General features: G+C 75.2%; 40 protein-coding genes (1 of these 40 running past the window's edge). 20 read left to right on the top strand and 20 right to left on the bottom strand.

From position 1 onward, the window contains the following. The 7 genes from Cph01nite_RS13040 to Cph01nite_RS13010 all read right to left on the bottom strand — a co-directional run. A partial coding sequence (locus tag Cph01nite_RS13040; RefSeq protein ID WP_203674843.1) for a glycoside hydrolase family 48 protein occupies positions 1 to 2,163 on the bottom strand: 2,163 nt, incomplete at its 3' end. Between the two features lie 294 nt (positions 2,164 to 2,457). Then, positions 2,458 to 3,330: an ABC transporter permease gene (locus Cph01nite_RS13035; RefSeq protein ID WP_203674841.1), complete on the bottom strand. Its 873-nt coding sequence runs from the start codon at positions 3,328 to 3,330 to the stop codon at positions 2,458 to 2,460. A gap of 1 nt (position 3,331) precedes the next feature. Next, complete coding sequence (locus Cph01nite_RS13030; RefSeq protein WP_203674839.1) at positions 3,332 to 4,303, bottom strand: ABC transporter ATP-binding protein; 972 nt, start codon at positions 4,301 to 4,303, stop codon at positions 3,332 to 3,334. A gap of 83 nt (positions 4,304 to 4,386) precedes the next feature. Continuing rightward, complete coding sequence (locus Cph01nite_RS13025) at positions 4,387 to 5,133, bottom strand: hypothetical protein (RefSeq protein WP_203674837.1); 747 nt, start codon at positions 5,131 to 5,133, stop codon at positions 4,387 to 4,389. Positions 5,134 to 5,164: 31 nt separating this feature from the next. Then, positions 5,165 to 5,905, bottom strand: coding sequence for a hypothetical protein (locus Cph01nite_RS13020; RefSeq protein ID WP_203674835.1), 741 nt, complete (start codon positions 5,903 to 5,905; stop codon positions 5,165 to 5,167). Then, entirely contained in the window at positions 5,902 to 6,828 is a 927-nt protein-coding gene (locus tag Cph01nite_RS13015) for an ABC transporter ATP-binding protein (RefSeq protein ID WP_203674833.1), read from the bottom strand. The genes Cph01nite_RS13020 and Cph01nite_RS13015 overlap by 4 nt, the downstream gene beginning before the upstream one ends. Further along, positions 6,825 to 7,211 carry a GntR family transcriptional regulator gene (locus Cph01nite_RS13010; protein WP_203674831.1) on the bottom strand — a complete coding sequence of 129 codons (387 nt, stop codon included), beginning with the start codon at positions 7,209 to 7,211 and terminating at the stop codon, positions 6,825 to 6,827. Before Cph01nite_RS13010 ends, Cph01nite_RS13015 begins: the two co-directional genes overlap by 4 nt. Before the next feature lie 196 nt (positions 7,212 to 7,407). On the opposite strand from Cph01nite_RS13010, the gene Cph01nite_RS13005 reads away from it, so the two are divergent. The 4 genes from Cph01nite_RS13005 to Cph01nite_RS12990 all read left to right on the top strand — a co-directional run bounded on the left by Cph01nite_RS13005 (position 7,408) and on the right by Cph01nite_RS12990 (position 12,609). Then, positions 7,408 to 10,206, top strand: coding sequence for a beta-L-arabinofuranosidase domain-containing protein (locus Cph01nite_RS13005; RefSeq protein WP_203674829.1), 2,799 nt, complete (start codon positions 7,408 to 7,410; stop codon positions 10,204 to 10,206). 266 nt (positions 10,207 to 10,472) lie between these two features. After that, positions 10,473 to 11,075 carry an ECF RNA polymerase sigma factor SigK gene (sigK, locus tag Cph01nite_RS13000; RefSeq protein ID WP_239069247.1) on the top strand — a complete coding sequence of 201 codons (603 nt, stop codon included), beginning with the start codon at positions 10,473 to 10,475 and terminating at the stop codon, positions 11,073 to 11,075. Next, on the top strand, positions 11,072 to 11,941 hold the full coding sequence (locus Cph01nite_RS12995) for an anti-sigma factor (protein ID WP_203674824.1): 870 nt from the start codon (positions 11,072 to 11,074) through the stop codon (positions 11,939 to 11,941). The genes sigK and Cph01nite_RS12995 overlap by 4 nt, the downstream gene beginning before the upstream one ends. A gap of 173 nt (positions 11,942 to 12,114) precedes the next feature. Beyond that, positions 12,115 to 12,609, top strand: coding sequence for a DUF6584 family protein (locus Cph01nite_RS12990; protein ID WP_203674822.1), 495 nt, complete (start codon positions 12,115 to 12,117; stop codon positions 12,607 to 12,609). A gap of 122 nt (positions 12,610 to 12,731) precedes the next feature. On the opposite strand, the gene Cph01nite_RS12985 is transcribed toward Cph01nite_RS12990, so the two are convergent. Beyond that, positions 12,732 to 13,403 (bottom strand): fasciclin domain-containing protein, encoded by a 672-nt coding sequence (locus Cph01nite_RS12985; protein ID WP_203674820.1) that lies wholly within the window; start codon positions 13,401 to 13,403, stop codon positions 12,732 to 12,734. Between the two features lie 203 nt (positions 13,404 to 13,606). Between Cph01nite_RS12985 and Cph01nite_RS12980 the strand changes: the two genes are divergently transcribed. Then, positions 13,607 to 15,505, top strand: a complete 1,899-nt coding sequence (locus Cph01nite_RS12980) for a cytochrome c biogenesis protein DipZ (protein WP_203674818.1) — start codon at positions 13,607 to 13,609, stop codon at positions 15,503 to 15,505. A gap of 79 nt (positions 15,506 to 15,584) precedes the next feature. Here Cph01nite_RS12980 and Cph01nite_RS12975 read toward each other — a convergent pair whose 3' ends face one another. From Cph01nite_RS12975 to Cph01nite_RS12965, 3 genes are all read right to left on the bottom strand, one after another. Further along, positions 15,585 to 16,424 carry a helix-turn-helix transcriptional regulator gene (locus tag Cph01nite_RS12975; protein ID WP_203674815.1) on the bottom strand — a complete coding sequence of 280 codons (840 nt, stop codon included), beginning with the start codon at positions 16,422 to 16,424 and terminating at the stop codon, positions 15,585 to 15,587. 59 nt (positions 16,425 to 16,483) lie between these two features. After that, positions 16,484 to 17,278 carry an SDR family NAD(P)-dependent oxidoreductase gene (locus Cph01nite_RS12970; RefSeq protein ID WP_203674813.1) on the bottom strand — a complete coding sequence of 265 codons (795 nt, stop codon included), beginning with the start codon at positions 17,276 to 17,278 and terminating at the stop codon, positions 16,484 to 16,486. Positions 17,279 to 17,413: 135 nt separating this feature from the next. Next, entirely contained in the window at positions 17,414 to 17,968 is a 555-nt protein-coding gene (locus Cph01nite_RS12965; RefSeq protein WP_203674811.1) for a MarR family winged helix-turn-helix transcriptional regulator, read from the bottom strand. Positions 17,969 to 18,045: 77 nt separating this feature from the next. Between Cph01nite_RS12965 and Cph01nite_RS12960 the strand changes: the two genes are divergently transcribed. The 12 genes from Cph01nite_RS12960 (at position 18,046) to Cph01nite_RS12905 (ending at position 31,595) form a co-directional block, all read left to right on the top strand. After that, positions 18,046 to 20,322 (top strand): LLM class flavin-dependent oxidoreductase, encoded by a 2,277-nt coding sequence (locus Cph01nite_RS12960; protein ID WP_203674809.1) that lies wholly within the window; start codon positions 18,046 to 18,048, stop codon positions 20,320 to 20,322. A 185-nt stretch (positions 20,323 to 20,507) separates the two neighbouring features. Continuing rightward, a complete protein-coding gene (locus Cph01nite_RS12955) occupies positions 20,508 to 21,599 on the top strand; it encodes an amidoligase family protein (RefSeq protein ID WP_203674807.1) in 1,092 nt (363 codons plus the stop codon). Next, positions 21,596 to 22,153, top strand: a complete 558-nt coding sequence (locus Cph01nite_RS12950) for an RNA polymerase sigma factor (protein ID WP_203674805.1) — start codon at positions 21,596 to 21,598, stop codon at positions 22,151 to 22,153. The genes Cph01nite_RS12955 and Cph01nite_RS12950 overlap by 4 nt, the downstream gene beginning before the upstream one ends. Then, positions 22,150 to 22,860 (top strand): hypothetical protein, encoded by a 711-nt coding sequence (locus Cph01nite_RS12945; protein WP_203674803.1) that lies wholly within the window; start codon positions 22,150 to 22,152, stop codon positions 22,858 to 22,860. The genes Cph01nite_RS12950 and Cph01nite_RS12945 overlap by 4 nt, the downstream gene beginning before the upstream one ends. A 169-nt stretch (positions 22,861 to 23,029) precedes the next feature. Beyond that, the gene (locus tag Cph01nite_RS12940; protein ID WP_203674801.1) at positions 23,030 to 25,075 is read left to right on the top strand and encodes a serine hydrolase domain-containing protein; all 2,046 of its coding nucleotides are present in this window, start codon (positions 23,030 to 23,032) and stop codon (positions 25,073 to 25,075) included. A 26-nt stretch (positions 25,076 to 25,101) separates the two neighbouring features. Beyond that, positions 25,102 to 26,400, top strand: a complete 1,299-nt coding sequence (locus Cph01nite_RS12935; RefSeq protein WP_203674799.1) for a sensor histidine kinase — start codon at positions 25,102 to 25,104, stop codon at positions 26,398 to 26,400. Further along, positions 26,397 to 27,053 (top strand): response regulator, encoded by a 657-nt coding sequence (locus tag Cph01nite_RS12930; protein ID WP_203674797.1) that lies wholly within the window; start codon positions 26,397 to 26,399, stop codon positions 27,051 to 27,053. Before Cph01nite_RS12935 ends, Cph01nite_RS12930 begins: the two co-directional genes overlap by 4 nt. A gap of 80 nt (positions 27,054 to 27,133) precedes the next feature. Further along, a complete protein-coding gene (locus Cph01nite_RS12925) occupies positions 27,134 to 27,700 on the top strand; it encodes a hypothetical protein (RefSeq protein ID WP_203674795.1) in 567 nt (188 codons plus the stop codon). A gap of 44 nt (positions 27,701 to 27,744) precedes the next feature. Then, positions 27,745 to 28,830, top strand: a complete 1,086-nt coding sequence (locus tag Cph01nite_RS12920; RefSeq protein WP_203674793.1) for an amidoligase family protein — start codon at positions 27,745 to 27,747, stop codon at positions 28,828 to 28,830. A 14-nt stretch (positions 28,831 to 28,844) separates the two neighbouring features. Next, complete coding sequence (locus tag Cph01nite_RS12915) at positions 28,845 to 29,429, top strand: SigE family RNA polymerase sigma factor (protein ID WP_239069246.1); 585 nt, start codon at positions 28,845 to 28,847, stop codon at positions 29,427 to 29,429. Further along, positions 29,426 to 30,232 carry a hypothetical protein gene (locus Cph01nite_RS12910; protein WP_203674791.1) on the top strand — a complete coding sequence of 269 codons (807 nt, stop codon included), beginning with the start codon at positions 29,426 to 29,428 and terminating at the stop codon, positions 30,230 to 30,232. The genes Cph01nite_RS12915 and Cph01nite_RS12910 overlap by 4 nt, the downstream gene beginning before the upstream one ends. A gap of 451 nt (positions 30,233 to 30,683) precedes the next feature. After that, complete coding sequence (locus Cph01nite_RS12905) at positions 30,684 to 31,595, top strand: cutinase family protein (RefSeq protein WP_203674789.1); 912 nt, start codon at positions 30,684 to 30,686, stop codon at positions 31,593 to 31,595. A gap of 168 nt (positions 31,596 to 31,763) precedes the next feature. Here Cph01nite_RS12905 and Cph01nite_RS12900 read toward each other — a convergent pair whose 3' ends face one another. Both Cph01nite_RS12900 and Cph01nite_RS12895 read right to left on the bottom strand, forming a co-directional pair. After that, entirely contained in the window at positions 31,764 to 32,825 is a 1,062-nt protein-coding gene (locus Cph01nite_RS12900) for an aspartate-semialdehyde dehydrogenase (protein WP_203674787.1), read from the bottom strand. A 1-nt stretch (position 32,826) separates the two neighbouring features. Next, positions 32,827 to 34,092 (bottom strand): aspartate kinase, encoded by a 1,266-nt coding sequence (locus Cph01nite_RS12895; RefSeq protein WP_203674785.1) that lies wholly within the window; start codon positions 34,090 to 34,092, stop codon positions 32,827 to 32,829. Between the two features lie 216 nt (positions 34,093 to 34,308). Here Cph01nite_RS12895 and Cph01nite_RS12890 point away from each other — a divergent pair, with 216 nt between their 5' ends. From Cph01nite_RS12890 to Cph01nite_RS12880, 3 genes are all read left to right on the top strand, one after another. Then, positions 34,309 to 34,848: a cellulose binding domain-containing protein gene (locus Cph01nite_RS12890; protein WP_203674783.1), complete on the top strand. Its 540-nt coding sequence runs from the start codon at positions 34,309 to 34,311 to the stop codon at positions 34,846 to 34,848. A 105-nt stretch (positions 34,849 to 34,953) separates the two neighbouring features. Further along, positions 34,954 to 35,976 carry an ABC transporter ATP-binding protein gene (locus tag Cph01nite_RS12885; RefSeq protein WP_203674781.1) on the top strand — a complete coding sequence of 341 codons (1,023 nt, stop codon included), beginning with the start codon at positions 34,954 to 34,956 and terminating at the stop codon, positions 35,974 to 35,976. After that, positions 35,973 to 37,130: an ABC transporter permease gene (locus Cph01nite_RS12880; RefSeq protein WP_203674779.1), complete on the top strand. Its 1,158-nt coding sequence runs from the start codon at positions 35,973 to 35,975 to the stop codon at positions 37,128 to 37,130. The genes Cph01nite_RS12885 and Cph01nite_RS12880 overlap by 4 nt, the downstream gene beginning before the upstream one ends. Before the next feature lie 96 nt (positions 37,131 to 37,226). Here the strand turns inward: Cph01nite_RS12880 and Cph01nite_RS12875 are convergent, their stop codons facing one another. From Cph01nite_RS12875 to Cph01nite_RS19245, 7 genes are all read right to left on the bottom strand, one after another. Further along, complete coding sequence (locus Cph01nite_RS12875) at positions 37,227 to 37,808, bottom strand: DUF5063 domain-containing protein (protein WP_203674777.1); 582 nt, start codon at positions 37,806 to 37,808, stop codon at positions 37,227 to 37,229. Between the two features lie 25 nt (positions 37,809 to 37,833). Beyond that, a complete protein-coding gene (gene recR, locus Cph01nite_RS12870) occupies positions 37,834 to 38,433 on the bottom strand; it encodes a recombination mediator RecR (protein WP_203674775.1) in 600 nt (199 codons plus the stop codon). Positions 38,434 to 38,508: 75 nt separating this feature from the next. Next, positions 38,509 to 39,456: a sensor histidine kinase gene (locus tag Cph01nite_RS12865; protein WP_203674773.1), complete on the bottom strand. Its 948-nt coding sequence runs from the start codon at positions 39,454 to 39,456 to the stop codon at positions 38,509 to 38,511. Next, entirely contained in the window at positions 39,453 to 40,190 is a 738-nt protein-coding gene (locus tag Cph01nite_RS12860; RefSeq protein WP_203674771.1) for a response regulator transcription factor, read from the bottom strand. Before Cph01nite_RS12860 ends, Cph01nite_RS12865 begins: the two co-directional genes overlap by 4 nt. After that, positions 40,187 to 40,516 (bottom strand): DUF4190 domain-containing protein, encoded by a 330-nt coding sequence (locus tag Cph01nite_RS12855; RefSeq protein ID WP_203674769.1) that lies wholly within the window; start codon positions 40,514 to 40,516, stop codon positions 40,187 to 40,189. The genes Cph01nite_RS12860 and Cph01nite_RS12855 overlap by 4 nt, the downstream gene beginning before the upstream one ends. 70 nt (positions 40,517 to 40,586) lie before the next feature. Then, positions 40,587 to 41,132 (bottom strand): hypothetical protein, encoded by a 546-nt coding sequence (locus tag Cph01nite_RS12850; protein WP_203674767.1) that lies wholly within the window; start codon positions 41,130 to 41,132, stop codon positions 40,587 to 40,589. 41 nt (positions 41,133 to 41,173) lie between these two features. Continuing rightward, positions 41,174 to 41,982 carry the 3' portion of an OmpA family protein gene (locus Cph01nite_RS19245; protein WP_203674765.1) on the bottom strand. The gene runs 376 nt beyond the window's last position, so the window shows 809 of its 1,185 coding nt (coding positions 377–1,185); its start codon lies beyond the right edge, outside the window; the stop codon is at positions 41,174 to 41,176.

Here is a 41,982-nt window from a genome sequence, read left to right as displayed (position 1 = left end):
CGGCGTCGGTGTCGGGGTGACCGTCGGCGTCGGCGTGGGCGTGGGCGTCGGCGTGGGCGTCACCGTCGGGGTCGGCGTGGGCGTCGGGGTCGGCGTGGTGCCGCCCTCGAAGAGCCGCGCGTAGTCGGACAGCGCGCCGGCGATCGCCGTCTGCGCCCAGAACCGGTGGTAGCGGAACTGCGGGTCGGCCCCGCCGTTGAGCGCCGCCTGGACCTTGGCCCACTGCGGGTCGTCCTTGTAGAACGACCGGATGTCGAGGAACGACACCCCCGGCCGGATGACGTCGCCGTTGGGCATCGTGCCCGTCCAGCCCGGCGGCACGTAGATGCCGTCGCCACCGGCGGTGTAGACGTCGTCGAACCGCTGGTAGTCGCCACGGGTCTCCACCGCGGAGACGCCCAGCGAGGTCTGGTTGTTCTCCCAGATCGCGTCGAGCAGGTCCTTGGCGGTGTCGCGCGCCGCGACGTTGCCCGACCTGGCCGCGTAGAACAGGAGCGCACGGGCGGTGTCGCCGGCGACGCCGACGTCCTGGCCGGAGCTCTTGAGCGTGACGGTCAGGCCGGAGTTGGAGCCCGGGTTGGTCGGGTTCCAGGTGTCGGGCTTGCCGGCCCAGGTGAGCTCGGACGGCACCGACCAGTCGGCACCGTCGGTCTCGATGTGGTCGACGACCCACGGGACCCACTTGTCGAGGACGCGCTTGGCCTGGGCGTTGCCCGTCTCGTAGTAGAGCTCGGCAACGCGCTGCACGCCCCAGGCCTGCATGCCGAACCACTGGTTCGACGGCGGGTCGTGGTAGACGGGCGCCTCGGTGTACGCCATGCCGTAGAACGTCGGCGTGCCGGCCGGGGGCTGCGCGTACGCACCGTCCCAGCTGTTGGTGACGCCACCGGCGATCGGGCCGTTGGACGACTGCAGGAACGTGTACAGCTCGAGCTGGCGCTCGAGCGACTTGGTCCAGTCGGCCTTGGCCGTCGACGACCGCGGCGTCAGCTTCGGGTCGTTGGACAGGGCCCACGCCGCGAACGGGTTCTGGTACCCCATGTGCGCGTGCGACGAGCCGATGCGCCACGCCCAGCCGGAGCTGGTGTCGGTCGCGCCGCCCCAGGCCATGTACCAGGAGAGCAGGTAGTGCGCGCTCTCCTTGCCGGAGCCGGCCGGGCAGCTCGGCGACGTGCAGCCGATGGTCTTGAAGTACTTGTCGAACAGCGTGTACCGCAGGTAGTCGCCGAGCTTGGCGGCCTTGGCCACGGTCGCGGCCACGTCGGCGGCCTTGCCCTGCTCGGTCGCCCACTTGTTGGCCCAGTAGATGGCCTCGACGGCACGCGCGTCGGCGTCGGACGCCGAGGTGAACTTCCACTGCTTGGCGTACGACGCGTCACCGGTGAAGAGGTCGAGGTACCCGTTGCGCCCGCCGTAGGTGAAGTCGTCGCAGGTGGGGTGCGGGATGGTCTCCCACACCGACTCCTGCGGGCCGCGCTGGAAGGTGTTGACGAGCGACATGCCCTGGTGGCTCGGGCCGAGCTGGCAGCCGGGGCCGGGGGCGGCACCGAAGCCGTAGACGTTGTCGACGTCGCCCAGCCAGTGCATCTGGTAGATGTCGTTGTTGCCGTACGTCGACCGCAGCTCGGCGGCGATCGGGTCACGCCCGACGCTGCCGCTGCTGCCGATCTGCGACGGGTACATGCTCGGGTGGTTGTACTCCGAGGCGTAGCTCGCCGGCGCGTCGGCCCGGTAGAAGGAGTTCGTCGGCTGATCCGCCTGCTGGGGGATCATGTACGTCTCCATGTTGACCCAGGCGTCGTTCAGGGGCTTCCAGTTGCCCGTCGCCTGGCCGTACAGCGCCTCGAGCCACAGCCAGTAGCTGTAGGCCTCGGAGGTCGTCATGTGCCCGTAGTCGGGGGCCTCGACCATGAGGGTCTCGACCGCGTGGTACGGGATGCCCTGCGGGCTGAAGTACCCGTTGGCCGGGTCCTTGATCTTGTCGTACTGCTCGAGGAACCGCTCCGCGTACTCGGAGTCGACCGCGACCGCTGCGGGCGCGACCTGCGCCGTGGGCCCGGCGAGGGCGGAGGCCGCCTGCGCGCCGCCCACGGCCACGAGCGACGTGGCCGTCAGGACGGCCCAGGCCGCTCTGACGGCACGCCGTCGGGTGCTTGAGGACATCTTCCGTACCTTTCTTGGCGTCGACCACGTGCGGCCTCGGTGCCGCCGTGGAACCTGCCCACGGCCTCGGTGCCGCCGGCAGTCCTGCACGAAGGAACGGACCGCCGGCCGGGTGCGCAGCATCGCGCCCGCGGCGAGCGGTCTGGACGTCGCTCACTCTCATCACGCGCACAGGCAGCGTCCAGGCGGCGAAACGCTTAGGGACGCGAGGTCGTGGGAGCGCGACCAGGGCAGTACCACGCGCACCCGCCGGTCCGTGGGACCGGCGGGTGCGCGACGTCCTGATCGGGCCCGTCAGGTCCAGCGGAAGACCCGGACCGCGACCGGAACCCCCACGACGGCCCAGGCGGCCATCACGAGCAGCTGGGTGCCGGGGAACGACTGGCCCACCCACGCCGCCGTCATCGCCTGGGACGCCGCCCCCAGCGGCGTGAGCCCCGCGATGGTCTGCACGACGTCCGGCATGAGGGGCAGCGGCAGCCACACCCCGGCGAAGAACAGGGACACGAAGTACAGCGTCATGCCCCAGCCGTTGGCCGCCGCGGCCGTCGGGGCCGTCGCCGCCACGAGGGACCCGAGGGCGAACGCCGACAGCACAGCCAGCAGGAACGCCACCACCACGGTCCCGGGGTCGACCGGCAGCGCGATGTCGAGCAGGAGCACCCCCGCGCCGACGGCGAGCAGCGCCGCCGCCACCAGGGCGACGAGGTTGACGACGACCTGCGCGACCAGCAGGCGCGACGGGCCGACGGGCGTCGTCGACAACCGGCGCAGCACGCCGCGCTGGCGGTACGTGGCAACCACCGCAGGGAACGTCGACAGCGCGACGGTGGCCACCGCCAGGCTCAGGACGATCGGCGTGTACCCGGTGATGGCCGTGACGGCACCCAGCAGCGGGTCGGACTCGTCGTAGGGCTGATCCGCCCAGGGCATGACCAGCCCCAGGACGGTCAGCAGCAGCGCCGGGAACACGAGGGAGAAGAAGAACACCGACGGGTCCCGCAGGAACAGGCGCGCCTCGACGCCGGTCATACGGGCCAGCGCACCGCCGCGCGACGGCCGGCGCGTGCCGGGCGACGCCGGTGCGAGCGCGGCCCGGCGTGCGGTCGTCGCGCCGGTGTCGGTCGTGGGGCTCGGGGTGGTCGTGGGGCTGGGGGTCGTGCTCATCTCACACCTCCGTGGCGGAGCCGGCGGTCTGCAGGGCCGGCGCCGGGTCGTCGGGACCCACGCCGGTGAGGGAGACGAACGCGTCCTCGAGGGACGCGCGCTCCAGACGGACGTCGCTCGTGCGCACGTCGTGCCGCGCGAGCGCCACGAGCACGTCCTGGACGACCGCGCCGCCGCCGTGCACGACGAGCGCGCGGTCCTCGACCCGGGCGTCGCGGACGCCCGGGACACCGGTGAGGGCCGCCAGGAGCACGTCGTCGGCCACGGGCGCCGCGGGACGCACGCGCAGCACCTGCTCACCGTGCGCGAGCGCGACGATCTGCGCGGGGGTGCCGACAGCCGCCACCCGCCCGGACGCGATGAGCGCGATCCGGTCGCACAGCCGCTCGGCCTCCTCCATGAGGTGCGTGACCAGCATGATCGTGACGCCCGCGTCCCGGATCGCCTCGACCACGGCCCACGTCTCGCGGCGCGCGTGCGGGTCGAGACCCGTGGTGAGCTCGTCGAGGATCGCGAGCTCGGGGCGCCCGACGAGCGCGAGCGCGACCGACAGCCGCTGCTTCTGCCCGCCGGACAGGTCCTTGAACGCCGCGTCGCGCTTGGCCGTCAGGCCCAGCAGGTCCAGCAGGTCCGCGGGGTCCGCGGGGTCGGCGTAGAACGACGCGTACAGGTCGAGCGCCTCGCGGACGCGCAGCCGGTCCGGCATGGCGGACTCCTGCAGCTGCAGCCCGACCTTCTGGTGCAGCGCGGCGGCGTGCGTCGTCGGGTCGAGCCCGAGGACGCTCACGGTGCCGCCGTCGGGACGGCGCAGCCCGGCGATCATCTCGACCGTCGTCGTCTTGCCGGCGCCGTTGCGCCCGAGGACGCCGTAGATCTCGCCGCGCTCGACGCTCAGGGACACGTCGGCGACGGCGACCGTGCTCCCGTACGCCTTGCGCAGGTGCTCGGCCCGGACGACCGGGGTGGTGGTCATGGTGGCCTCCTGGTGGGGGGTGGTGGGCGTGCGGTGCCGCGGGGCCGGCCGGGTGGCGGGCTCCGTGGGGACGTCGTGCGGGTCTAGCGGGTGACGGGACGCACCGGGGTGCGGGTGACGACGGCCGCGTAGGCGGCCGCCACGACGGTGACGACGAGCAGCGAGCCGAGCAGCGCCGGGGTCGCCGCCGCCCAGGACAGGCGGCCGGGCGGGCCCCCGTCGCCGACGCCGCCCAGCAGCGTGAGGACCGCGACCACCGGGCCGGCCGTCAGCGGCAGCGCGAGGGTGCCCCACCAGCCGCCGAGCCGCTGGTAGGCGGCACCGACGAGCAGCCCGGAGACGTTGGCGACGACGCAGGTCAGCGCGAGGTCCGCCAGCAGCAGACCTGGCGGGGACACCTCGCTGGCCAGCAGCGCGTCGGTCACCCGCCAGCCCCAGCCGGCCGCGTGGTGCAGCTCGCGCTCGAGCGCCGCCAGCGCGCTGAGCACCGCCGCGTAGGCCAGGCCCGTGCCGACGGCGACCACCAGCGTCGCGCGCGCGAACGTCCGGCGGGTCATGCCCGCGGCGGCGTGCACCGGCAGGTACGTGGCCACCAGGGCGATCGCCTGCGCGAACGGGAACCAGATCGCCCCGTGGCGGGAGTACAGGATCACGGCGGCGTCGACGCTCCCCCCGATCCGCGCGAGCACGAGGGTGACCACGGCGAAGGACGGTGCGACAACGGCCCAGAACCACGCCAGGTAGAGCAGGTTCACCCGACCGATCCGGGCGGCGGTGTGCGCGACCGGACCCCGACGACGGGGCGGGGCGGCGAGCGGGACGGCAGTCATCGGGACTCCTTCCTCGGGCGGTGGCGGGACGTCAGGGCTTCGCGGCGACCGGTGCGCCGCGGGCGAGCAGCGAGAACGCCGACGCGGTCAGGACGGCCAGCACCGCCCCGAGCGCCACGGCCAGCACGAGGACCTGCGCGTCGCTCGCGGTCGTCCACAGCCCCGGCACCTCCATGAGGCGCAGGCCGGGCACGTAGAGCGCCGCGACCACGGGGCCGACGGTCAGCGGCAGGGTGAGCGTGCCCCACCAGGCCCCGCCGCGCTGGTAGACGATCCCCACGAGCAGACCCGACAGGTTCGCCAGGACGAGCGGCACCGCGAGGTCGCCGAGCAGGGCCCACGGGGGCGCGGACGCGTCGGCGAGCTGGACCTCCGTGATGACGGAGTCCCACCCGAGCGCGTCGTGCACCGCGCGCTCGACCAGCACGAGGAGCGTCAGCACGGCGGCGTAGCCCAGCGCGGCCGCCACCTGGACGACGAGCGCCGCGCGCACGAACGTCCGCCGCGTCATGCCGGAGGCGACGTGCACCCGCAGGTAGGCGCTGACGAGCATGATGCCCAGCGAGAACGGGAACCAGGTCGACGCCTGGCGCGCGTACACCGCGATCGACACGTCGGTGCTGCCGCGGGTGGCCCAGCCGACGACGTTGGCCAGCACGATGACGACGACGGCGAGGGCCCAGAACCAGCCGGCGAGGCGCAGGAGCGCCGCGCCCAGCCGGCGGACGGTGTGCGCCGTCGGCGACGGGCGACGCGGCGTGGTCGTCGTCATCGGTCCGCCGCCCTCGACGCGTCCGCCGCCCCGGCGGTGCGCTGCGGGTCCGTGAGGTGCACGAACAGGTCCTGCAGCGGCACGGGCCCGAGCTCCAGGCCGGCGTCCCGTGCGCGGCGCACCTCACCCTCCGTGAGGACGCCGCGCACGGTGGTCTGCACGGTCCCGGCCAGGCGCTGGGAGGCGAGCACGTCGCGCCCGGCGACGAACCGCTCGACGGCGTCCGCGGGCCCGGTGACGGACAGCCCCTCGGCGCGCAGGCCCTCGGCGTCCTGGGCGACGAGCACGCGCCCGCGGTCGAGCACGACGACGTCCTCGAGCAGCCGCTCGATCTCGCCGATGAGGTGGCTCGACAGGACCAGGGTGCGGGGGTGCTCGGCGTAGTCGGCGAGCAGCGCGTCGTAGAACGCGTACCGGCTGGGGGCGTCGAGCCCCAGGTGGACCTCGTCGAGGATCGTCAGGGGCGCGCGGGACGCCAGGCCCAGGACGATGCCGAACGCGGACTTCTTGCCGCGCGAGAGCTTGGACGGCTTGCGCCGCGGCTCCAGCTCGAAGAGGTCCAGGAGCTCGCCGGCGAGCTCGTGGGAGAAGGCCGGGCGCGCGCCGGAGACGTACGCGAGGTTGTCCCGCAGGCTGTAGTCGTCGAGCACGTCGCCGGACTCGCGGACGAAGCACACGCCCGGGACGACCCGCTCGTTCTCCCAGGGGTCCTCCCCGTCGACCAGCACGCGCCCGGCGGTCGGCCGGCGGAACGCGGCGACCAGGGACGCGAGGGTCGACTTGCCGGAGCCGTTGCGGCCCAGCAGCCCGGTGATGGTGCCGGGGCGGACGGTCAGCGTCACGTCGTCGAGCGCCACCACGTCGCCGTACCGCTGCGTGACGCCGTGCAGCTCGACGCCCCAGCCGGTGGTCGTCGCGGTCATCGGGCTTCTCCCTCGGGTGTGGTGGGTGCGGCGGCACGGGCGCGCAGGCGGGCCACGACGTCCTCGACGTCGATGCCGAGGAGGCGGGCCGCGTCGGCGACGGGGTCGACCGCGTCGGCGAAGAAGGACTCCCGGGCGTCGGCGAGCAGGCGCTCGCGGGCTCCGGGGGCGACGAACATGCCGACGCCGCGGCGCTTGTACAGCACGCCCTCGTCGACGAGCTGGGCGAACGCCTTGGCGGCCGTCGCCGGGTTGATGCGGAACGTCGTGGCGTACTGCGTCGTGGACATGACCTGCTCCTCGGCTCCCAGGGCGCCGGAGAGCACGTCCTGGCGGATCTGGTCGGCGATCTGCAGGTACACGGGGTCACGTCCGTCGAACACGGTCACCCCTCCCTGCTGGTTCTGTGGTTCATTACTCGACTAATGAACCACAGAACCTCGCCGCCCACAAGTACCAGCTCGGACATCCGAAGCGTTTCGACGGTGCCGCTGCGGTTCCGCCGGGGGCCATCGCGGCCTACCGTCACGCGGGTACCGGTTGTGATCGTTCACACCACCTCGACGGAGAGGCCCGACGATGAATCCGCAGCCCGAACCACCCGACGCTCCCGAGCCAGGAGCGCCCTCCCCCGGCGCGTCGCTCTCCCGCCGCTTCCTCCTGCAGATGGCGGGCGTCGCCGGCCTCGCCGCCGCTGCGGGCCCCCACCTCGGCCCGCTCCCCCGGGCGCTCGCCGCCGAGCTGCCCCTGGCCCGCGCCGAGATCGGCACGCGCGCCCGCCCCTTCGAGCTCGGCCAGGTGCGCCTGGCCACCAGCCGCTGGACGCAGAACCAGGACCGCACCCTGGCGTACCTGCGCAGCGTCGACGTCAACCGCCTGCTGTACAACTTCCGGGCCAACCACCGGCTGTCGACGCAGGGTGCCCAGGCACTCGGCGGCTGGGAGGCCCCGAACTTCCCGTTCCGCACCCACAGCCAGGGGCACTTCCTCACGGCCTGGGCCCAGGCGTGGGCGGTGCTGGGCGACACGACGTGCCGCGACAAGGCGACGACGATGGTGGCCGAGCTCGCGAAGTGCCAGGCCAACAACGGCGCCGCCGGGTTCTCCGCCGGCTACCTGTCCGGCTTCCCGGAGTCCGACTTCAACGCCGTCGAGACCGGGAGCGGCAACGTCTCGTACTACGCGATCCACAAGACGCTCGCCGGCCTGCTGGACGTCTGGCGGCTGCTGGGCAGCACGCAGGCGCGTGACGTCCTGCTGCGGTTCGCGGCCTGGGTGGACGCCCGCACCGGCCGGCTGTCCCAGGCCCAGATGCAGGTGGCGCTGCGCGTCGAGTTCGGCGGCATGAACGCGGTCTTCGCCGACCTCTACCTCATGACCGACGACCGGCGCTGGCTCACCGTGGCACAGCGCTTCGATCACGCCGCGGTGTTCGACCCCCTCGCCGCGAACCGCGACCAGCTCAACGGGTCGCACGCCAACACGCAGGTGCCCAAGTGGATCGGCGCGGCGCGTGAGTACAAGTCCACCGGCACGACGCGCTACCGGGACATCGCCCGCAACGCCTGGGCGATCACGGTCGGAGCGCACACGTACGCGATCGGCGGCAACAGCGAGGCCGAGCACTTCCGCCCCCCCAACGCCATCTCGACGTACCTCGACCACGACACGGCCGAGCAGTGCAACACCTACAACATGCTCAAGCTCACGCGCGAGCTGTGGACCATGGACCCCGACGACGCCCGCTACTTCGACTTCTACGAGCGGGCACTGCTCAACCACCTGCTCGGCGGGCAGAACCCGTCCGACCCGATGGGCGGCTTCTCGTACTTCACGCCGCTGCGTCCCGGCGGCCGGCGCGGCACGCCCTCCTCGGGCCCCGCATGGGGCGGTGGCACGTTCTCCACGCCCTACACGACGTTCTGGTGCTGCCAGGGCACCGGGATCGAGACCAACACCAAGCTCATGGACTCGATCTACTTCGCCGAGGGCACCACGCTGACGGTCAACCTGTACATGGCGTCCACCCTGACGTGGACCGCCCGCAACGTGACGGTCACGCAGGCCACGACGTACCCCGTCGGGGACACCACGACCCTGACGATCGGCGGGAGCCCGTCGGGGTCCTGGACCGTCCGGGTGCGCATCCCGGCCTGGGCCACGGGCGCCTCGCTGACCCTGAACGGTGCGGCACTGAACGTCGCGGCCGCTCCGGGGTCGTACGCGTCGGTCACGCGCACCTGGGCGGCGGGCGACGCGCTCACGGTCCGGCTGCCGATGACCGTGCGCGTCGAGCCGACCAACGACGACCCGGGCGTGGGCGCGGTCTTCTACGGCCCCACCGTGCTGTCCGGCAACTACGGCGACCGCACGCTGTCCGGGCCCCCGGCCCTCGACGTCGCGTCCGTCACCCGCAGCGGCGCGGGGTCGCTCGCGTTCACGGCGCGGGCCGACGGGCAGGCCGTGAACCTCGGCCCGTTCTACGACGCGCACGGGCACAACTACACCGTCTACTGGCGCACGAACGGGCAGGGCGGCGGCGCACCGGCGGGCGCGTCGGGGCCGTACCGCCTCATCAACGCCGCCAGCGGCCTCGCGCTCGGGATCGCGTCGATGTCGACGGCCGACGGCGGCCTCGCGCTGCAGTGGGCCGACAACGGCACGGCCGACCACGACTGGGTGCTCGTGCCCGACGGCGACTCCCTCAAGCTGCGCAACGTGCACAGCGGCAAGGTGCTGGGCGTCGAGAACATGTCGACCGCCGACGGCGCGCGCGTGCTGCAGTGGGGCGACACGGGCACGGCCGACCACCGCTGGACGCTCGTCGACGCCGGCGACGGCACGCACGGCGTCCGCAACGCGCACACCTCGCGCGTGCTGGGCCTGCAGGGCAACAGCACCGCGCAGGGCGCGCAGGCCGTCATGGCCGGCGACGACGGCACGCCCGACAACCGGTGGCGCGTGGTCCCCACGGGGGCGCGCCGCATCCAGAACCGCCACAGCGGCCTGGTCCTGGGGGTCACCGACATGTCGTCGGCCGACGGCGCGCGCGTCCTGCAGTGGGGCGACACGGGCACGGCCGACCACCTGTGGACCGCGGTGCTCGGCAGCGACGGCCTGCTGCGGCTGCGCAACCAGCACACGGGCAAGGTGCTGGCCGTCGACGGCACGGGCAACGGCGGGCGCGCCGTGTCGACCACGGACACCGGCGCGAGCACCCAGCGGTGGCGGCTGCGGTACGGGTCCGGCGGGTACTTCCGGCTGCAGAACGCCACGGGCCGCGTGCTGGGCGTCGACTCGATGTCGACCACGCAGGGCGCGCAGGTCCTGGTGTGGGACGACAGCGGCACCGCCGACCACCTGTGGCGGTTCGTCTGACGGAGGGCGGACGGGCGGGCCGCGCGCAGGGGTGCGCGCGGCCCGCCTCGTGTTGTGTCGCCCGGACGGGGGACCGCCGCCGGGCGAGCCATCCTTCCGGGCGTGCGCTCCGAACCACACCCGACCACCGCGCCGACGAGCCCCCGCGCTGCCCGGGCGACGAGCGGGGACGACCGACACTGCGAGTCCGCATGCACCCCACCCCAGCGCCCGCCCTGCGGTCCCCCCGCGCCCGGCGCACAGCCGCGTGGGGCACACTGTCGCTCGTGACCACGACGCCCGGCGGACCGCCCGGCCCTGCCGGGGCGACGGGGGTCGACGAGCCCGCAACGCTCGACGCCCTCCTCCTGCGTGTCGGGACCGGCGACGAGACGGCGTTCGCGTCGGTCTACGACGCGCTGTCGGCGAGCGTGTACGGCATCTGCTTCGCCGTCCTGCGCGACCGCGACCACGCCGCCGAGGTGCTGCAGGAGGTCATGGTCGAGGTGTGGCGCACCGCCGCGCGCTTCGAGCCGGACCGCGGCTCCGCACGGACGTGGGCGCTCACGCTCGCGCACCGGCGGGCGGTCGACCGGGTGCGCGCCGTGCAGGCGCAGCGGACGCGTGACCAGCGGGTGCTCGACGAGCAGGTGGAGCGCCCGTTCGACGTCGTCTCCGAGGAGGTCGAGGACAGCATGGAGCGGGCCCGGGTCCGGCGCTGCCTCGACGCGCTGACGCCCACCCAGCACGAGGCGGTCGTCCTCGCCTACTACGGCGGTCGGACCTACCGCGAGGTCGCCGAGCAGCTCGCGGCCCCGCTGCCGACCGTCAAGACCCGGATCCGCGACGGTCTGCTGCGCCTGCGCGACTGCCTGGGGGTGGCCGCATGAGCGCCCACGACGACGCCGGACGCACCGACGTGCGGGACCTGCTCGGGGCGTACGCGCTCGACGCGGTCGACGACGTCGAGCGCCGCGCGGTCGAGCGGCTCGTGGCGAGCGACCCGGACGCGGCGCAGGAGCTCGCCGAGCTGCGGGCGACCGCGGCGCTGCTGGGCTCCGCCGTGCGGACCGCACCGCCCGCCGACGCCCGCGGTGCGGTGCTCGAGGCGATCCGGCGCACCCCGCAGGACCGGACGCCGGACGGCGACGGGCGTGCGGTGCGGGTCGACGACGAGCCGGCCGCCGGTGCGGTGCCCGACACCGCTGTTCGCGACACCGCAGCGCCCGACACCGCTGCACCCGGCACCGCAGGTGACGTCCCCGGAGATCCCCGGGGGGTGACCGACCTGGCCGCGCGGCGCCGTGCACGGCGGCCGAACTGGCTCGCCGTCGCCGCGATCGCCGTCGGCGCCGCCGCCGTGCCGGCCTCCGTCGCCTGGCAGCAGGCGCAGGAGGCGGATCGGGCGCGGGAGCAGGCGCAGGTCCTCGCGGCGCTGCTCGCCGAGCCGGACACCGAGGTGGTGCGCGGCCAGGTCGAGGGCGGCGGCACGGCCGTGGGCGTCCTCGGGACGGACCAGGCGGTCTTCACCGCGACGGGCCTCGAGGACCCCGGCGCCGGCCGGGAGTACCAGCTCTGGGTCATCCGGGACGGCGTCGCGGTGCCCGACGCCGTGATGCCCGACCGGTCGGGCGAGGTCCGTGCCGTGACCGACGCCTTCGCGGCCGGTGACGCGCTCGCGGTCACCGTCGAGCCGCGCGGCGGGTCGCTGGAGCCGACGACCGTCCCGGTGGTCGTGCTCGCCGCCGAGGCCTGACGCCTCTGCGCCACTGGATCACCCTCTCACCGTGACACTGGATCGCCCTCTCACCGTGACACTGGATCACCCTCTCACCGTGAGAGAGCAATCCAGTTCGCGCGACCGGCGCCGACGTCCGGCTGAGGAGCAAAGGCGTCGCCGTGCGCCGTGCCGGCCCGTAGGTTGCCCGCATGGAGAGCGAGCGCGAGAGCATCGAGCCCGCGCGCGACGACGCGGAGGAGCTCCGTCGCCGACGCCGCCGGCTCAAGGACAGGGTCCGGTCGGCGCCCTGGCGCCTGGACCTGCGCGAGGAGCTCGCAGCGGTGTACCGCGCCGAGGGCAACGCCTCCCAGGCCGGCCGCTGGAGCTACCTCGCTGAGCACGTCGACCCGGCCGAGCTCCGGGCGTTCGCGCGGTCCTGCCGGGACGACCCGGTGGAGATGATGTGGGCCCTGCGCTGGACGGGGTCGGAGGAGCGCGCCGAGACCGAGCTGGCGCGGGAGCGGCTGCTCGCCCTGCGCGCCCAGGCGCGCGCTCGGACCGGTCGCTCGATCCCCTGGGAGAAGCCCGACGCCACCGGCATGACGTGGCAGCTGGCGCTCGGGTGCTTCGCGGTCGTGCTCGTGCTGGTGCTCGTCGTCATCGGAGCCGTCACCGCCGTCCGGTGCCTCGCGAGCCAGTGGTGACGCCCACGCGCTCGCACCGCGACGCGGGTCCTGGCGGCGGCTGCCGGGACCGCCGCCGGGCGCACCGACGACGAGGCCCCCGCTCCGTACCCTGAGCGGGGGCCTCGCCGGTCCGGCCGGTGTCAGCTCGTGGGCATGAGCACCGAGTCGATGAGGTACACCGTCGCGTTCGCGGTGGTGACGCCGCCGCAGACGACGTTCGCGCCGTTGACCATGAGCATGTCGCCCTCACCGGTCACCTCGACGGTGCCGCCCTGCACCGTGGTCTGCTCGCCGACGACCATCTCGGGCGAGAGCTGCCCGGGCACGACGTGGTAGGTGAGGATGTTCGTCAGCATCGCCGAGTCCGTCTTGAGGGTCTCGATCGTCGCGGGGTCGATCTGGGCGAACGCCTCGTCGACCGGCGCGAACACCGTGAACTCGTCACCGTTCAGCGTGTCGACGAGGTTCACCTCGGGGTTGAGCTGGCCGGAGACGGCCGCGACGAGGGTCGTGAGCAGCGGGTTGTTCGACGCGGCGACCGCGACGGGGTCCTGCGACATGCCGACGACCGAGCCCGGACCGTCCGGGACGGCGGCGGCGTAGTCGGCACAGCCCGCACCGACGAGGTTCGCGGCGGGGTCCATCATCATCTCGTCCTCGGTCTCCATGGGCGTGGGCGCCATGGTCTCCTCGGACATCGTGGCGTCGGCGGTCGGCTCGGCGGCCGGCTCCGAGCTGCACGCCGCGAGGCCGAGCGTCGTGACGGCGAGGAAGCCGAGGGTGGCGAACCGGGTGCGCTTCATGGTGTTCATCGATGTGTCTCCCTCGTGTGTCCGGTGCGACGAGCTGTGCACCGGTGCTGGTGAGCCCGCTCCAGCGGGGCCTTCGAGGGTGGGTTCGGAGCGCCCCGGGGCGTGGATGGCTCGGATCGGAGAAGTTTTTTTCGCGGCACCTCACCCGGGTGCCTCGGCGCCGCGCCACCCATCCGCGGCGGCCGGGGCGCCGAACGCAGGGCATGGACCTCTTCACGCTCGCGCTCATCGGACTCGTCGGCGGTGTCATCACCGGGATCTCGCCGTGCATCCTGCCGGTGCTGCCCGTCATCTTCTTCTCGGGCGGCGTGCAGAGCGCCCGCACCCCGACCGTCCGCACGGGGCGCGCGTCGGCGCCGGCACTGACGCCGCTGGGCGTCGCGGGCCTCGCGCAGCCGTCGTTCAGCACCGCTGCGGCGGGGCGACCCGCCGGTGGCGGCGGTGGTGCCGTCGCCGTCGACGACCGCCCGGAGCCGGGCGCCGGGCCCCGCGCACGGCGGTGGCGCGTGAGCGAGACGTGGCGGCCGTACCTCGTGATCGGCGGCCTCGTCACGAGCTTCACGCTGTTCACGCTCCTCGGGTCCTTTGTGCTCACGCTGCTCAACCTGCCGCAGGACCTGCTGCGCTGGTCCGGCATCGTCGTGCTCGCGCTGCTCGGCGTCGGCCTGCTGGTCCCGAGGTTCGAGGCGGTGCTGGAGCGGCCGTTCGCGCGGCTCGCGCCGCGCGGCAACAAGAACGCCAACCGCAGCGGCTTCCTGCTCGGCCTGGGTCTCGGTGCCGTCTACGTGCCGTGCGCGGGTCCGGTGCTCGCTGCCATCACGGTCGCCGGGGCGACGGGCCAGATCGGTGTGGGGACGGTCGCGCTGACGATGTCGTTCGCGCTCGGCGCGGCCCTGCCGCTGCTGGTGTTCGCGCTCGCCGGCCGTCGGGTCGCCGAGCGGGTCCGCGCCTTCCGTACCCACGAGCGCGCCATCCGGGCCACCGGCGGCGTCCTCATGGTCGCCCTCGCCCTCGCCCTGGCGTTCAACCTCACCGACGCGATCCAGCGCGCCCTGCCCGGGTACACCGAGGCGCTCCAGGACCGCGTCGCGGCCAACGAGACCGTGCGCCGCGAGCTCGACCTCGGCGGCCTCGTCACGGACGAGAACGCGCAGCTGTCGCAGTGCAGCGACGGTGCGGCCGAGCTCGAGGACTGCGGCCCCGCGCCCGAGCTGCGCGGCATCGATACGTGGCTCAACACCGACGGCGGTGCCCCGGTGACCCTCGCGGACCTGCGCGGGCAGGTCGTGCTGGTCGACTTCTGGGCGTACTCCTGCATCAACTGCCAGCGCTCCGTCCCGCACGTCACCGCGTGGGACGAGGCGTACCGCGACGCGGGCCTCACGGTGATCGGCGTGCACACCCCCGAGTACGCGTTCGAGCGCGAGACGCGCAACGTCGTCGAGGGCGCGCGCCGGCTCGGCATCGAGTACCCGGTCGCGCAGGACAACGCGTACGCGACGTGGACCGCCTACCGCAACCGGTACTGGCCGGCGCACTACCTGATCGACGCCGACGGCGTCGTCCGGCACGTCGCGCAGGGCGAGGGCGGCTACGAGACGACCGAGAAGCTGATCCGCGAGCTGCTGCGCGACGCCGACCCGGACGTGCGGCTGCCCGAGCCGACCGACACGGTCGACACGACCCCCCGCGACGCGGGGATCACTCCCGAGACGTTCCTGTCCGTCGGCAAGCGGTTCAACTTCGGCGGGGACGCCTACCGCGAGGGCGACGCGACGTACACGCTGCCCGCCGACCAGGCCCCCGACACGTTCGCGTTCGGCGGCGGGTGGACCACGGACTACCAGGCCGCCACGGCCGGCGACGACGCGCGACTGCGCCTGACGTTCACCGCACGCGACGTGTACGTCGTCCTGGGCGGGGAGGGCACGGTCACCGCGACGGTCCGCGACGAGGACGGACGGGTCGTCGAGCGGTCCACCGTCGACGTCTCCGGGGCCCCGACGCTCTACCCCCTGCTGGACGGCGACGACGTGGTGACCGGCACCGTCGACGTCGAGGTGGGCCGGGGGCTCGCGGCCTACTCGTTCACCTTCGGGTGAGCCCGGCGGGCCACGTCTGAAGCTCCCCGGCGTCGGGTGGATCCCCCCACCCGGCGCCGGGGTCACCCGCGCCGGTGCGTCAACGCCGGACCGGACGGGGGCCGAGCGACGCCAGCAGGCGCAGCTTGTCGTCGTCCGGGGTCCCCGGGGTCGCCGTGAAGACGAGGAGCACCTGGGCCTGCTCGACGTCGACGAGGCGCTGGCACTGCAGCGCCATCTCGCCGAGCTCCGGGTGCACGAGCCGCTTGTGCAGCTCGTGCCGCAGCCCGACCTCGTGCTCGGCCCACAGCCGCTCGAACTCCTCGCTGCGGGCGAGCAGGGACTCGACGACCTGGGCCGCCCGCGACCCCGCACCCTGGCGCGCGAGCGCAGCGCGCAGGTCGGAGACGAAGACGCGCCCGCGGGTGTCGTGGTCCTCCGGCGGGTACACGTCCCGCGACGTCGGGTGCGCGAACCACCGGTGGACGACCGCGCGGTCCAGGCCGGTCAGCACGGAGTCGTCACCGAGCAGGGCGGCCGCCGCGGCGTTCTGGGCGAGCGTCTCCCCCAGGTCCGTCATCACCTGGGCGGGCGTGTCGTGCAGGCGGTCGAGGACGCGCATCAGTCCCGGGGCGACGTGGTCCGACTGTCCGGTCCGCTCGGGCGCCGGGCGGCCGACCAGCCGGAACAGGTGGTCCCGCTCGGCGAGGGACAGGCGCAGGCCGCGGGCCATCGCGGTGAGCACCTGGTCCGACGGCTGCGGCCCACGCGCCTGCTCGAGGCGCGACCAGTAGTCGCTGGAGATGTCGCACAGCAGCGCGACCTCCTCACGGCGCAGACCGGGTGCCCGGCGCCGCGTCCCGCGCGGCAGTCCCACGTCCTCGGGCTGGAGGGCCTCTCGGCGGGTCCGCAGGAAGTCGGCGAGCTGGGCGCGGTCCACCCCGGCAGTCTTCGCCCGGGGCGCCGCCGGAGCAAGACGCGGCACCGCGCCGGACCCGCTCACAGCGCGATGCCGCCCGACGCCTCGATCCGCTGGCCCGTGACCCAGCCCATCGCGGGCGAGACGACGGCAGCGACGAGCGCGCCGATGTCCGACGCCTGCCCGACACGGCCGAGCGCGGTCTGCGACGCGAGCACCGCCTGCAGGCCGGCGGTGTCCCGCACGGCGCCGCCACCGAAGTCCGTGGCGACCGGCCCCGGCGCGACGACGTTGACGGTGATGCCGCGCCCGCCCAGCTCGACCGCCCAGTACCGGGTCAGCGCCTCCACGGCCGCCTTCATCGCGCCGTACGTGGAGTGACCGCCGGCCCGGACGAACCGCGCGAGCCCGCTGGACACGTTGACGACGCGGCCGCCGTCGACGAGCAGCGGGACGAGCGACTGCGTCAGCAGGAAGACCCCGCGCACGTGCACGTCGAACAGGGACTGCAGGTCGGCCGCGGTGGTGCTGCCCAGCGGGGTGGGCAGGGCGTGGCCGGCGTTGTTGACCAGCACGTCGAGCGTGCTGCGGCCCCACGTGGTGTCGAGCGCCGCGGTCAGGCGGGCGGCGAACCCCTCGACGTCGGCCACGTCGCCCGTGTCGAGGCGCAGCGCGACCGCGCGGCGGCCCGCGGCCTCGACCTCCGCGACGACAGTCCGCGCCTCGTCCTCGTGACTGCGGTAGGTGAGGACGACGTCGGTGCCGTCGGCGGCGAGCGCGAGGGCCGTCGCACGGCCCAGACCGCGGTTGCCGCCGGTGACGAGGGCGACGCGCGTGCGGGTGGTGGTCGACGTGGTGGTGCTGCTGTCCGTCATGGGGTCCTCCGAGGGTGCGGCCGCCGGCTGCGGCCTGGTGCTCCTCAGCCTCGTGCGCCCGCGGTCGGGCCAGAAGGCCGCGTGGATCCTGGGACCGCCGGTCCCTGGATGCCGTGCGGGCGCCCCGACCGCGTGTCAGTCCGCGGTTCCCCCGTCCACCAGCGCGCACCGGTCCTCGCCCGGGGCGGGCGTGCCGGTCGCGCGGGTCAGCAGCGCGCGCAGGGCGGTGCGCTCGTCGGGGGTCAGTCCGTGCAGGACCGCGTCCTCGGCGGCGGCGGCGCGCTGCTCGACGTCGGCCAGGGTCGTGCGGCCGGCGGCGGTCGCGGCGATGCGGCGCACGCGCCGGTCGGCGGGGTCGGCGCAGCGCTCGACCAGGCCGGCCGCGCACAGGTCGTCGAGCAGGTAGGTCATGACCGTGCGGTCGATGCCGAGGTGGGCCGCGAGCGCGGCCTGCGTCGGTGCGGTCGCCGCGGCCGTGACGACGCGCAGCAGCTGGTAGCCGCGCGCACCGGCGGGGATGCCGTCGAGCACGGCGCCGACGCCCGTGCGCCAGCGCGCCAGCAGGGTGCCGAGCTGCCAGCCGAGGTCGTCGGAGGTCGGCGGTGCGGCCCCGGTGCCCGCGTCGTCCGCGGTGCCGGCCGCTGCGTCGGTCGCTGTGCCGGTCGCTGCGTCGGTCGTCGTGCTCGTCACGCCGTCAGCATACGCGCTGGACGGCAGATCGTCTGCTGTGCATATGATCTGTGCAGCACACGATCTGAGGAGACCGCATGACCGACTACGGGCACGAGCTGACGTTCGGCACGTTCCTCACCCCGCAGAACGCCGACCCGACGGCCCCCGTCGACCTCGCGGTGCTCACCGAGGACGTCGGCCTCGACCTCGTGACGTTCCAGGACCACCCGTACCAGCCGGCGTTCCTCGACACCTGGACCCTGCTGTCCTGGGTGGCCGCGCGCACCGAGCGCGTGCACCTGGCCGGCAACGTGCTCAACGTGCCCCTGCGGCCGCCGGCCGTCCTCGCGCGCGCCGCCGCGAGCCTCGACCTGCTGTCCGGCGGGCGCGTCGAGCTGGGCCTGGGCGCCGGGGGCTTCTGGGACGCGATCGAGGGCATGGGCGTCCCGCGGCTGACGCTCGGGCAGGCCGTCGACGCGCTCGACGAGGCCATCACCGTCATCCGCGCGCTGTGGGACACCGACGCCCGCGGGCCGCTGCGCGTCGGCGGCGAGCACCACCACCTCGCGGGCGCGAAGCGCGGCCCCGCGCCCGCGCACGACATCGGCATCTGGGTGGGCGCCTACAAGCCGCGCATGCTGCGGCTGGTCGGGCGCTCGGCCGACGGCTGGCTGCCCTCGCTGCCCTACCTGCAGCCCGGCGACCTCGCGCGCGGCAACGCCGCGATCGACGCGGCCGCCACCGACGCGGGGCGCGACCCGCGGGAGATCCGGCGCCTGCTCAACATCACCGGCACGTTCCGCCCCGCCCCCGGCGACGGCCTCGACGGGCCACCAGAGCAGTGGGTCGACGAGCTGGTCCGCTACGCCCTGGAGGACGGGACGGGCACGTTCGTGCTGGGCACCGACGACCCCGCGACGATCCGCACGTTCGCCGAGCAGGTCGCCCCGGCGGTGCGGGACCAGGTCGCGGCGGCCCGTGCGTCGTCCGAGACCGTCACCGGCGCCGTCCGCAGCGCCGTCGCGCTGGCGAAGCGGGTCGAGGGCATCGCGTACGACACCGCCCCCGCGGAGGTCACTGCCGTCGAGCCCGGTGACCGCGCCTACGCCGCCCTGCGCTCGACCTACATGCGGCGCGGCGCACCGGGCGTCGTCCTGCTCCCCCGCACGACGACCCAGGTGGTCGACGCGCTGGGGTGGGCGCGCGAGCAGCGCGGGCCGCTGGCCGTGCGCTCGGGCGGGCACGGCATCTCGGGCCGCTCGACGAACGACGGCGGCGTGCTCCTCGACGTCGGCGCGCTGGACCAGGTGACGGTCGTCGACGAGGCCACGCGGCGCGTCCGGCTGGGTGCGGGCGCCACGTGGGGCAAGGTCGCCACGACGTTGGCGCCGCACGGGTGGGCGATCTCGTCCGGCGACTACGGCGGCGTCGGCGTCGGCGGCCTGGCGACGACCGGCGGCATCGGCCTGCTCGGCCGGTCGTACGGGCTGACCATCGACCACGCCGTCGCGTACGAGGTCGTGACGGCCGACGGCACCGTGCACGTCGTCGACGCGCAGCGCGAGCCCGAGCTGTTCTGGGGCCTGCGCGGTGCCGGCGGCAACCTGGGGATCGTCACGTGGGTGGAGATCGAGGCCGCCGAGGTCCCCGACGTGGTGTTCGCGACCATGACGTTCGACGCGTCGGACGCCGTGCGGCTCGTGGAGCGCTGGGCGCGGACCGTGCGGGAGGCACCGCGGCAGCTCACGAGCTTCCTGCACCTGCAGGCCGGCGGGGGTGGGCGCCAGCCGCTCGCGCAGGCGATGACCGTGTGGGCCGACGACGACACGACCGCGGCCGTGACCGTCCTCGAGGAGCTGCTGGGCGCCGGGCCGGTGCTCGACCAGCGCGCCACGCTCACGCCGTACTCCGGCGTCGTGGGACCCGTCGCCAAGCACCACGACGGGGGCGCGCCGCCGGTCACCCGGTCAGGGCTGCTGCCCACCATGACGCCGGACGTGGCCGCGGACGTCGGGGCGCTGCTCGGGTCCGGCCAGGCGATGCTCGTGCAGCTGCGTGCGACCGGCGGAGCCGGCAACGACCTCGCCCCCGACGCGACCGCGTACGCGCACCGCCACCAGGAGCTGGTGCTCAGCGCGTTCTCCGGACGCGGGTCCCGCGCGGGCCTCGACGACGTGTGGGACCGCCTCGCGTCCCCGCACACCGACGGGCTGTACCTGTCGTTCGAGACCGACCCTCGCCCCGAGCGGCTGCTCGACGCGTTCCCGCAGCCGACCCTCGACCGCCTGCGGGCGCTCAAGCGCACCTACGACCCGGACCACGTGTTCGACCAGAACTTCCCCATCGCCCCGCACTCCACACATCACCCGTGAGCGGCGTCTACAGAGGGCAAGCAGACGCCACGAGCCACGGAGGCCCTGATGGACCTCGACCACGACCCGCCTCCGCCGGCGCGCGACCGCGCGGCTGATGATGCTCGACGGGCAGACTCTCCCTGTCGCGCCCAGCGGCACCCCCGCGTCCTGACCGCCCGGCAGACCGACGAGACGAGGGCTGTGTGACCGAGCTGAGGCTGCGGACCGGGTTCGAGATCGAGCTGCTCGCGCCGGCCGGCTCCGACCGGCGGGAGCTGGCCGACGTCCTGGCGGCCCGCCGCGGCGGCGCGGTGCGGCGCGTGTTCCACACGGACAGCGAGCCGTCGACGGTGCCGGGCATCGGGGTGTTCCGGCACCTGTCCCCGGGGTTCGACGTGGTCGACGCGGCCGGTGCGCCCGTCGCGCGGCTCGTCGACGACATCACGATCGTCGCCGACCTGGCACCGGCGCCCGGGGCGGCCCGCCGGCCCGGTCACCGCGGCTGGTACCGGGTGCTGTCCGACGACGCGCGGCTGCTGCGGCTCGTCGAGCGGCACGCCGACCCCGACGCGCCGATGGCGCAGGTGCTCGACCCGGTCGCCGAGGTGTTCGGCGTCCGGGCGGAGGTCCTGCCGCAGGCCACGCGCGTCAACGACCCGACGGGTGCGACGGTCGCGATCGCGATGCCCCTGCCGGCCGGCCGCGAGCGACCGTGCGAGATCGTCACGCCGCCGCTGACCACCGGCCACGCCCGCACGCTGGAGCACCTGCTGGCCCCCGCCCGCGACCTGGGCTTCACGGTGCCGCGCGAGGCCGCCGTGCACGTGCACGTCGACGGCGCGCCGTTCCGCTCCCCGTCGGCGTTCGCGAACCTCGTGCGGCTCTTCGCGCACTGGCGGGAGCCGCTGTGGGAGGCCCTGGGGACCAACCCGGCGTGCCGGCGGCTCGCCCCCCTGCCGGACGCCGTCGTGGCGCTCGTCGAGCAGCCGTGGCAGGACGCCGACGGGGGCCCGGGCTGGGGGCGGCTGCAGCACGCCGCACGCACGGTCGGCCTGACCAAGTACGCGGACGTCAACCTCACCCAGCTCGTCACGCCCCGGCCGGTGCGCGACACCGTCGAGGTCCGCAGCCTGCCGGGCGAGGTGGACGGCCCGTCGATCGTCCGCCGTGCCGCGCTCGTCGAGCGGCTCCTGCTGCGGTGCCTCGACCCGGCACCCCTCCCCCCGCCCGGCGCGACGGCTGCGCGCGACCCCCGCGGCGCGCTCGACGCCCTCACCGCGGTGGGAGCCCGATGAGCACACGGACCCGCCCCGCCGGCCCCGACAGCGACGCCGTGACGGTTGCCGCCCGCGCGCTCGACGACGTGGTGCGCGACCACCTGCCGGGTCTGCTGCGGTACGCCACGGTCCTGGTCGGCGACGGGCACACCGCCGCCGACCTGGTCCAGGAGGTCCTGCTGCGCGCGCACGTGCGGTGGACGCGGATCTCGCTCATGGACCGCCCCGACCTCTACCTGCGGCGCATGGTGACCAACGAGCACCTGTCCTGGCGGCGGCGCTGGCACGTGCGGACCATCCAGCCGGCCGACGACGCCGTCCTGGCCTCCCACGCGCGCCCCCAGGGCGACCACGCCGAGCACGTCGTGCGGGACGACGCCCTGTGGCGCCACCTCACGGCCCTGCCCCCACGACAACGGGCCGTCCTGGTGCTGCGCTACTACGAGGGCCTCGCGGACGCCGAGATCGCGACGGTCCTCGGCACGTCGGGCGCGACGGTGCGCTCGCACGCCTCCCGCGCCCTCGCGGCGCTGCGCCTCACCGACCTCACCACCCCTCCGGAGGACCGATGACCCCGCACCGCCGGGTCGTGGACGACGACTTCGCCGACCGCCTCACCCGGGTCATGCAGGACCGCGCCGCCACGGCGCCCGACGTCGACACCGTCGCTGCGGCACTGCGTGCCCGCGCGCGGGAGCAGGACGCGCGGCCCGCCTCGGTGGTCGCGCTGCACCGCGGCGGCCGCGTCGTCGCAGCAGGGCTGGTGACCGGCTCGCTCGCGGTCGCCGGTGCGGGTGCGGCGGCCGCCGCGAACCCGTACTCGGAGGTCGCGCGCGCCGTGGAGACCGCCGTGCAGGCCGTCGGCATCGACTGGTCGCCCATGCCCGCGGGCTACACGCGGGACCAGCACGACGCGTTCTGGGACGCCGGGTACGTCGGCCCGGAGGTCGACCAGCTGATGCAGCTGTGGGACGTCGACGCGCTCGAGGCCAAGGCCCGGGCCGGCCAGATGATCCTCGACGGCCAGGAGCCGCCGGTCGCCCCGGGCCCGCTCACGACCGTCCAGGGCGCGGCCGGCTCGACCGTCGAGTACACGCTCGAGCAGTACGACGCGTTGTGGGGCTCGGGGTACCTGTACGAGGACGTCGAGGCGCTCGTCGCCCTGTGGGGGGTCGAGGAGACCGAGGCCAAGGCGCGCGCCGGGCAGATGATCCTCGACGGCGTCACCCCGCCGGTCGCTCCCTCCGGCACGCCCGAGGGCTACCACCGGGGCGGGTGAGCACGGACCTGCGGAGGACGCCACGCCCGCCGGTCCTCCCCCACAGGTCGCAACCCGGGTTCCCCGCTGCGCCCGAAGACCCGACCCCCCTGCGTTGACCAGCATGGACGCAGGTCGTGAGGAGGAGGTGCGGAGCAGGTCCGCAGCGCTCGCGGCGCAGGAGGTCACCATGGGCACACACCGCCAACCCCGCCGCCGGGCGGCGTCAGCGCTCGCGGGCGTCGCACTCGTCGCGGTGCTCACCGCGTGCTCGGGTACAGCCGCAGCCGCACCCGAGCCGCGCGTCCCCGCGCCCCCGTCGACCGAGGGCCTCACCACCGCCGCCGTCGACGCGTGGCTCGACGAGACGCTGCCCGCCGCCCTCGAGGAGGGTCGCATCGCGGGGGCGACGGTCGCGGTCGTGGACGACGGCGAGGTCGTCACGGCACGGGGCTTCGGCCTCGCGGACGTCGCCGCCGGGACACCGGTCGACCCCGACGCCACGCTGTTCCGCGTGGGGTCGGTCTCCAAGGTGGTCACCGCGACGGCCGTCATGCAGCTCGTCGAGGACGGCCGCGTCGACCTCGACACGGACGTGGAGCAGTACACCGGGCTCGGACTCGACCTCGACCACCCGGTGACGCTGCGCCACCTGCTCACGCACACCCCCGGGTTCGAGGAGCGGCTCGCCGGGCTGATCGGCGCACCGGGCAGCACGGCGGACCTGCGGGCGAGTCTCGTCACCGACCCGCCCGCGCAGCCGTTCGCGCCCGGCACCGTCCCCGGGTACTCGAACTACGGCAACGCGCTGGCGGGGTACGTCGTCGAGGCGGTGAGCGGGCAGCCGTTCGAGGAGTACGTCGACGAGCGCGTCCTCGCCCCGCTGGGCATGACGTCGTCGTCGTTCGCCCAGCCCCTGCCGGACCACCTGGCCGCGCGGGTCGCCCAGGGCTACCCGACGTCCGACGACGCCCCGATCCCGTTCGAGGTCGTCGGTCAGCCGCCGGCCGGGGCGCTGAGCGCCACCGCCACCGACATGGCGCGCTTCATGCTCGCCCACCTGGGCGAGCCGACCGGCGCCCCCGTCCTCGGGGACGCGACGCGCACGCTCATGCAGGAGCCCGCCCTGGACGCGGACACGCTCGGAGCGCTCGCCGCGGGGCAGCGCATGGGGCTCGGCTGGTTCGACGAGTCCCGCCACGGGCACCGGGTCGTCGGGCACGGCGGCGACACGACGGCCTTCCACTCCCACCTGCAGCTGTGGCCCGACGAGGGCGCGGGGATCTACCTGTCCCTCAGCAGCGACGGCGCGCAGCAGATCGCCTACCAGGTGCGTGAGGACCTGCTCAACGGCTTCGCGGACCGGTGGTTCCCCGCCGACGGGGCGCCGACGGCCGGCACGGTCGACGACGCCACCCGCGCGGCGCACGCGCAGGCGGTGGCCGGGTCGTACGAGTCCACCCGCGGGTTCCACTCGACGTTCCTCACGGCGCTCGGGCCCCTGCAGCCGGTGACCGCACGCGTCGTCGAGGGCGACCGGGTGCTGTTCTCCGCCGGGCTCGGCGGGCCGAACCCCACGGTCTACGAGGAGGTCGAGCCGTGGCTCTACCGGGAGGTCGGCGGCGACCGGCTCCTCGCGGTGCAGGCGGACGACGCGGGTCGCGTCGAGCGGATCGGTCACGATGCCGCGTTCACCCTGGTCCCCGTGACCACGTCGCGTGCCGCGGCTCTGCCCGTGCTCGCCGGGGGCGCTGCGGTGCTCCTGCTCGGCCTGCTCGCGTGGCCGGTCGGAACGGCCGTCCGTGCCGTCCGTGCGCGGCGGGCACGGTCCACGCGGTCGGCGGTGCTCGCCGACGGGGCGTCCTCGACGGGCGCGGGCACCGGCTCCCCGGGCACCGACCGCGACCGGACCGCGCCGTCGGGTCTGCGCCTGTCGCGCACGCTGACCCGGGTGGCTGCCGCCTCGGCCGTCCTCGCGCTCGCCGGCTGGGCGTACGTGGTCCTCACGCTGTCGCAGCTCGGTGACGTGCCGGACGTGGTGATCCGGCTCGTGCAGGTGCTCACCGTGCTGGGGGTGCTGGGGCTGGTCGCCGCCGTGTGGCGGCTCGTGGGCGAGGCCCGCACCCGGACCGGCCGGCTCGCCGTGACGGCCGCGAGCCTGACGGTCGTCGCGTTCGCGGCCGTGTCGTGGGCGGCGAACACGTTACTGCTCACGTCGCCGGACATCACGTACTGAGCCGCGGGCACGGGAGGATGTCGGGCATGGAGACGTCCCGCGCCTCCGCCCCCGGGGCGTGGTGGGCCCAGCGCCTGTCACGCCTCGGGGTGCGGGGGCCCGTCGCGCAGGACCTGCTGCTGGCGGCGGCCGTGACCGTCGTGATGCTGCTGTTCGCGGTCGTCACGGTGCTGAGTGCCCCGCGGGACGTCGCGCCGCACGCCGCGGCGGTGCCGGCGCTGCTGGTCACGGTCGTCGTCCAGGCGCTCGCGATCGCGATCCGCCGCGTGCACCTGCCGACGGCGGTCGGGGTCACCGTCGGGGCGCAGGTCGCGCTCGTCGCGCTCGCGCCCGAGCTGTCCGTCCGGTCGCTCGCCGCGTTCGTCGTCGGGGCGACGCTCGGCACGACCCTGCCGGCCGGCCGGGCGCTGCGCTGGGCCGTGGCCACCGCAGCGGTCGAGGCCACCGCCTCCGCCGTGGTCGTCGTCGCGCACGGCGGCGGGACGGAGACGCTCCTGCAGCACACCGTGTCGTCGCCGATCGTGTGGGTCCCCGCCGCGCTGGTCGGCTCGTACCTGGCGACGCGCCGCGACCACCTGCGGATGGTGCAGGAACGAGCGGCGCAGCTCGAGCGCGAGCGTGACGCGCGCATCCGCTCCGCCGTCGCCGACGAGCGCGCGCGGCTGGCGCGCGAGCTGCACGACGTGGCCGCGCACCACCTGTCCGGCATGGTCGTGCAGGCCGCGGCCGTCGAGCGGCTGGTCGGGCGGGACCCCGCCGCCGCCCGTGCCGGCGCCGTGTGGCTGCGGGACCAGGGCCGCGAGACGCTCGACAACCTGCGCCAGGTCGTCGGGCTGCTGCGGGGGGACGACGTCACGGACGGGCGCGCGCCCGTCCCCGGCCTCGCGGCGCTGCCCGACCTGGTCCGCGGCGCGCGGGAGCTGGGCGACACCGTCGAGCTCGCGCAGGTCGGCGCCCCCGACGACGGCGACCACCTCACGCTGCCACCGCTCGCGGACGTGTCGGTCTACCGCGTCGCGCAGCAGGCCCTGACCAACGCGCGGCAGCACGCGCCGGGTGCACCGGTGCAGGTGCGGGTCGAGCGGGCGCCCGGCGTCGTCGTGCTCGACGTGGTCAACGGGGCCCCGGCGCGGGCGGTGCGCGCGGCCCGGGGCGAGCGCGGCGGTGCGGGGCTCGCCGTCATGCGGGAGCGCGCCGCGCTGGTCGGCGGCACGCTCGCCGCCGGGCCGACCTCCGACGGCGGGTGGCAGGTGCGGCTGCGGGTGCCGGTGGACGACGGCCCGGCGGGTGCGCCGGGAAGCGACGACGGGACGGTGGGTGCGTGATCCGGGTGGTGCTGGTCGACGACCAGGCGGTGGTGCGGGCGGGGTTCCGCGTGCTGCTGGAGGAGTACGACGACCTGGAGGTCGTCGGCGAGGCGTCCAGCGGTCCCGAGGCCGTCGCGGTGGCGCGGCGGACCCGGCCGGACGTCGTCTGCATGGACGTGCGGATGCCCGGCGGCGACGGGCTGACCGCGACGCGGCAGATCGTGGCCGAGCGTGACGGGGACCGTCCCGCGGTGCTCGTCGTGACGACCTTCGACCTCGACGAGTACGTCTTCGGTGCGCTCGAGGCCGGCGCCGAGGGCTTCGTCCTCAAGGACGCCGACCCGGCGGACCTCGCCGACGCCGTGCGCCGCCTGGCCCGCGGCGACGGGATGCTCGACCAGGCGGTCACGCGCCGCGTCATCGCCGAGTTCGCCCGCCGCCGACCCGCGCCCGCGCCCGGCGCCGAGGCCGACCTGCTCACCCCGCGCGAGACCGACATCGTCCGCCTGCTCGCGCAGGGCCTGTCCAACGCGGAGATCGCGCAGGCGCTGGTCGTCGAGCCGTCGACCGTCAAGTCCCACCTGGGCCGGGCCATGACGAAGCTCGGCACGCGGGACCGGCTGCAGACGGTCGTGTGGGCCTACCGGACCGGGCTGGCGACCCCCCGCTGACGAAGCTGCGGCCGGACTCCACATCCCGGGCGGTGAGACGCGTTGTGAGGGGGCACCATCCCACCCACCCAGGAGGACGCATGAACCCCAGCACCAGCCGCCGCAAGCGACTCGTCGCCGCAGGTGTCGTCGCCACGGCCCTGTCGGTCGCCGGCACCGGCGCCGCGATGGCCGCCAACAGCGCGCGGCCCGCGGCCGACGAGCCGGGCGCACCCGCCGCCGCCGCGCCGGACGCGGCCACCCCGGGGACGCCCGTCGACGAGGAGGCGCTCGCCCGCGAGGCCGCCGCGCTCGAGAGCTACACGCAGGCGCAGTACGACGCCTTCTGGGCGTCGGGCTACACGACCGCCGACCTCGACGCGCTCGCGGCGCTGTGGGGCACGGAGTACACGGAGACCAAGTCCCGCGTCGGGCAGATGCTGCTCGACGGCGCCGACCTGCCGTTCCCCCCGGGCTCCACCCCGTCGAACGACCCGGCCGGGGACGCGGCGGTCGCCTTCTGGGACGCCGGGTACACGTACGAGGACGCCGAGGCGCTCGCCGCGCTGTGGGGCACGGACGTGTGGGAGACCAAGGTCCGCGCCGGTCAGGCGCTCCTGGACGGCGAGGCGCTGCCGGTCGCCCCGGGGTCGTCCGTCACCCCCTGACGAGCGCCCCGCTGCCCTGACCGCCCGAGACGACGAGGACCCCCGTGGACGAGCTCACGCTGCGCACCGGATTCGAGATCGAGCTGCTGGCCCCGCCGGGCTCCGACCGGCAGGCGCTGGCGGACGTCGTCGCTGCCCGTGCCGGGGGCCACGTCCGACGGGAGTTCCACGCCGACAGCCAGCCCTCCCCGGTGCCGGGCGTCAGCGTGTTCCGCCACCTCTCGCCGGCGTTCGCGGTCACCGGCCCCGCGGGGGAGCCGGTCGCCCGGTTCGTCGACGACATCACCATCGAGGCGGACCTCGCCCCGGTGCCCGGGTCGCAGCCGCGGCGCGGGCACCGGGGGTGGTACCGGCTGCTGTCCGACGAGGGCCGGCTGCTGCGGCTCGTCGAGCGGCACGTCGACCCCCACGCACCGATGGCAACCGTGCTCGAGCCCGTCGCCGCGCTCTTCGGGGTCGGCGTCGACGCGTTCCAGGCCGCGGCGCGCGTCAACGACCCGACGGGCGCGTCGATCGCCGTCGCCCTGCCCCTGCCGCCCGGGCGGGAACGTCCCTGCGAGATCGTCACGCCGCCGCTCGAGCGCGACCACGCCCGGGCCCTCGAGCGCCTGCTCGGCCCCGCGCGCGAGCTCGGCTTCACCGTCCCGCAGGAGGCGGCCGTCCACCTGCACGTCGACGCGGGCCCGTTCCGCCGGTCGTCCGCCCTGGCCAACCTCGTGCGGCTCTTCGCCCACTGGCGGGCACCGCTGTGGGCCGCCCTCGGGACGAACCCACGGTGCCGCCGGCTCGCGCCGCTGCCGGACGCGCTGGTCCGGCTCGTCGAGCACGGCTGGCAGGACACCGACGACGGCTGGGCCGGGCTGCAGGACGCCGCCCGTGCCGTCGGGCTGACGAAGTACGCCGACGTCAACCTCGTCCAGCTGGTCGCCGCGCGGCCGCTGCGCGACACCGTCGAGGTGCGCATCCTGCCGGGCGACGTCGACGCCCGGTCGATCGTCGAGCGTGCGGCACTCGTCGAGCGGCTCCTGCTGCGGTGCCTCGACCCCGCACCGCTGCCGCCCCCGGGCCCCGACGCGGCGGACGACCCCCGCGGCGCGCTCGACGCGCTCGCGGCCGTGGCGGTCCGGTGACGTCGCTGGGGGCCGTGAGCCCCGAGAGCGCCGAGATCCCGGTCGTCCTGCTGGACCGCCGGCGCAGCGCCCGCCGGCGCTCGGCGGAGCCGGCGGCCCAGGTGCTCGACGACGTCGTCCGCACCCACCTGCCGGGCCTGGTGCGGTACGCGACCGTGCTGGTCGGCGACGGGCACACGGCCGCCGACCTCGTGCAGGAGGTGCTGCTGCGCGCGCACGTGCGCTGGCAGCGCATCGCCCTCATGGAACGGCCCGACCTGTACCTGCGCCGCATGGTGACCAACGAGCACCTGTCGTGGCGGCGGCGCTGGCACGTCCGCACGATCCACCCCGCGTCGGACGACGTGCTCGCGGCGCACGCACCACCGCAGGGCGACCACGCCGAGGCCGCGGCCCGCGACGACGTCATGTGGCAGCACCTCGCGTCGCTGCCCCCGCGGCAGCGCACCGTCCTCGTGCTGCGGTACTACGAGAACCTGACCGACCCCGAGATCGCGCAGGTGCTCGGCACGTCGAGCGCGACGGTGCGCTCGCACGCCGCCCGCGCCCTGGCCACCCTCCGCCACACCGACCTCACCACCCCACCGGAGACACGATGAGCCCGCACCGCCGACCTTCCGGCACCCCCGCCGGCGCGGCCCCGTCGGACGACGAGCTGGCCGCACGGATCGCCGACGCCCTGCAGCGGCGTGCCACGGTCGCACCGGACCCGGCGACGGTGGGCGCGGACCTGGCCTCCGCGGTCGCGCGCCGCACGTCGCCCCGCGCCGTGGCGGTGCGCCGCAGCGGCCGGATCCTCACCGTGGGCGTCGTCACGGGGACGATCGCCGTCGGCGCCGCCGGGGCCGCGGCCGCCGCGAACCCGTTCTCCGGCGTCGCGGTCGCGGTCGAGGACGCCGCCCGGACCGTCGGTCTCGACGTCTCCTTCCTGCCCAAGGGTCACAGCCGTGAGCAGTACGACGCGTTCTGGGCGGCGGGTTACGACGTCGGGGAGGTCGACGCGCTCAGCAAGCTGTGGGGCACCGACCTCGTCGAGACCAAGTCGCGCGCGGGGCAGATGCTGCTCGACGGCGTCGAGCTGCCGGTCGCCCCCGGCTCCGTCGCGTACGTCCCCTTCGTCGAGGGCGAGGACGAGGTCAACGCGTTCTTCGCGAGCGGCTACACGTACGAGGACGCCGAGGCGCTCGGCGCCCTGTGGGGCATCGAGGCGTTCGAGGCCAAGGCGCGCGCCGGGCAGGCCGTCCTCGACGGTGAGGAGCTGCCGATCGCCCCGGGGTCCTCACCGACGCCGGCGGAGTACGGCTCGCGGGACGACCGCCCGCGGGACGACGGCCCGCGGGAGGGGGGCCCGCCGGCGGCCCCGGCCCCCGCCTCCCCCACCGACACCCCCCGCAGCAGGTGACCACCCCCACCCCCCTTGACCCCCCGGGCGTGAGAGAGCGATCCAGCACCCCACCGGCACCTCCGGCGCCGGGCCGAGCCGGGCTGGATCGCACTCTCGCCGCGACAGTGCAATCCAGCCCGACAGCGCAATCCAGCCCGACAGCGCGATCAAGCGCGACAGTGCGATCCAGCCCGACAGCGCGCGATCACGCACGACAGTGCGATCCAGCTCCCTGCCCGCTGCCGGCGGCCGGGCTGGATTGCACTCTCGCCACCTCCCTGGGGGCATGACCTCGTCCCGTGACCGGGGCGGGTGCGCGCGTGACCCGTCACCCGTCCGGGCGTTACCGATTTGTTACTCTTCCGCACGCCGTGGGAATCGGACATTCTGGGCGCGCCGGTGCCGTCCCACCGGTCGGCGGGGTCGCCGTGCGACCCCGCCGTCGCCCCCGTCAGCGAGGTCCCCCTCCATGCCGTTCCCCCGTGCACGTCGATCCGTGGCCCTCACCGTGGCCGCGCTCGCCGCCCTCACCACCCTCACCACCGCGAGCGGGGCCGCCGCCGCGACCGCGTGCCCCGACGTCGAGCTGGTGTTCGCCCGCGGCACCGGCGAGACCCCCGGTCTCGGCATCGTCGGGCGCCCGCTCGAGCGCGCCCTGGCCGCCGAGCTGCCCGGCCGCCGCGTCGTGGCCACCGCCGTCGACTACGCCGCGAGCTCCTCCCAGGCCAGCGCCGGCCCCGGGTCGGGCGACATGGTCGCCAAGGTCCGCGCCCGGGCGGCGGCCTGCCCCGGGACGCAGTTCGTCCTCGGCGGGTACTCCCAGGGTGCGACGGTCACCGACCTCGCCCTCGGCATCCGGACCGGCGTCACCTCGGGGACGGCGCTGCCGGCCGACCTCGCCGCGCGCGTCGCGGCGGTCGTCGTCTACGGCAACCCGCTGGGGCTCACCCGCCGCACCATCGCCCAGGCCGCGCCCGACTTCGCCACCCGGGCCGTCGAGTTCTGCAACGCGGGGGACCCGGTCTGCGAGCCGAGCGGCGGACGCTTCTCGGCGCACCTGACCTACGCGACCAACGGCACGGTCACCGAGGGTGCGCGGTTCGCCGCGTCGCTCGTCGGCGCACCGGCGCCGGCACCGGGCCCGGCCCCGACCGATCCCGCCGCACCGGCACCCGGCCCGACGACACCCGCGCCCGCCCCGGTCGGCGAGTGCGTCTCGGCGAGCACGCTGCAGCACGTCCGCGACGGCCGCGCCGTCCCGGTCTGGCTGCGGACCTACGCCCAAGGCTCGCGCGACGCGCTCGGGTCGCTGAGCAGCCGCAACGTCGTCGCCCTGCAGCTGACCGACACCGACACCTGGACCCTGGTCCCCTCCTGCTGACCCCCGCACGCGAGAGGACGATCCAGCCCACCCCCTCCGGGGCTGGATCGTCCTCTCGTCACCAGGTCGTGGACCCCCCTGGAGCGCGAGAGGTCGATCCGGCCGCAGGGCTGCGGCTGGATCGACCTCTCGCGTACGGGGTGGGGTGGGGTGGCGTGGGGTGGGTGGTCAGGCGGGGGTGATGGCGAACCGGCGGGTCGCCAGGACCTCGGCGATCTGGACCGCGTTGAGCGCGGCGCCCTTGCGCAGGTTGTCGTTGCTGATGAACAGCGCGAGCCCGCGGCCGTCGGGGGCACCCTCGTCCTGGCGCAGCCGTCCGACGAACGACGGGTCCTGCCCGGCGGCGACCAGCGGCGTCGGGACGTCGGCGAGCTGCACGCCCGGCGCCGTCGACAGCAGCTCGGTCGCGCGCTCCACGGAGATCGACCGCTCGAACTCGGCGTTGACGCTCAGCGAGTGCCCCGTGAAGACCGGCACGCGCACGCACGTGCCGGAGACCAGCAGGTCCGGGACGTCGAGGATCTTGCGCGACTCGTGCCGCAGCTTCTGCTCCTCGTCGGTCTCGTGCAGGCCGTCCTCGACGATCGACCCCGCGAGGGGGATCACGTCGAACGCGATCGGCGCGACGTACTTCTCCGGCGACGGGAAGGCGACCGCGCCGCCGTCGTGGACCAGCGCGAGCGTGTCCTGCTCGACCGCCGCGCGGATCTGCCCGTCGAGCTCGCGCGCACCGGCGAGCCCCGAGCCGGACACCGCCTGGTACGTCGAGACGACGAGGCGCCGCAGCCCGGCCTCCTCGTGCAGCACCTTGAGCACGGGCATCGCGGCCATCGTCGTGCAGTTGGGGTTCGCGACGATGCCGATCTCGATCTCGTCGAGTGCCTGCGGGTTCACCTCGGACACCACGAGCGGCACCCGCGGGTCCCGGCGCCACGCCGAGGAGTTGTCCACGACGATCGCGCCCGCCTCCGCGAACCGCGGCGCGTGCTCCTTGGACGTCGAGCCGCCCGCGGAGAACAGCGCGATGTCGATGCCGGCCAGGTCGGCCGTCGCGACGTCCTCGACGACGACGTCGGTGCCCCGCCACGGCAGCGTCGTGCCCGCGGAGCGCGCGGAGGCGAAGTACCGGATCGACGCGACCGGGAAGTCCCGCTCGTCCAGCAGCCGGCGCATCACGGCGCCGACCTGACCGGTCGCCCCGACGACCGCGACCCTCAGACCCTCAGCCACGTCAGCGCCCCGTCCCGCCGTACACGACGGCCTCGGTCTCGGTGGCGTCCAGCTCGAACGCCGTGTGCACGGCCCGCACGGCCTCGTCGAGCGAGTCCGCGCGGGTGACGACGGAGATGCGGATCTCCGACGTCGAGATCATCTCGATGTTGACGCCGGCCTCGGACAGCGCGGCGAACAGCCGGGCCGACACGCCCGGGTGCGACTTCATGCCCGCGCCGACGAGCGAGAGCTTGCCGATCGTGTCGTCGTACTGCAGCGACTGGAACCCGATCGTCGGCTGGTCGGTCGTCAGCGCGGACGTCGCGCGCGCACCGTCGGTGGCCGGCAGCGTGAAGGAGATGTCCGTCAGCCCTGTCGCGGCCGCGGACACGTTCTGCACGATCATGTCGATGTTGACGCCGGCGCCGGCGACGATCTCGAAGATCCGTGCGGCCTTGCCCGGGACGTCGGGCACGCCGACGACCGTGATCTTGGCCTCGCTGCGGTCGTGCGCGACGCCCGCGATGATCGGCTGCTCCATGGTGGGGTCCTCCTGGTTGGTCACGAGCGTGCCGGTGTGCGTCGAGAACGACGAGCGCACGTGCACGGGCACGTCGTACCGGCGGGCGTACTCGACGCAGCGGGGCATGAGCACCTTCGCCCCGCTCGCCGCCATCTCGAGCATCTCGTCGTAGCCGACGCGGTCCAGCTTGCGGGCGGTCGGCACGATGCGGGGGTCGGCGGTGAACACCCCGTCGACGTCGGTGTAGATCTCGCACACGTCGGCCTTGAGGGCCGCGGCCAGCGCGACGGCCGTGGTGTCCGAGCCGCCGCGGCCGAGCGTCGTCACGTCGTTGGTCGAGGGGTTGACGCCCTGGAACCCGGCGACGATCGCGACCTCGCCGCGCGCGATGGTGTCCTTGATGCGGCTGGGCGTGACGTCGATGATCCGCGCCTTGCCGTACACCTCGTCGGTGATGACGCCGGCCTGCTGGCCCGTGAACGACTTGGCCTCGACGCCCAGGTTGTTGATGGCCATCGCGAGCAGCGACATCGAGATGCGCTCGCCCGCGGTCAGCAGGATGTCCATCTCGCGCACCGGCGGCAGCGGCGTCACCTGCTGGGCGAGGTCGATGAGCTCGTCGGTGGTGTCCCCCATGGCCGAGACCACGACGACCACGTCGTGCCCGGCCTTGCGCGTCTCGACCACCCGCTTGGCGACGCGCTTGATGCTGGCGGCGTCGGCGACGGACGAGCCACCGAACTTCTGGACGATGAGGGCCACGGGTCAGGACGCTTCCGGTGGGTGGTCGGGGACCCGGCGAGTGTAGGCCGGGCCCAGGATGCGGACGGGCGCCATTTCGCATGACGGGACGGCCGTCCCACGGGGCTGAAGCGTTTGGGTACTGGCCGCGGTCGTCCTCGATCGAGCACCGTGGGCTCGGGCGCACCCGCGAGGGCGCCGCACGGCGCCGACGCGCCCGACCGGGGGGAACCACCGATGACCACACGCCCGACCGCGCGGGTGCGCGGCCTCGTCGCCGGCGCCGCCGCCGCGGCCCTGACCGTCACGGGCCTGGCGGCCGCGCTGACGACGCCCGCCACGGCGCTGTCCCCCATCCGGCACTGCTCGGTGCAGGAGACCACCCACACCTGGCCCGGCGGGTTCGTCACCGAGCTGACCGTCACGATGCTCGTCCCCGTCTCCGGGTGGACGCTGGAGTGGACCAACACGCCCGGCCAGCGGGTCCTGCACACCTGGAACGCGCGGTCGTCGGGCTCCGACGGCGTCTACCGCTTCCAGGACGCCGGCTGGAACGGCGACGTCCCGGTGGACGGCACCTTCCGGTTCGGCTTCCAGGGCACGTCCGACGGCGCGTGGACCAGGCCGTCGAACATCACCGTCAACGGCGTCTACTGCCTGCAGTACATGCCCCCGTGGGTGACGCCGACGCCCACCGTGGCACCGGTCCCCACGCTCGCGCCGCCGGCGAGCCCCACCGCCGACCCGGGGGCGACGCCCGCCGACGGCCAGGGCTGAGAGCGCGACGCCCCCACCGTCCTGCGACCCGGGGGCGACGCCCGCCCGCGCACCGTCCACCCGGGGTCGGACGCGCGCGGACCGCACGGCTCCTAGCGTGGCGTCATGCCACCCGACGCACCGCACGGGCTGCCCGGCGGCCCCGAGCCCGCCGCCCTCGCCCTGGCCCCCCACCCGCACGGCATCGAGGTCAGCGGGCTGCGGCGCGCGTTCGGCACGGTCAAGGCCCTGGACGGCGCCGACCTGGTCGCCCGCTCCGGCGCCGTGACCGCGCTCGTCGGGCCCAACGGCTCCGGCAAGACGACGCTGCTGCTGATCCTCGCGGGCCTGCTCGTGCCGGACACCGGCCAGGTGCGCGTCGCGGGCCACGACCCCGTGACCGACAGCGCCGGTGCCCGTGCCCGCACCGGCTGGATGCCCGACGCGTTCGGCACCTGGGACTCCCTGACGGCCCGCGAGGTCCTCGCGACGTTCGCGGACGCGTACCGGGTCGACCGGGCCACGGCGTCCGCACGCATCGACGAGCTGCTCGCGACCGTGCACCTCACGGAGTACGCCGACCAGCCCGCGGCGGTCCTGTCCCGCGGGCAGAAGCAGCGTCTGGGCCTGGCGCGTGCGCTGGTCCACGACCCGCAGGTGCTGCTGCTCGACGAGCCGGCGAGCGGGCTCGACCCGCGGTCCCGCGTCGACCTGCGGATCCTGCTGCGCCGCCTCGCCGACGAGGGACGCACCGTCCTGGTCTCCTCGCACGTCCTGTCGGAGCTCGACGAGATGGCCGACGACGCCGTCTTCCTCTCGCGCGGCCGCACGGTCGCCGGGATGTCCGACGCGGACGTCGCCAGCGGCCGGCGGACGTGGCACGTGCGCACCCTGTCGCTGCCCGCGCTGACGGGGTGGCTGGACACCGCCGGCGTCACGTACCGGCTCGACGGCGCGGTCCGCCCCACCGACGTGGCACCCGACGGCACCGCGCCTCCCGGCGGCGTCCTCGTCGACGTCGACGGCGAGCTCGGTGCGGCCGCGCTGCTGCGCGACCTCGTCACCGCCGGAGTCCCCGTCGTGTCGTCGGCACCCGCCGCCGGCGCACTCGAGCAGGCGTACCTCGCCCTGGAGGAGGAGCGGCGATGACCGCGACGACCACCCCCCCGACCCCGGCACCCGCGTCGCCCGCGTCTCCCGCGCCGGCCACGCCCGCCGTCGGCACCTGGACCCTGACGTGGCACGGTGTGCGCACGGTGACCGCCCTCGAGCTGCGCCAGCGCGTGCGCTCCTCGCGGTGGAAGGCCGCGCTCGTCGTGTGGTTCGTCATCGTCGGGGCCATCACGCTCCTCGCCGGTGGCGCCCTGACCGTGTTCGACGAGTCCGCGGCGCGGACCGACGAGGCCGGGCCCGTCCTGTTCGTCGTCGTCACGGCCCTCGTCCTGGGGCTCGGGCTGCTCGTCACGCCCACGCTCGCGTCGACGTCCGTCAACGGGGACCGGTCCGCCGGCACCCTCGCGACGCTGCAGGTCACGCTCCTGTCCCCGGCCGAGATCGCCGCCGGCAAGCTGCTGGCCGCGTGGCTCAGCGCCTGCGCGTTCCTCGCCGTCAGCCTGCCGTTCTTCGCGATCGCCCTGGCCATGGGCGGCGTGCCGGCCGCGACGCTGCCCCGGGTCGTCGTGCTGACCGCGCTGCTGCTGGCCGCCGTGTGCGGCATGGGCCTGGGCTGGTCGACGCTGGCCGCGCGGCCCGCCGGCTCCACGGTCCTCACGTTCGTCACGGTCGCGGCGCTCACCGTGTTCACGCCGATCTTCTTCGGCCTGACCTACCCGTTCCTCAGCACCACGCAGGACGTGCAGGTCTACTCCGTCCCGGACTCCTACTGGGAGCAGATGGACGACGAGGGCATGCCCACCGGCCAGCCGGTCTGCGAGCTGGACGTGCAGGAGCGCGCCGTCGCCCGCACCGAGTGGACGTGGTGGCTGCTGGCCGTCAACCCGTTCGCCGTGGTCGCCGACGGCGCCGTGCCCGACGTCCCGCAGGAGCCGTACACGGCCGCCGCCTACGCCAACCAGACCACCCAGGCCCTGCGGGACCTGCGCCTGGGCGCTCCCGAGATCCTCGACGAGTGCTGGGCGCAGGAGGACACCTCGGACGTGATCCCCGCCCGGGACGGCGCCGGGCCGGTGTGGCCCTACGGTCTGGCGGTCAACCTGCTGCTCGGCGCCGCCGGGTTCGTCGTCGCCGTCCGGCGCTTGCGCATCCCGCAGCGCACCCTGGCGCGCGGGACCCGCGTGGCCTGACCCCCCCGACGCCGCCCGCCGGTCGTCCGCCCCCGCCCCCCGGTCCACTCCCCTCCGGTCGGCGGTCACCGGCGGCGACCGGCGGGCGGACCAGCGTCAGGGCTGCAGGGCGTCGTACTCCGCCTCGGCGGCGACGTCGTCGTCCACGTCGAGACGCACGTGCGCGAGGATCGTCTGGATGGCGCGCAGCGTGCTGGCGGCGCGCTCGCCCCAGTCGGACAGGTAGCTGAACTGCCACCACCACAGGGCCTCGAGCACGTGACCGCGCGCGTGGTGCGCCAGGCCCTGGGACAGGGCTCCCGCGATCGCGACGAGGTCCCCGGAGATCGTCGCCTCCTCGACCTCCGGGCCCAGCAGCGGGTCCACGACCTCGACGTACTCGTCGATGCCGTCGAAGAGGTTGGCGAGGTTGGCGCGCAGCGGCTCCAGGTCGGCGTCGGGGCCGACGTCGGGCTCGAAGCGCGACGGCGGCACGACGTCCGTCGTCGCGCCCAGCCGCGCGCCGGCGGCGAGCAGGTCGGACAGCGCGAGCAGCAGCAGCGGCAGGGACGCGTCGGGCGCGGAGCCCGCCGCCACCTCGGTGACCGTCGTGAGGAACCCGCGGGACTCCGACGCGACCGCGTCGGCGATGTCCCGCAGGTCGGCGTCCGCCGTCGGACGCTCGTCGTCGGTGCTCATGGGTTCCCCCTCGTGGTGGTGGTCGTCACGCGCTGAGGCGACGTCGACCCTCGAACGCCCGGCCGAGCGTGACCTCGTCGGCGTACTCCAGGTCGCCACCCACCGGCAGCCCGGACGCGAGCCGGCTCACCGTCAGCCCCATCGGCACGAGCAGCCGCGCCAGGTAGGTGGCCGTGGCCTCGCCCTCGACGTTCGGGTCGGTGGCGAGGATGACCTCGGTGACCGTGGCGTCGGCGAGCCGCGTCATGAGCTGGGCGATGCGCAGGTCGTCCGGGCCGACGCCCCCGATCGGGTTGATGGCCCCGCCGAGCACGTGGTACCGACCGCGGAACTCCCGCGTGCGCTCGATCGCCACGACGTCCTTGGCCTCCTCGACCACGCAGATGGTCGTCAGCAGGCGGCGCGGGTCACGGCAGATGCGGCACTGCGTCTCCTGGGCGACGTTGCCGCAGATCTCGCAGAACTGCACGCGCAGCTTGACCTCGGTCAGCGCGTCGGCGAGCCGGCGCACGTCCGCCGGGTCGGCGGCGAGCACGTGGAACGCGATGCGCTGGGCGCTCTTGGGGCCGACCCCGGGCAACCGCCCGAGCTCGTCGACCAGGTCCTGGATCGCGCCTTCGTACACCCCGTCAGCGTAGCCGTGCACGGCCCCGCGGCCCGCCGCCGCGGCGCCGGGTCGGCGGCCGGGTCCGCCGCGCGCCTACCGCGCGGCGCCGGCCGGCAGGAGGAGGCGGACGACCGTGCCGTGGCCGACGCGCGACCGCAGGGTCGCGCGGCCCCCGTGCCGCTCGGCGACCACCCGCACCAGCGCGAGCCCCAGACCCGAGCCGGGCGTCCCCCGGGCGTCCCGGCCGCGCGCCAGCTCGTCGAACACGACGCCGACCTCGTCGTCGGGGATGCCGGGTCCGCTGTCCGCGACCTCGACGACGACCGCACCGTCCTCGTCCGAGCCGCGCACCTCGACGGGCGTGCCGGGAGGTGAGAACTTCACCGCGTTGCCGACGAGGTTGACGACCGCCAGGTACAGCAGGTCGACGTCGCCGCGGACGTGGGGCAGCGGCCACGGCACGGTCGGCAGCGTGATCCTCACCGCCGGGGCAGGGCGTCCGCCGGCCGCGGCCTGCGCGCACACGTCGTCGACGGCGTCGCGCACCACCTGCGCGACGTCGACGTCCTCCTGCTCGATCGGCTGCGTCTCGAGCTCCGCCAGCTTGCGCAGGTCGGCGACCAGGTGCGCCAGACGCCCGGCCTGCGCGTCGAGGGTCGCGTGCGCCCGCACGGCCGCCGGGTCGTCGCCCGGCGGCAGCCCGGCCGCCGCCGCGCGGATCGCCGTCACCGGGTTCTTCAGCTCGTGGTCGAGGCGCGCGAGGAACCGACGGTGCCGCGCGCGCTCGTCGGCCCGCCCGGCGTCCTCGGCACCCGCCAGGGCGACCGCGAGCGCCGCCGCGCGACGCGCCCGCAGGGCACCGACCCCGAGCACCGCGGCGCCCAGGGCGAGCCCGCCGACCGCGAGCGCCACCGGCAGCCGCGTCGTGGTGACGACCAGCAGCGCGCGCCCCGACAGGGCCACCCCTGCCCCGGCGACGAGGCCGACGAGCGTGACCGCGAGCGCGGCGGCCCACCACCGGCGCGTCGGCGCGGGACTCACGTGCGCGGCCCGCTCGTCGGCACCCCGCGCGTCACCGGACCGCAGAAGCGGTAGCCCGCGTGCGGGACCGTCTCGACGAACCGCGGCGCGGCGGGGTCGTCCCCCAGCGCCCGGCGGATCTCGGCGATCCGGTGGTCGACCGCACGGGTGGTCACCATGGACTCGAAGCCCCACAGCGCCGACAGCAGCCGCTCGCGCGTCAGCAGCTCCCCCGGGTGGGTCATGAGGTAGTCCAGCAGCAACGACGCGCGCGGCGTGAGGGCGACGGGCACCCCCGCGAGCAGCACCCGCCGGGCGGCGCGGTCGACCTGCAGGTCGCCGCTGACGAGCGTGGAGGCGGCCGCCAGCGAGGGCTGCCCCGGCACGGCCCGGCGCAGCACGGCACGCACGCGCGCGAGCAGCTCCTGCGGGTCGAAGGGCTTGTTGAGGTAGTCGTCGGCGCCCTCCTCGAGAGCGGCGGACCGCTCGTAGGACTCGCCGACCTGCGTGAGCAGGACCACGGGCGTCCAGTCGCCGTCCGCCCGCAGCCGCCGCACCAGGCTGCGCCCGTCGAGCCGGGGCATGAGGACGTCGCACACGAGGATGTCGGCGGGCTGCGCGGCGTGGGCGGTGAGCGCCTGCGCACCGTCGCCCGCGGTGCTGACCCGCAGCCCGGACCGTTCCAGGAACGGAGCGAGGCCGTCGAGGATCGCCTGCTCGTCGTCGACGAGCAGCACGTGCGCGGGGTCTCTCACGCGTGCGCACCCCAGAACGCCAGCACGCCGAGCAGCAGCAGGGCGTACAGCAGGCAGGTGCCGTACCCGAGCACGAGCCCGACCACGGCCATCCAGCCACCGCTGTCCCCCGACCGGCGGATCTGCCGCAGCGCGACGTGCCCGAGCACCACGGGGACGACCGCGAAGCCCAGCAGGCCGCTGACGAACGCCGCGACCGCCATCGCGTTGGTGCGGCGGGGCGCGAGGGGCGGGCCGTAGCCGGGCGGCGGGCCGTAGGCGGGGGCGGTGCCGTACCCGTACCCGGGGGCGGTGCCGTAGGCGGGGCCGGGTGGCGGGGTAGTCATGGTCGCTCCTCTCGGGGATGCGGTCGGGGGCGGGGGCGGCGGGGCGGCAGGTCAGGGCGGGGGCGGCAGGTCAGTCGACGTCGAGGCGGACGACGCCCACGGGGCCGTAGCCGACGTCGGCGCCCGTGGCCTCGACGCGGGGCGTGCCGTCCTCCCAGGCCACGCGCGCGCCCGCCCCCAGGAGGGTGACGGTGCCGACGTGGGCGACGACGGCCTGCACGCCGGAGGCGTCGACGACGAGGTGCTCGACCCGGCCCGCGAGGACGCGCGTGCCGGCGCTGCGGACGGTCAGCGTGGCGCAGTCGTCCGTGACCTCGACCGTCTCCCCCACGTCCAGGACGGTCAGGTCACCGCCCGCGCACGTCGCGGTGCGGGTGACCGACTCGGTCAGACCGGCACGCTCGAGCACCGGGGGCAGGCCCGAGCCGCGCGGCCCGGCGTCCGACGCCGACGGACCCGGCGTCCCGGTCCCGGGCGCGCGGGGCGCCCGGGTGGCGGGCGTCGGCTCGGCGGACGCCCGCCGCGCGTCGAGCTGCGCGACGAGCGTCAGCTCGTCCGTAGGCGTCGCGTCGGCGTCGACGACCGCCACCGAGCAGCCGCCCAGCAGCACGGCCACCACCGCACACCCCGCGAGCGCCCGTCGGGGACGTGACGCGCTCACGACGGGACGACGATCTCGACGCGCCGGTTCAGCTGCCGCCCGGCGGGGTCGTCGGCGCCGTCACGCGTGTTGGGTGCCACAGGACGCGTCTCGCCGAACCCGACCGGCTCCAGGGCGCCCCGCATGCCGCGCTGCGTCAGCGCCGCCGCGACGGCCGCCGCCCGGCGCTCGGACAGGTCCTGGTTGTACGCGTCGGAGGCGATCGCGTCGGTGTGGCCCTCGACGCGCGCGGTGGGGACGTCTGCGAGCACCTGGGCCACGGCGTCGAGCGTCGCGGCCGCGTCGGGCCGCACCTGCGCGCTGTCGAAGTCGAAGAGCACGGCGGCGTCGAGGACGAGGCGCGTGCCGCACGAGGGTGCCGGCCCGATGACGCCCATCGACGGGAACACGCCCAGCGGCGGCACGGGCGCCAGCGGCTCCACCCGGACGGGCACCGTGCCGACCAGCCCGGTGCCGTCGCCGTGGTTCTCCACGGTCAGGTCGGGCGAGTCGTACAGGCCCGAGCCGTCGCCGTAGTGGGTGATGGTCACGTCCCCGGCCGTGTAGGTCCCGGACCCGTCGCCGTAGTTGGTGATGGTGCGGTCGCCGCGCGACCAGGTGCCCGAGCCGTCGCCGTACAGCGTCACCGACGTCGTGCCGTCGTCGTACGTGCCGGAGCCGTCGCCGTAGCTGGTGACCGAGGTCGTGCCGTCGTCGTACGTGCCGGACCCGTCGCCGTACACGGTGACGGAGGTGCCGTTGAGGGTGTACGTCCCCGAGCCGTCGCCGTACGTGGTGACCGCCCCGTCCGGGCCGGTGAACGTGC

The sequence above is a fragment of the Cellulomonas phragmiteti genome, from assembly GCF_016862775.1.
Classification (GTDB): Bacteria; Actinomycetota; Actinomycetes; order Actinomycetales; family Cellulomonadaceae; genus Cellulomonas; species Cellulomonas phragmiteti.
This window is presented reverse-complemented; position numbering and strand designations above follow the sequence as displayed.

Coding starts and splice junctions, on each gene's coding strand:
- Cph01nite_RS13005 (WP_203674829.1), top strand. CDS start 7,408: ATGAATCCGCAGCCCGAACCACCCGACGCTCCCGAGCCAGGAGCGCCC.
- Cph01nite_RS12890 (WP_203674783.1), top strand. CDS start 34,309: ATGACCACACGCCCGACCGCGCGGGTGCGCGGCCTCGTCGCCGGCGCC.
- Cph01nite_RS13015 (WP_203674833.1), bottom strand. CDS start 6,828: ATGACCGCGACGACCACCGGCTGGGGCGTCGAGCTGCACGGCGTCACG.
- Cph01nite_RS12910 (WP_203674791.1), top strand. CDS start 29,426: ATGAGCCCGCACCGCCGACCTTCCGGCACCCCCGCCGGCGCGGCCCCG.
- Cph01nite_RS12995 (WP_203674824.1), top strand. CDS start 11,072: ATGAGCGCCCACGACGACGCCGGACGCACCGACGTGCGGGACCTGCTC.
- Cph01nite_RS12940 (WP_203674801.1), top strand. CDS start 23,030: ATGGGCACACACCGCCAACCCCGCCGCCGGGCGGCGTCAGCGCTCGCG.
- Cph01nite_RS12950 (WP_203674805.1), top strand. CDS start 21,596: ATGAGCACACGGACCCGCCCCGCCGGCCCCGACAGCGACGCCGTGACG.
- Cph01nite_RS12990 (WP_203674822.1), top strand. CDS start 12,115: ATGGAGAGCGAGCGCGAGAGCATCGAGCCCGCGCGCGACGACGCGGAG.
- Cph01nite_RS12925 (WP_203674795.1), top strand. CDS start 27,134: ATGAACCCCAGCACCAGCCGCCGCAAGCGACTCGTCGCCGCAGGTGTC.
- Cph01nite_RS12970 (WP_203674813.1), bottom strand. CDS start 17,278: ATGACGGACAGCAGCACCACCACGTCGACCACCACCCGCACGCGCGTC.
- Cph01nite_RS13035 (WP_203674841.1), bottom strand. CDS start 3,330: ATGAGCACGACCCCCAGCCCCACGACCACCCCGAGCCCCACGACCGAC.
- Cph01nite_RS13020 (WP_203674835.1), bottom strand. CDS start 5,905: ATGACGACGACCACGCCGCGTCGCCCGTCGCCGACGGCGCACACCGTC.
- Cph01nite_RS13030 (WP_203674839.1), bottom strand. CDS start 4,303: ATGACCACCACCCCGGTCGTCCGGGCCGAGCACCTGCGCAAGGCGTAC.
- Cph01nite_RS12980 (WP_203674818.1), top strand. CDS start 13,607: ATGGACCTCTTCACGCTCGCGCTCATCGGACTCGTCGGCGGTGTCATC.
- Cph01nite_RS12960 (WP_203674809.1), top strand. CDS start 18,046: ATGACCGACTACGGGCACGAGCTGACGTTCGGCACGTTCCTCACCCCG.
- Cph01nite_RS12875 (WP_203674777.1), bottom strand. CDS start 37,808: ATGAGCACCGACGACGAGCGTCCGACGGCGGACGCCGACCTGCGGGAC.
- Cph01nite_RS12945 (WP_203674803.1), top strand. CDS start 22,150: ATGACCCCGCACCGCCGGGTCGTGGACGACGACTTCGCCGACCGCCTC.
- Cph01nite_RS12935 (WP_203674799.1), top strand. CDS start 25,102: ATGGAGACGTCCCGCGCCTCCGCCCCCGGGGCGTGGTGGGCCCAGCGC.
- Cph01nite_RS12855 (WP_203674769.1), bottom strand. CDS start 40,516: ATGACTACCCCGCCACCCGGCCCCGCCTACGGCACCGCCCCCGGGTAC.
- Cph01nite_RS12905 (WP_203674789.1), top strand. CDS start 30,684: ATGCCGTTCCCCCGTGCACGTCGATCCGTGGCCCTCACCGTGGCCGCG.
- Cph01nite_RS12985 (WP_203674820.1), bottom strand. CDS start 13,403: ATGAACACCATGAAGCGCACCCGGTTCGCCACCCTCGGCTTCCTCGCC.
- Cph01nite_RS13025 (WP_203674837.1), bottom strand. CDS start 5,133: ATGACTGCCGTCCCGCTCGCCGCCCCGCCCCGTCGTCGGGGTCCGGTC.
- Cph01nite_RS12885 (WP_203674781.1), top strand. CDS start 34,954: ATGCCACCCGACGCACCGCACGGGCTGCCCGGCGGCCCCGAGCCCGCC.
- Cph01nite_RS12880 (WP_203674779.1), top strand. CDS start 35,973: ATGACCGCGACGACCACCCCCCCGACCCCGGCACCCGCGTCGCCCGCG.